The sequence below is a fragment of the Streptomyces abyssomicinicus genome, from assembly GCF_008974245.1.
Lineage (GTDB): Bacteria > Actinomycetota > Actinomycetes > Streptomycetales > Streptomycetaceae > Streptomyces > Streptomyces abyssomicinicus.
The window spans coordinates 1270057-1325877 of record NZ_BBZI01000006.1; the positions used below are offsets into that span (position 1 = coordinate 1270057).

The 55821-nt window shown below is 73.0% G+C and carries 53 protein-coding genes and 1 pseudogene (2 of these 54 cut by a window edge); 18 read left to right on the forward strand and 36 right to left on the reverse strand.

Going from position 1 to position 55821, the window contains the following annotated elements; genetic code table 11:
• A protein-coding gene (locus tag GBN72_RS13055; protein WP_151771840.1) for a demethylmenaquinone methyltransferase crosses the window boundary here: on the reverse strand, positions 1-485 show its 5' portion. 211 nt of this gene lie to the left of the window's left edge; the window shows 485 of its 696 coding nt (coding positions 1-485); the start codon lies at positions 483-485; the stop codon falls past the left edge of the window.
• A 237-nt stretch (positions 486-722) separates the two neighbouring features.
• On the opposite strand from GBN72_RS13055, the gene GBN72_RS13060 reads away from it, so the two are divergent.
• The 3 genes from GBN72_RS13060 (at position 723) to GBN72_RS13070 (ending at position 2927) form a co-directional block, all read left to right on the forward strand.
• The gene (locus GBN72_RS13060; protein WP_151771841.1) at positions 723-1235 is read left to right on the forward strand and encodes a SigE family RNA polymerase sigma factor; all 513 of its coding nucleotides are present in this window, start codon (positions 723-725) and stop codon (positions 1233-1235) included.
• Between the two features lie 35 nt (positions 1236-1270).
• Positions 1271-2029 (forward strand): hypothetical protein, encoded by a 759-nt coding sequence (locus GBN72_RS13065; protein ID WP_151771842.1) that lies wholly within the window; start codon positions 1271-1273, stop codon positions 2027-2029.
• Between the two features lie 88 nt (positions 2030-2117).
• Positions 2118-2927 (forward strand): DUF3152 domain-containing protein, encoded by an 810-nt coding sequence (locus GBN72_RS13070; RefSeq protein ID WP_246212441.1) that lies wholly within the window; start codon positions 2118-2120, stop codon positions 2925-2927.
• 63 nt (positions 2928-2990) lie between these two features.
• On the opposite strand, the gene GBN72_RS13075 is transcribed toward GBN72_RS13070, so the two are convergent.
• The 5 genes from GBN72_RS13075 to GBN72_RS13105 form a co-directional block, all read right to left on the reverse strand.
• Entirely contained in the window at positions 2991-3548 is a 558-nt protein-coding gene (locus GBN72_RS13075) for an imidazolonepropionase-like domain-containing protein (RefSeq protein ID WP_151771844.1), read from the reverse strand.
• Between the two features lie 11 nt (positions 3549-3559).
• On the reverse strand, positions 3560-4762 hold the full coding sequence (mqnC, locus tag GBN72_RS13080) for a cyclic dehypoxanthinyl futalosine synthase (RefSeq protein WP_151771845.1): 1203 nt from the start codon (positions 4760-4762) through the stop codon (positions 3560-3562).
• A gap of 683 nt (positions 4763-5445) precedes the next feature.
• A complete protein-coding gene (locus GBN72_RS13095) occupies positions 5446-6174 on the reverse strand; it encodes a prepilin peptidase (protein WP_151772030.1) in 729 nt (242 codons plus the stop codon).
• A gap of 49 nt (positions 6175-6223) precedes the next feature.
• Positions 6224-6649, reverse strand: a complete 426-nt coding sequence (locus GBN72_RS13100; protein ID WP_151771848.1) for a DUF4259 domain-containing protein — start codon at positions 6647-6649, stop codon at positions 6224-6226.
• 154 nt (positions 6650-6803) lie between these two features.
• On the reverse strand, positions 6804-7652 hold the full coding sequence (locus GBN72_RS13105) for a menaquinone biosynthetic enzyme MqnA/MqnD family protein (protein ID WP_151771849.1): 849 nt from the start codon (positions 7650-7652) through the stop codon (positions 6804-6806).
• A gap of 353 nt (positions 7653-8005) precedes the next feature.
• Here GBN72_RS13105 and GBN72_RS13115 point away from each other — a divergent pair, with 353 nt between their 5' ends.
• Positions 8006-8209 (forward strand): cold-shock protein, encoded by a 204-nt coding sequence (locus GBN72_RS13115; protein ID WP_108954893.1) that lies wholly within the window; start codon positions 8006-8008, stop codon positions 8207-8209.
• 169 nt (positions 8210-8378) lie between these two features.
• Here GBN72_RS13115 and GBN72_RS13120 read toward each other — a convergent pair whose 3' ends face one another.
• On the reverse strand, positions 8379-9668 hold the full coding sequence (locus tag GBN72_RS13120) for an acetyl-CoA C-acetyltransferase (protein WP_151771851.1): 1290 nt from the start codon (positions 9666-9668) through the stop codon (positions 8379-8381).
• 145 nt (positions 9669-9813) lie between these two features.
• On the opposite strand from GBN72_RS13120, the gene GBN72_RS13125 reads away from it, so the two are divergent.
• Positions 9814-11127 carry a 3-oxoacyl-ACP reductase gene (locus GBN72_RS13125; RefSeq protein ID WP_151771852.1) on the forward strand — a complete coding sequence of 438 codons (1314 nt, stop codon included), beginning with the start codon at positions 9814-9816 and terminating at the stop codon, positions 11125-11127.
• 4 nt (positions 11128-11131) lie between these two features.
• A complete protein-coding gene (locus GBN72_RS13130; RefSeq protein WP_246212442.1) occupies positions 11132-12169 on the forward strand; it encodes a MaoC/PaaZ C-terminal domain-containing protein in 1038 nt (345 codons plus the stop codon).
• A 40-nt stretch (positions 12170-12209) separates the two neighbouring features.
• Here GBN72_RS13130 and GBN72_RS13135 read toward each other — a convergent pair whose 3' ends face one another.
• From GBN72_RS13135 to GBN72_RS13175, 9 genes are all read right to left on the reverse strand, one after another.
• The gene (locus tag GBN72_RS13135) at positions 12210-12863 is read right to left on the reverse strand and encodes a TetR/AcrR family transcriptional regulator (RefSeq protein WP_151771853.1); all 654 of its coding nucleotides are present in this window, start codon (positions 12861-12863) and stop codon (positions 12210-12212) included.
• 141 nt (positions 12864-13004) lie between these two features.
• Positions 13005-15179 carry an MMPL family transporter gene (locus tag GBN72_RS13140; RefSeq protein ID WP_151771854.1) on the reverse strand — a complete coding sequence of 725 codons (2175 nt, stop codon included), beginning with the start codon at positions 15177-15179 and terminating at the stop codon, positions 13005-13007.
• Between the two features lie 18 nt (positions 15180-15197).
• Entirely contained in the window at positions 15198-15785 is a 588-nt protein-coding gene (locus tag GBN72_RS13145) for a TetR/AcrR family transcriptional regulator (RefSeq protein WP_151771855.1), read from the reverse strand.
• A gap of 227 nt (positions 15786-16012) precedes the next feature.
• Complete coding sequence (locus tag GBN72_RS13150; RefSeq protein ID WP_164540576.1) at positions 16013-17353, reverse strand: dicarboxylate/amino acid:cation symporter; 1341 nt, start codon at positions 17351-17353, stop codon at positions 16013-16015.
• Between the two features lie 392 nt (positions 17354-17745).
• Positions 17746-18006 (reverse strand): DUF4229 domain-containing protein, encoded by a 261-nt coding sequence (locus GBN72_RS13155; RefSeq protein WP_151771856.1) that lies wholly within the window; start codon positions 18004-18006, stop codon positions 17746-17748.
• Positions 18007-18141: 135 nt separating this feature from the next.
• The gene (locus GBN72_RS13160) at positions 18142-18666 is read right to left on the reverse strand and encodes a GNAT family N-acetyltransferase (RefSeq protein ID WP_151771857.1); all 525 of its coding nucleotides are present in this window, start codon (positions 18664-18666) and stop codon (positions 18142-18144) included.
• 158 nt (positions 18667-18824) lie between these two features.
• Entirely contained in the window at positions 18825-19280 is a 456-nt protein-coding gene (locus GBN72_RS13165; RefSeq protein WP_151771858.1) for an Lrp/AsnC family transcriptional regulator, read from the reverse strand.
• A gap of 163 nt (positions 19281-19443) precedes the next feature.
• Positions 19444-20121, reverse strand: coding sequence for a UbiX family flavin prenyltransferase (locus GBN72_RS13170; protein WP_151771859.1), 678 nt, complete (start codon positions 20119-20121; stop codon positions 19444-19446).
• Positions 20122-20197: 76 nt separating this feature from the next.
• On the reverse strand, positions 20198-23662 hold the full coding sequence (locus tag GBN72_RS13175) for a hypothetical protein (protein ID WP_151771860.1): 3465 nt from the start codon (positions 23660-23662) through the stop codon (positions 20198-20200).
• A gap of 136 nt (positions 23663-23798) precedes the next feature.
• Between GBN72_RS13175 and GBN72_RS13180 the strand changes: the two genes are divergently transcribed.
• Positions 23799-24416: a rhomboid family intramembrane serine protease gene (locus GBN72_RS13180; RefSeq protein ID WP_151771861.1), complete on the forward strand. Its 618-nt coding sequence runs from the start codon at positions 23799-23801 to the stop codon at positions 24414-24416.
• 67 nt (positions 24417-24483) lie between these two features.
• Here the strand turns inward: GBN72_RS13180 and GBN72_RS13185 are convergent, their stop codons facing one another.
• Positions 24484-25038 carry a TetR/AcrR family transcriptional regulator gene (locus tag GBN72_RS13185; protein ID WP_151771862.1) on the reverse strand — a complete coding sequence of 185 codons (555 nt, stop codon included), beginning with the start codon at positions 25036-25038 and terminating at the stop codon, positions 24484-24486.
• 103 nt (positions 25039-25141) lie between these two features.
• Here GBN72_RS13185 and GBN72_RS13190 point away from each other — a divergent pair, with 103 nt between their 5' ends.
• Entirely contained in the window at positions 25142-26065 is a 924-nt protein-coding gene (locus tag GBN72_RS13190) for an NmrA family NAD(P)-binding protein (protein ID WP_151771863.1), read from the forward strand.
• A 298-nt stretch (positions 26066-26363) separates the two neighbouring features.
• Here the strand turns inward: GBN72_RS13190 and mqnP are convergent, their stop codons facing one another.
• Together mqnP and GBN72_RS13200 are read right to left on the reverse strand one after the other, a co-directional pair.
• The gene (mqnP, locus tag GBN72_RS13195) at positions 26364-27287 is read right to left on the reverse strand and encodes a menaquinone biosynthesis prenyltransferase MqnP (protein ID WP_151771864.1); all 924 of its coding nucleotides are present in this window, start codon (positions 27285-27287) and stop codon (positions 26364-26366) included.
• Entirely contained in the window at positions 27271-28734 is a 1464-nt protein-coding gene (locus GBN72_RS13200; protein ID WP_151771865.1) for a menaquinone biosynthesis decarboxylase, read from the reverse strand. Before GBN72_RS13200 ends, mqnP begins: the two co-directional genes overlap by 17 nt.
• 136 nt (positions 28735-28870) lie before the next feature.
• Between GBN72_RS13200 and GBN72_RS13205 the strand changes: the two genes are divergently transcribed.
• The 3 genes and pseudogenes from GBN72_RS13205 to GBN72_RS13215 form a co-directional block, all read left to right on the forward strand.
• Positions 28871-29284 (forward strand): PLD nuclease N-terminal domain-containing protein, encoded by a 414-nt coding sequence (locus GBN72_RS13205; protein ID WP_151771866.1) that lies wholly within the window; start codon positions 28871-28873, stop codon positions 29282-29284.
• A gap of 178 nt (positions 29285-29462) precedes the next feature.
• Positions 29463-29876: a PLD nuclease N-terminal domain-containing protein gene (locus GBN72_RS13210; protein ID WP_151771867.1), complete on the forward strand. Its 414-nt coding sequence runs from the start codon at positions 29463-29465 to the stop codon at positions 29874-29876.
• A gap of 4 nt (positions 29877-29880) precedes the next feature.
• Positions 29881-30705: pseudogene (locus GBN72_RS13215) on the forward strand (LysR family transcriptional regulator); the annotation flags it as partial.
• Here the strand turns inward: GBN72_RS13215 and GBN72_RS13220 are convergent.
• Entirely contained in the window at positions 30680-31672 is a 993-nt protein-coding gene (locus tag GBN72_RS13220) for a DMT family transporter (protein ID WP_151771868.1), read from the reverse strand. The pseudogene GBN72_RS13215 and the gene GBN72_RS13220 sit on opposite strands and share 26 nt — an antisense overlap.
• 371 nt (positions 31673-32043) lie before the next feature.
• Here GBN72_RS13220 and GBN72_RS13225 point away from each other — a divergent pair, with 371 nt between their 5' ends.
• Complete coding sequence (locus tag GBN72_RS13225) at positions 32044-32613, forward strand: hypothetical protein (protein ID WP_151771869.1); 570 nt, start codon at positions 32044-32046, stop codon at positions 32611-32613.
• A 37-nt stretch (positions 32614-32650) separates the two neighbouring features.
• On the opposite strand, the gene GBN72_RS13230 is transcribed toward GBN72_RS13225, so the two are convergent.
• The 7 genes from GBN72_RS13230 to hemL all read right to left on the reverse strand — a co-directional run bounded on the left by GBN72_RS13230 (position 32651) and on the right by hemL (position 40006).
• Entirely contained in the window at positions 32651-33430 is a 780-nt protein-coding gene (locus GBN72_RS13230; RefSeq protein WP_151772033.1) for a CDP-alcohol phosphatidyltransferase family protein, read from the reverse strand.
• A 94-nt stretch (positions 33431-33524) separates the two neighbouring features.
• Positions 33525-34628, reverse strand: a complete 1104-nt coding sequence (gene ccsB / locus GBN72_RS13235) for a c-type cytochrome biogenesis protein CcsB (RefSeq protein WP_164540578.1) — start codon at positions 34626-34628, stop codon at positions 33525-33527.
• A complete protein-coding gene (gene resB, locus GBN72_RS13240; RefSeq protein ID WP_151771870.1) occupies positions 34625-36514 on the reverse strand; it encodes a cytochrome c biogenesis protein ResB in 1890 nt (629 codons plus the stop codon). Before resB ends, ccsB begins: the two co-directional genes overlap by 4 nt.
• A gap of 3 nt (positions 36515-36517) precedes the next feature.
• Positions 36518-37240: a cytochrome c biogenesis CcdA family protein gene (locus tag GBN72_RS13245; protein ID WP_151772035.1), complete on the reverse strand. Its 723-nt coding sequence runs from the start codon at positions 37238-37240 to the stop codon at positions 36518-36520.
• 37 nt (positions 37241-37277) lie between these two features.
• A complete protein-coding gene (locus tag GBN72_RS13250; protein ID WP_151771871.1) occupies positions 37278-37901 on the reverse strand; it encodes a TlpA family protein disulfide reductase in 624 nt (207 codons plus the stop codon).
• A gap of 96 nt (positions 37902-37997) precedes the next feature.
• On the reverse strand, positions 37998-38687 hold the full coding sequence (locus GBN72_RS13255) for a histidine phosphatase family protein (RefSeq protein WP_151771872.1): 690 nt from the start codon (positions 38685-38687) through the stop codon (positions 37998-38000).
• Positions 38684-40006, reverse strand: coding sequence for a glutamate-1-semialdehyde 2,1-aminomutase (hemL, locus tag GBN72_RS13260; RefSeq protein WP_151771873.1), 1323 nt, complete (start codon positions 40004-40006; stop codon positions 38684-38686). The genes GBN72_RS13255 and hemL overlap by 4 nt, the downstream gene beginning before the upstream one ends.
• Before the next feature lie 324 nt (positions 40007-40330).
• Here hemL and GBN72_RS13270 point away from each other — a divergent pair, with 324 nt between their 5' ends.
• The gene (locus tag GBN72_RS13270; RefSeq protein WP_174887124.1) at positions 40331-40954 is read left to right on the forward strand and encodes a hypothetical protein; all 624 of its coding nucleotides are present in this window, start codon (positions 40331-40333) and stop codon (positions 40952-40954) included.
• Between the two features lie 322 nt (positions 40955-41276).
• Here GBN72_RS13270 and GBN72_RS13275 read toward each other — a convergent pair whose 3' ends face one another.
• From GBN72_RS13275 to GBN72_RS13310, 8 genes are all read right to left on the reverse strand, one after another.
• Positions 41277-42650 (reverse strand): FG-GAP repeat protein, encoded by a 1374-nt coding sequence (locus GBN72_RS13275; RefSeq protein ID WP_246212444.1) that lies wholly within the window; start codon positions 42648-42650, stop codon positions 41277-41279.
• 246 nt (positions 42651-42896) lie between these two features.
• On the reverse strand, positions 42897-43889 hold the full coding sequence (locus GBN72_RS13280) for an LPXTG cell wall anchor domain-containing protein (RefSeq protein ID WP_151771875.1): 993 nt from the start codon (positions 43887-43889) through the stop codon (positions 42897-42899).
• 104 nt (positions 43890-43993) lie between these two features.
• Positions 43994-44323, reverse strand: coding sequence for a hypothetical protein (locus GBN72_RS13285; RefSeq protein ID WP_151771876.1), 330 nt, complete (start codon positions 44321-44323; stop codon positions 43994-43996).
• 1 nt (position 44324) lies between these two features.
• Positions 44325-46016: an aa3-type cytochrome oxidase subunit I gene (ctaD, locus tag GBN72_RS13290; RefSeq protein ID WP_246212445.1), complete on the reverse strand. Its 1692-nt coding sequence runs from the start codon at positions 46014-46016 to the stop codon at positions 44325-44327.
• Between the two features lie 266 nt (positions 46017-46282).
• Positions 46283-48286: a radical copper oxidase GlxA gene (gene glxA, locus GBN72_RS13295; RefSeq protein WP_151771877.1), complete on the reverse strand. Its 2004-nt coding sequence runs from the start codon at positions 48284-48286 to the stop codon at positions 46283-46285.
• A 301-nt stretch (positions 48287-48587) separates the two neighbouring features.
• A complete protein-coding gene (locus tag GBN72_RS13300) occupies positions 48588-48794 on the reverse strand; it encodes a hypothetical protein (protein WP_151771878.1) in 207 nt (68 codons plus the stop codon).
• Positions 48791-49576 (reverse strand): SDR family NAD(P)-dependent oxidoreductase, encoded by a 786-nt coding sequence (locus GBN72_RS13305; protein ID WP_151771879.1) that lies wholly within the window; start codon positions 49574-49576, stop codon positions 48791-48793. The genes GBN72_RS13300 and GBN72_RS13305 overlap by 4 nt, the downstream gene beginning before the upstream one ends.
• A gap of 187 nt (positions 49577-49763) precedes the next feature.
• A complete protein-coding gene (locus GBN72_RS13310; RefSeq protein ID WP_151771880.1) occupies positions 49764-50096 on the reverse strand; it encodes a YnfA family protein in 333 nt (110 codons plus the stop codon).
• 134 nt (positions 50097-50230) lie between these two features.
• On the opposite strand from GBN72_RS13310, the gene GBN72_RS13315 reads away from it, so the two are divergent.
• From GBN72_RS13315 to GBN72_RS13330, 4 genes are all read left to right on the forward strand, one after another.
• Complete coding sequence (locus tag GBN72_RS13315) at positions 50231-51406, forward strand: LLM class flavin-dependent oxidoreductase (RefSeq protein WP_246212471.1); 1176 nt, start codon at positions 50231-50233, stop codon at positions 51404-51406.
• Positions 51403-52032, forward strand: coding sequence for an FMN reductase (locus GBN72_RS13320; protein WP_151771881.1), 630 nt, complete (start codon positions 51403-51405; stop codon positions 52030-52032). Before GBN72_RS13315 ends, GBN72_RS13320 begins: the two co-directional genes overlap by 4 nt.
• A gap of 65 nt (positions 52033-52097) precedes the next feature.
• Positions 52098-52814, forward strand: coding sequence for a response regulator transcription factor (locus tag GBN72_RS13325; RefSeq protein ID WP_151771882.1), 717 nt, complete (start codon positions 52098-52100; stop codon positions 52812-52814).
• Positions 52815-52818: 4 nt separating this feature from the next.
• Positions 52819-54213 (forward strand): sensor histidine kinase, encoded by a 1395-nt coding sequence (locus GBN72_RS13330; RefSeq protein WP_151771883.1) that lies wholly within the window; start codon positions 52819-52821, stop codon positions 54211-54213.
• 55 nt (positions 54214-54268) lie between these two features.
• Here GBN72_RS13330 and GBN72_RS13335 read toward each other — a convergent pair whose 3' ends face one another.
• Entirely contained in the window at positions 54269-55462 is a 1194-nt protein-coding gene (locus GBN72_RS13335; protein ID WP_151771884.1) for an RtcB family protein, read from the reverse strand.
• Positions 55463-55656: 194 nt separating this feature from the next.
• Between GBN72_RS13335 and GBN72_RS13340 the strand changes: the two genes are divergently transcribed.
• Positions 55657-55821: the start of a DUF3558 domain-containing protein gene (locus GBN72_RS13340; RefSeq protein WP_151771885.1), read on the forward strand. 708 nt of this gene lie beyond the right edge of the window; 165 of the gene's 873 nt are visible here — the first part of the coding sequence; its start codon is at positions 55657-55659; its stop codon lies beyond the right edge, outside the window.

Below are 55821 nucleotides of genomic sequence, written 5' to 3' on the forward strand. Positions count from 1 at the left end.
TAGACCGTGCGGAACGGCGCCCACACCGGCCGGCTGAACTCGCTGATCACCACGCGCCCGCCGGGCTTGGTGACCCGGTACATCTCGGCGAGCGCGGTGTCGGTGTCCTGCACGTTGCGCAGGCCGAAGGAGATGGTGACGGCGTCGAACGTGCCGTCCGCGAACGGGAGCCGGGTCGCGTCGCCCGCCGTGAACGGCATCCACGGGTGGCGTTCCTTGCCGACCCGGAGCATGCCGAGGGAGAAGTCGCACGGCACCACGTACGCCCCGGCCTCCGCGAACGGCTGCGAGGAGGTCGCCGTACCGGCCGCCAGGTCCAGCACCTTCTGCCCCGGACGCGCGTCCACCGCCTTGGCGACCGCCTTGCGCCACAACCGGGCCTGGCCCAGGGACAGCACGTCGTTGGTCAGGTCGTAGCGTTTCGCCACCCCGTCGAACATCGAGGCGACTTCGTGCGGCTGCTTGTCCAAGGATGCGCGGGTCACGCCGCCCATTGTTGCAGCCGCCTTCCGGCCGGACACCGATGCCCCGGCGGTCGTCGGCCCGCGCCGTTCCCACGGCCCGGAACCCACCCGCAACCCCCGGCCCGGAACCCGCTGCTCGGGACCGGGCCTCGAAAACTCCGGTTCCCTCTCAACCTTTTCGCGGCCGGCGCGATCGAACCAGGGTGAGTGATGTGACGGCGGCCCGCCCGCCGCCACCGAGACACGGGGAGGGTGTGTATGCCGGACTCCGACCGGCGACGGGACTTCGAGGAGTACGCGCGCGCCGCACAGGGCCGTCTGTACCGGACGGCCTACCTGCTGTGCGGGAACGCGGAGAACGCCCGTGACCTGGTGCAGACGACGCTGGCGAGGCTGTTCCAGTACTGGCGGCGCGCGCAGGCCGCCGACTGCCTGGACGGTTACGCCCGGACGGTCCTCACCCGGGTCTACCTCGCGGAACGGCGACGCGGTCTGCGCGACCTGCTCCACCACAGCCGCCAGGATCCGGTGGTCGCCGGACCACAGCCCGACCTCCGGGTGACCCTGCTCGCCGCGCTGGCCGAACTGCCGCCGCGCGCACGGGCGATGGTCGTACTGCGCTACTGGGAGGACCAGAGCGTGTCGGCCGTAGCCCATCAGCTGCGGTGCAGCGAGTCGACGGTCAAGAGCCAGTGCTCCCGCTCCCTCGCCCGGCTCCGGGAACAACTCGGCGACGCGCACGCCTACGCCGCCGAGGTCCCCTCGCGATGACGCCCCGCCCATGACAACGGAAGAGAGGCACTCCCATGTCCCACGACGACGAGACCCTGCTGGTCCGGGACCTCATGCGGCGCACCGCCGACGAGCTCCCCGCCCTGCCCGATCTGACCCCCGAGGCGGTGCGGCTGGGGCGACGCCGCCGGACCCGGCTGCGGACGGCGGCGTTCGCCGGGGTCGCCGGCGCGGCGGCCGCCTGCGTGGCGGCCCTTCCCCTGCCCGGCCCGTGGGCCGGAGAGCCTGGCGGGGCCGCACCGGCCGCCCCGGCACACGCCGTGCCGTCGCGCGGCCCCGGCACGACGCAGAGCGGACAACTCCAGGAGTTCCAGCAGCGGACGGCCGCCACCCTCGGCGCCACCCTGGGCGGGCGGCTGGGGACGATCCAGCCGGAGGCGGACCGGGCGGACCGGTACCGGGCGGCGGGCGGCGTCGGGGCGGACACCTTCCTGGTGGTGATCACCGTGCGTCCCGCGTACAGCGACCCGCCGAGGTGCGTGGACATTCCCGAGAAGCACTCCCGCTGCGCGTCCGTGACCCTCCCTGACGGCACCGTGGGCGCCTTCCGCACCGAGCCGATGGACGGCGGTCCGCTGACCGGTGTCTCGTTCACCCATGCCCACGAGGGCTCCGAGGTCGAACTCGCCGTCCACCCCGACCATGCCGTCGGACTCGTGCCGCCGATCACCGTGGAGCAGCTCGCGGAGGCCGCCGAGGACGCCCGGCTGCTGACCGCCCTCCGGCGGGCGGCAGGCAGCCCTCTCTTCGAGGAGGGCCGGTCCGATGGGTGAGCGTGGTCGGCGCCGGGCCGTCCCGGCGGGCCGGGCCGGGTTACGCCGGGCCCGCCACAGACGCCGTCGTGCCCTGTTCGGAATCTGCGTGGCGCTGTGTCTGGGCACGACGGCGACGGTGGCGGCGATCGGCCGGCCGGTGGTGCCGGGGCTGCCCGGCCTGTCCGCGGACGCGCGGTCCACGCCGTCCCCCGGCCGCCCGGCGGCCGCCTCCCGCACACCGCCGGCCACGTCGTCGGCCACACCGGCGGCCACACCGGGGGCCACACCGGGGGCCTCGGCTTCGGGTCCGCGGCCGTCCGCCGGGTCGGAGCGGGACGAGGAGCCGGAACCTCCGGCCGTCCCCGAGTCGGGTCCGGGGACGTTCACCGTCGCCCGGGCCGGCGCCGTGACCGGCGGCGGGTACCCGTACCGGGTGGAGGTGGAGGACGACAGCGGCGTCGACCCGGACGGGGCGGCCGCCCGGATCGCCGAGATCCTCGCCGACGAGCGGGGCTGGGCCCGTGACGGCCGCACGTCCTTCCGCCAGGTCGACGACGACAGCGCCACGCTCGTCATCCGGATAGCCACCCCGGACACCACCGACCGGCTGTGCGCCCGCTACGGCCTGGACACCGGCGGCGAGGTCAACTGCCGCGCCGGCCGGACCGTCGCCGTCAACCTGCGGCGCTGGCAACTCGGTTCGCCCCGGTTCGCCGGCTCGCCCGACGAGTACCGGGCGCTGATCATCAACCACGAGGTGGGCCACTGGCTCGGCCACGGCCACAGGGGCTGCCCCGGTCCGGGCCGCAGGGCCCCGGTGATGATGCAGCAGATCAAGGGCCTGGACGGCTGTGTGTCCAACGCCTGGCCCTACGCGGAGAACGGGACGTACCTCTCCGGGCCGTCCGTCCCCTGACCGTCCGGTGCTCCGGTGTACGCCCGACGTGGCGTCGGCCCGGCAAGGCGTCGACGCGACCGGTCAGCGGCGGCGGAAGACGAGGCGGCCCGCCAGGACGGTGGTCAGGCAGCTGCCGTCGGGGGCGTGGACGGTGAAGTCTGCCGTCCCGGAGGTGCGCAGGGGCGGGGGCGGGGACGGCGCCACGTGGAGACCGGAGCGGGCGACGGCGGCGGCGACGGCGGGCCTGGTGAACGGACCGGCGAGAACGGTGGTGCCGCGGGCCAGCAGGCGTTGCACACCGCGGCGGGCGCTGTGCCCCCACCGGGTGTCCGTCATGGACAGGGCGGCGGCGGCCAGCGCCTCCCCGGTCAGCGGCTCCGTGCCCAGTTCACCGGCCTCGCGGGGGTCGGGCCAGTAGGCGGACTCCAGGAGGGCGACGGCGTCCGGCTCGTACCGGCCGGGGGTGAGGACGCCCTCCCAGTCCCGTACGCGGGCCCGCGCGCCGTACTCGGCGAGCAGGTCGGCGGCCGGACCGATCGCGTCGATCCGGTCGCCCCGCACGACGACCGCGTACCCGGGCTCGCGAGGGCCGCCCTCGGCGACGGCCACTCCCCCCGCGGGGCGGTGGATCGTCAGCAACGGCCCGGCCCTCAGCCCGCGTCGACGATCTGCAGCTCCGGGTGGGCGATGCCGCGCTCGATCGCCGTGGAGGAGATGTGCGAGGTGACGCGGTCGCCGTCGCCCGGGTCGTTCGCCGGGTCGTCGTGCACCACGAGGTGCTCGTAGGTGGTCGCGCGCTGCGCGGGGACGCGGTCCGCGGCGCGGATCAGGTCGATGATCTCCTGCCGGTTCGAGCGGTGCCGGGCACCGGCCGAGGAGACCACGTTCTCCTCCAGCATGATCGAGCCGAGGTCGTCCGCGCCGTAGTGCAGGGAGAGCTGTCCGGCCTCCTTGCCCGTGGTCAGCCACGAGCCCTGGATGTGGGTGACGTTGTCCAGGAAGAGGCGCGCGACGGCGATCATCCGCAGGTACTCGAAGAGCGTGGCCTGGGTGCGGCCCTTCAGGTGGTTGTTCTCCGGCTGGTACGTGTACGGGATGAAGGCGCGGAACCCGCCCGTGCGGTCCTGCACCTCGCGGATCATCCGCAGGTGCTCGATCCGCTCCGCGTTGGTCTCGCCGGTGCCCATCAGCATGGTCGTCGTGGACTCGACGCCCAGCCCGTGGGCGGTCTCCATGATCTCCAGCCAGCGCTCGCCGCTCTCCTTCAGCGGGGCGATCGCCTTGCGCGGACGCGCGGGCAGCAGCTCGGCGCCCGCGCCGGCGAAGGAGTCCAGGCCGGCCCGGTGGATCCGGGTGATGGCCTCCTCGACGGAGACGCCGGAGATCCGGGCCATGTGCTCCACCTCGGAGGCGCCCAGGCTGTGGATGACCAGCTGCGGGAAGGCGTCCTTGATGGCCTTGAAGTGGGACTCGTAGTACTCGACGCCGTAGTCCGGGTGGTGCCCGCCCTGGAACATGATCTGGGTACCGCCCAGCTCGACCGTCTCCGCGCAGCGGCGCAGGATGTCGTCGAGGTCGCGGGTCCAGCCCTTCTTGGTGTCCTTGGGGGCCGCGTAGAAGGCGCAGAACTTGCACGCGGTGACGCACACGTTGGTGTAGTTGATGTTGCGCTCGATGATGTACGTCGCGATGTGCTCGGTACCGGCGAACTTGCGGCGGCGGACGGCGTCGGCGGCCTGGCCGAGGGCGTGCAGCGGGGCGTCGCGGAGGAGGGCGACCGCCTCCTCCGGAGTGATCCGCCCACCATCGGCGGCACGGTCGAGCACAGACTGAAGTTCGGCCTTCTCGGTCACCGATGCGTCCCTTTCGTCAAGGGTTTGGACGGACCGCCTCAGCCTACGCCAGCCCTCCGGGCGGACCACCGCAGCCTCGGGCCTGCGGAGGGCCACCCACCCGCGGGGTGAGTGTTTCCGCTGGTCACCGCCTGTGGCGGGTGTCAACCCCCGGCCTGCGGCCCGTGGTCCCGCCGGCCGATGCGCAATGCCGAGGAGGACGAGAGGGCGGCACACCGCCCGCCGCCCGGACACCGGGGGTCGCCCGCGCCTTCGCCGCCACCGGGGGTGCCCGGCCTCGCGGGGCCGGACGCACACGGAATGCCGTATCGATCCGATGCGGAGCAACAGCCCGCGGAAGCTTCCGCGTTACGGGAGGACATGCGCCCGCCTGCACGTCAACGGCACTCGGCTCGCGAGCCGGTGCCACCACATCACCCGGTGAGGCGCGCCATGCACGAGCAGCGGTCCGAGCACCGAACGGATCCCGGAGGACCGGAGGCGGAAGGCCGCCGCCGGGCTTCCGTCGCCGCGTTCGTGGCCGGCGTCGTCGCGGGGCTCGGCTTCCTCCTGTTCTTCCCTGGACTGCCCCATGTCATCGACCGGGGGGCGCTTCCGGTGGCGCCGGCCCTCGGTGTCGTGGCACGGGCCGGGTGCCTGGCCTGGCCGGACCGGAGAGGGGCGGACCGTTCGCGGCGGTGAGGTCACGCGGCGTGGGCGGCGGCGAGGAGAGCGCAATAGGTGCCGAGCAGCAGGCAGGGGCCGAAGGGCATCTCCGTCCGGCGGCCGCCGCGACGCAGCGCGATCAGGGCCAGGCCGTGGAGACCGCCCAGCAGGAAGCCGAGGAACGCTCCCAGGAACACGGCGCCCCAGCCGTACCAGCCGAGGACCGCACCGGCCGCCAGGGCGAGCTTGACGTCGCCGAAGCCCATGCCGGCCGGGCTGATGAGGTGCAGGGCGAGGAAGCCGCCGGCGAGCGCGACGGCGCCGAGCAGCGCGCCGGTCCACCGCCCCGCGTGCTCGGGGAGGAGCGCGGCCACGCCCAGCAGGACCGCCGCGGTGGCGGCCAGCGGCAGTGTCAGCACGTCGGGCAGCCGGTGGACCCGGAGGTCGACGGCGGCGAGGAGTACGCCCACGGGGGTCAGGAGCAGCCAGACGGCCAGCTCCGGGCGCGGCCCGGTGGCCGCCGCGAGGGCCGCGCACAGGACGGCGGCGACGACGGGCAGGGCGACGTGCCCGCTGCCGTACGGGCCGGGGCACCCGCGGCAGCGCGCGGGGCCGAGCCAGCCGGGCAGCGGGTGGCCGTCGGGGCACTCGGCGCGCCACGGCTGTTCGGGCGCCACCGCCAGCCGGTGGGCGGGCCGGCCCAGCAGCAGCCCGGCCGCCGCCCCCCACACCGCGGCCACCAGCGCCGTCAGCCAGACCTCGGTCATCACGTCCCCAGCCTAGGCCGGGCCGCGGTCGGGCAACCGCCGACGCCGGTCACCCGAAGGCGAGTTGCTCGCCCACCGGCTCCGGCAGCAAGGCGTCCCGGAGTCGGCGCACGACGGACAGCCACGCCGGGTCGCCCTCCCAGAGCTCCAGGAGGTCGGACGGCCCCGTGACCACCCGCTCCAGCGACTCGGCGGCCGGCGCCCGCAGGCCCGTCAGGTCGGGGAGCGGCTCGTCCGGCGCGTAGGGCGTGTCCACGGGTTCGCCGCGCGGGCACTGCCCGGCGACCAGGGCGGCCGCCGCGACCGCCTCCTCGCCCAAGGGGGCGTCGAGGTGGACGGTGAGGTCCGTCCCGGCCGCCCGGAGGAGCACGGCACGGACCATCTCCAGCCGTTCGCCCTCCGCCGCCTCGTCGAGGGCACCGCAGAAGTCCGCCGCGGTGTCGTTGTCGAACGGGCCTGTGTCCCAGGTGCCCATGGGGGACCGCCTTCCGCCGGGTCGGGGGGATGCGGACTCCCGCACCGCCCGCATCCTGGCATCGGGCACCGACACCGCGAGGGCGGCCGGCACGGCGGCGCACCGCTGCGGCGGGGGCTCGCGGCGGCGCCGCGGGCGCTCCGCTGCCGGTGGTCTACGCCTCCAGCAGGTTCACCGTCACGTCCGCCGGGAAGCCCGTGGTGGGGCCGACGCGGCGGGCGAACTCGGCGACCGCGCCGAGCTGCTCCGGGCCGAAGCGGAAGTCCAGGGTGGTGAAGTACCGCTCGAGGAGTTCGGCGTCGAACGCCTCCCAGCGGGCGGCCTGTTCGGCGACCTTGGTGACCTCCTCCAGGGAGAGGTCGCGGGAGGCGAGGAACGCCTCGTGGACCCGGCGGGTGAGCTCCGGCTCGCGCTCCAGGTAGTCGCGCCGGGCGGCCCAGACGGCGAAGACGAAGGGGAGCCCGGTCCACTCCTTCCACAGCGCGCCGAGGTCGTGGACGGCGAGGCCGAGCCGGGGCGCGTCGTGCAGGCTGGCCCGCAGCGCGGCGTCGCCGATCAGCACGGCGGCGTCCGCCTCCAGCATCATCGCGCCGAGGTCCGGCGGGCAGGTGAAGTACTCGGGCGTGACGCCGAAACGCTCCTGCAGCAGCAGCTGGGCGAGCCGCACGGAGGTGCGGGAGGTGGAGCCGAGGGCGACCCGGGCGCCGTCGAGCCGGTCCAGCGGCAGCTGCGAGACGATCACGCAGGACATCACCGGCCCGTCGCAGCCGACCGCGATGTCCGGGAAGGCGACCAGGTCGTCGGCGTTCTTCAGAAACTCGACCAGGGTGACGGGGCCGATGTCGAGGTCGCCCGCGATCAGCCTCTCGCTGAGCTTCTCCGGCGTGTCCTTGGTCAGTTCCAGGTTGAGGAGCGTCCCAGTTCTCGCGAGCCCCCAGTAGAGGGGCAGGCAGTTCAGGAACTGGATGTGGCCGACGCGCGGCCGGATGCGAGAATTGTCCACATCGCGAGACTAGACCCCGTCCGGCGCAACCCGGCGCTCAGGGTGCTCCTCCGCGCGCCCGCGCGCTCCGACCCGCCCACCCGCCGGTCAGGACCCCCGGTCGCCCACACGGCCCAACCCCACCGTCAACCCCGAACTGCGATTTTTATGCACACGGGTGACGTGATCTTGGCCTCTCTTGCATTCAGGTTCCTGCGTGCTAGGCTCGCCGCAAGTTGCAGTTTGGTTTCCCTTGCAGTACAGAGCCTGCGGAGCATGTGACCGCGGGCTCTCGTCGTTTTCAGACTTGTGCAGTTGTTTCGGACACTTGCAGGTTCTGGAGCAGGGCAACCCTTTGGGCCCAAGGAGGGCTTATGGCTACCGGAACCGTGAAGTGGTTCAACGCCGAAAAGGGCTTTGGCTTCATCGCCCAGGAAGGCGGCGGCCCCGACGTCTTCGTCCACTACTCCGCGATCAACGCGAGCGGTTTCCGCTCCCTCGAGGAGAACCAGGCGGTGACGTTCGACGTGACCCAGGGTCCGAAGGGCCCGCAGGCGGAGAACGTCACCCCGCAGTAAGCCTCCGGCTCGAAGAGAGCCCGATGCTCTGCTCCGGTTGAGTTGATTCCGGAACGAGTGCAGTACCCAAGGAGCCCCCTGCCGGCTGTCGCCGGCGCCCGGGGGCTCCTGCCTTTTTCCGCCCCTTCCGTCGCTTCCGCCTCTTCGCTTCCGCGCGCCGTGGTGCGGCTCAGGCCCGTTCGAGGATCGCCGTGACGCCCTGGCCGCCGGCCGCGCAGACGGAGATCAGGCCCCGCCCCGGAGCGTCCCGCTCGGCGAGCAGCTTGGCCAGCGTGGCGACCACCCGGGCTCCGGTGGCGGCGAACGGGTGGCCGGTCGCCAGCGAGGAGCCGGCCACGTTCAGCCGGTCCCGGTCCACCGGGGCCAGCCCCTGCTTCTCCCAGGCGGCCAGGGTGGCCAGCACCTGGGAGGCGAACGCCTCGTGGATCTCGACCAGGTCGAAGTCCTCGATGCCCAGCCCGGCCCGCTCCAGCATCCGCGGCACCGCGTGGGCGGGGGCCATCAGCAGGCCGTCCTCCCCGTCCGCGACGTCGCCGTGCACGAAGTCCACGGCCTCCGTCCGGTACGCGGTCAGGTAGGCCAGCGGCTCCAGGCCGCGGGCCGCGGCCCACTCCTCGCTCGCCAGCAGGACGGTGGCCGCGCCGTCGGTGAGCGGCGTGGAGTTGCCGGCCGTCATCGTCGGCCCGGGGCCCTTCACGCCGAAGACCGGCTCGAGGGTCGCCAGCTTCTCCACCGTGGAGCCGGGCCGCAGGTTCTGGTCCCTCGCCAGGCCCCTGAACGGCACCACCAGGTCCTGGAAGAAGCCGCGTTCGTAGGCGGCGGCCAGCTTCCGGTGGCTGGCCGCGGCCAGTTCGTCCTGCGCCTCGCGGGTGACACCCCAGGCCCGCGCGGTGATCGCCGCGTGCTCGCCCATGGACAGGTGGGTGCGCGGCTCGGCGTTGCGCGGGATGTCGGGAACGAGGTGGGACGGGCGCACCTGGGCCAGCGCCTTCAGCCGGGCGCCCGCCGACCTGGCCCGGCGTGCCTCCAGCAGGATCCTGCGCAGCCGGTCGTTGAGGCCCAGCGGCGCGTCGCTGGCGGTGTCGGCCCCGCCGGCGATCCCCGATTCCAGCTGACCCAGCATGATCTTGTTGGCGACCGCGATCACCGCCTGGAGGCCGGTGCCGCAGGCCTGCTGGATGTCGTAGGCGGGCGTCCTGGGGTCGAGCCGGGAACCCAGCACCGTCTCCCGGGCCAGGTTGAAGTCGCGGCTGTGCTTGAGCACCGCGCCGGCCACGAACTCGCCCACCGCTCCGGGCTCCCGGAGGTCGTGACGCTCGACCAGGCCGTCCAGGGCGGCGGTCAGCATCTCCTGGTTGGACGCCGTGGCGTAGGGGCCGTCGGAGCGCGCGAACGGAATGCGCGTGCCTCCGACGACGGCTACCCGGCGGGTCGCCGGGGGCTGCAGGGGATCGCTCATCTCGGGCCTGCTCCTTACGTCGAGCCACGTACCGCCCTAGCATCGGCGGCCGGTGAACGAGCCTACGAGCCGAGGCTTACCATCGGTAACCTTACTCCAGAGTAAGCCACCCCCCGTCCGCACAGCACACGCCTGGAGCCCCCACATGGCCGACCGCTATCAGAGCTTCACCCGGACCGCGCCCGGCCGCTTCCTCACCAGGCGCCTGGGCCTGCCGCAGCCCGCCCCCCTGCACCGCTGGTCGGCCGAGCGGCCCCGCCTGGACGGCCCGGTGCTCCACCTGTCCGCGGGCAGACCCGCCCTCGACCTGGCGCCGGTCCTCGCCCGCACCGGGCTGGACGTGCGTACCGGCGGCGCCGAACGGCCCGCCGCGGTACTGCTCGACGCCACCGGGGTGCGGACCGTGGAGGCGCTGGCCGAGGTGCACGGGGCGCTGCACCCGGTGGTCCGCTCGATCGCCGGCTCCGGCCGGGTGGTCGTCCTCGGCGCGCCGCTGGATGCCGCCGACCACCACCAGTCGGCGGTCCAGCAGGGCCTGGAGGGCTTCGTCCGCTCGCTGGGCAAGGAGATCGGCCGGGGCAGGACCGTCAACCTGGTCCGCCTCACCGACGCGGCCTCGGCCGAGTCCACGCTGCGGTTCCTGCTGTCGCCGAGGTCGGCGTTCGTCGACGGCCAGGTGATCGGGGTCGACGAGGTGGAGGTGACCGCCCCGGAGGACTGGGACCGCCCGCTGGCCGGGCGCACCGCGCTGGTCACCGGCGCCGCACGGGGCATCGGCGCGGCCGTCGCCGAGACCCTGGCGCGCGACGGCGCCCACGTGGTCGTGCTGGACGTGCCGCAGGCCGAGGACGAGGCCCGCGCCCTCGCCGGGCGGCTGGGCGGAACCGCCCTGGGGCTGGACATCACCGCGGCGGACGCCGCCGACCGGATCGCCGCCGTGCTGCCGGACGGCCGGCTGGACGTGCTGGTCCACAACGCGGGCATCACCCGTGACCGGCGCCTGGTCAACATGCCCGCCGAGCGCTGGAGTTCGGTGCTCGACGTCAACCTGGCGAGCGTGCTGCACACCACCGACACCCTGCTGGCGCAGGGGCTGATCCCGCGCGGCGGCCGCGTCACCGCCACCGCCTCCATCGCGGGCATCGCCGGCAACTCCGGCCAGACCAACTACGCGGCCAGCAAGGCGGGCGTCGTCGGGCTGGTCCGCGCGCTGGCGCCGCGGGCGCTCGCCGAGCACGGGGTCACCGTCAACGCGGTGGCGCCGGGCTTCATCGAGACCAAGATGACGGCGGCGGTCCCGCTGGTGATCCGGGAGGCCGGGCGGCGGATGAACTCCCTGGTCCAGGGCGGTCTGCCGGTGGACGTCGCGGAGACCCACGCCTGGTTCGCGAGCCCCGCCTCCGGCGGCGTCAACGGCCAGGTGGTCCGGGTCTGCGGCCAGAGTCTGCTGGGGGCGTGAGGGCATGACCGAGGCGATGTCCGGGCCCGGCCCGGAGGGGATATGCCCCGAGGAGCCGCGTTCCGGGGAGGCGCGCTCCGGGGAGGCGCACCCCGGGGAGACGCGCTCCGAGGACCCGCACCCCGAGGAGACGCACCCCGAGGAGACGCGCAGCGTGGTGCTGACGCGGGTTCCCGCGCTGGCGCCGCTGCTGGCCCGCGGTGCGCTGCTCTCCCCCACCAAGCGGCCCCGTCCGGACGCGCCGTTCCCGCGCACCCGGCTGGTGCTGCCCGCGGTGCGGGCGGACACGGAGCGGCTCGCCGCGTACGAGCGGATCTGCGGGTTCGGCGGCGACGGGACGCTGCCGGTCACCTATCCGCACGTGCTCGGGTTCGCGCCGACGATGCGGCTGATGAGCGAGCGGGCGTTCCCGCTGCCGGTGCTGGGGCTGGTGCACACGTCCATCGCGGTCACCCGGCGGGCCGCGATGCCGGCGCGGGAGCGGTACGAGATCGCGGTGCGGGTCGCCGGGCTGGCGGCACACCGGCGGGGCACGGAGGCGAGGGTCGTCACGGAGGCCTCCGCCGACGGGGAGGTGGTGTGGGAGTCGCGCAGTACGTACCTGGCGCGGCACCGGGTTCCCGTTCCCTCTCCCGACGCCGACGCCGACGCCGGCACCGACGCCCCGGACGAGGGCGGGGCCGGGGCCGGGGCCCGCGGCGGGTCCCCCGTGGAGCGTGAGCCGTTGCCGGAGGTGGCGCAGTGGCGGCTCCCCGGTGACCTGGGGCGGCGGTACGGGGCCGCGTCCGGGGACCGGAACCCGATCCACCTCACGGCGGCGACGGCGCGGCTCTTCGGGTTCCCCCGGGCGATAGCGCACGGCATGTGGACGGCGGCGCGGTCCGTGGCGGCGTTCGGGGTGCCGGACGAGGTGGACGTGGCGGTGCGGTTCAAGGCGCCGGTGCTGCTGCCGGGCCGGGTGACCTACGCCGCGTCCGGCCCCCGCTTCGAGCTCCGCGGCCCCGACCACCTCCACCTGGAGGGCGAGGCCACCCCGCGCTAGCGACCCCCCGGAATCCCGGGGCGGCCGCCCCGGCGGGCGGTCAGGTGGGGGGCGGGAGCCAGGGGCGGCCGGTGGTGAGGTTGGCGAGGCCGGCCCAGGAGAAGTTCATCAGGGTCGCGGCCGCCTGCCGCGCCGAGACCCCCTCCGTGGCGTTGGCCCACGCGGCCAGCGACTCCGCCGCCCCCACCAGCGCCTCGGCCAGCCCCGCGACCTCCCGTTCCGGCAGGTCGGGGTCCTGGTGGGCCGCCCTCGCCCCCACCGCGATCAACCGCGTGACCAGCGCGACCAGTTCCTTGCGCATCGCCGCCACCTCCGCGGCGAACGGCTCGCCGTGCGTGCGGGCCTGGACGTGCAACACCGCCCATCCGTCGGGATGTTCGGCGGTGTGACGGAAGAACGCGTGCAGTCCTTCCCAGAGTTGGCGGTCGGCGGCCTGCCCGGAGTCGGCGACGCCCGCCCGGACCGCCTCCGTCAGCGCCTTCGCCTCCCGGCGTATGCAGGCCGTGAACAGGTCTTCCTTGGAATGCAGGTAGAGGTACACCAACGGCTTGGACACGCCCGCCAGTTCGGCCACCTCGTCCATCGACGCGCCCCGGTACCCCCGGCGGCCGAAGACCTGGACGGCGGCGTCCATCATCTGTCGTTCGCGCTCTGCCCGTGGCAGGCGACGGGTCCGCACCGCTCCTCCAACCATGCGGCCACCCTATGCCGCCGTCCGCCGGCCGGAACCCCTCCTTCAAGCCGAGGCCCGGCGCGCCCGGCACCCCCGCGCCCCCACCCGCGACGACGAGGCCCCGGCGGAAATCCGCCGGGGCCTCGCGCACACGACGCGGCGTCAGCCGACCGCGACCTTCTCCCGGTCGGGAGCCGTCCCGTCCAGCGCGTGACGGAGCTTCTCCCCCTCGATGTCGAGGTCCGGCAGGGCACGGTCCAGCCACTTCGGCAGCCACCACGCACCGCGGCCCAGCAGCGACATGACCGCCGGCACCAGCGTCATGCGGACGACGAACGCGTCGACCACCACGCCGACCGCGAGGGCGAAGCCGACGGACTTGATGATCGGGTCGTGCGCGAAGACGAAGCCCGCGAAGACGGCCGTCATGATCAGCGCCGCGGCCGTCACGACCCGCGCGTTGTGGCCGAGCCCGTTGACGGTGGCCTGGCGGGGGGTGTCGCCGTGGACGAAGTCCTCGCGCATCCGGGAGACGAGGAACACCTCGTAGTCCATGGCGAGGCCGAAGAGGATGCCGATGAGGATGATCGGCAGGAAGCTGACCAGCGGCCCCGGCGTGTCCACACCGATCAGGTCGGCGAGGTGGCCGTCCTGGAACACCGCCGTGGTCAGGCCGAAGGTGGCGCCGACGGTGAGCAGGAAGCCGAGGGCGGCCTTCACCGGCACCAGGACCGAGCGGAACACCAGCATCAGCAGCAGGACGGAGAGGCCCACCACCAGCAGCAGGTAGACCGGCAGCGCGTCCGCCAGCTTCTCGGAGATGTCGATGCCGATGGCGGTGATGCCGGTCAGGGCGACGTCGGCGCCCTGGACGTCGGCGACCTTGCCGCGGATGGCGTGGACGGTGTCCTCGGTGGCCGGGTCGGTCGGGCCGGTGGTCGGGACCACCGCGACCAGCGCGGTCGTGCCGTCCTGGTTGAACTGCGGCGGCGCGACGGCCGCGACGCCCTTGACGTCCTGGACCAGCGCGGCGACGTCCTCGACGGCGGCCTTGGTGGCGGCCGCGCCGTCACCGGAGACGACGGCCATCAGGCGGCCGTTGAAGCCGGGGCCGAAGCCCTCGGCGGTCAGGTCGAACGCCTGCCGTTCGGTGGTCTCGACGGCGGCCGTGCCGGCGTCCGGGAGGGCCAGGTGCATGTCGCGGGCGGGCAGCGTCAGCGCGCCCAGGCCGACGACGCCGACCAGCAGGATCGGGATCCGCAGCTTGAGCACCAGACGGCCCCAGCTGTATCCGAAGCCCTGCTCGACCTCGGCCCCGCCCTTCTCGGCCACCGTGCTGCGCAGCTTGCGCGGCAGGATCTTGTCGCCGGCGAAGGCGAGGACCGCCGGGAGCAGGGTGAGCGCGACCAGCACGGCGACCGCGACGGTGGCCGCGGCGGCCAGGCCCATCGCGGACAGGAACGGCACCCCGACGACGGACAGACCGGCCAGGGCGATGACCACCGTGGCGCCGGCGAAGACCACCGCGGAGCCCGCGGTGCCGATGGCCCGTCCGGCCGCCTCGCGCCGCTCCACGCCCTCGACCAGGAACTGCCGGTAGCGGGAGGTGATGAAGAGGGAGTAGTCGATGCCGACGGCCAGGCCCAGCATCAGCGCCAGCACCGGGCTGGTGCTGTTGAGCTCGACGAAGCCGGTCAGCGCGTACAGCCCGGCCATGCCGACGCCCACGCCCACCAGGGCGTTGAGCAGGGTCATTCCGGCGGCGACCAGCGAGCCGAAGGTGATCACCAGGACCACGGCGGCGATCGCCACACCGATCGCCTCGGTGGAGCCGATCTCCGGCGGGGTCTGGGCGAGTTCGCCGCCGACCTCGACGCGGACGGTGCCGCCCTCGCCGTCGTAGGTCTCGGGCAGCTCGGCGTAGGCGTCGCGCTGCTTGTCGGTGATGTCCGCGATCTCGTCCTTGAACTGGACCTGGACCAGCGCGTACCGCCCGTCGGGCGAGACCGACTGCATCTGGAACGGGTCCATCGCGGCCACCACGCCGGGTATCGCGGCGGCGTCCTTCACCACCGGCGCGACGTCCTGCGGCGTGAGCTTGTCGTCGGAGGTGATCACCACGGAACCGGTGGTGCCCGCGGCCTGCGGGAACTGCTTCCTCAGGGAGTCCATCGCGTGCTGGGACTCGGTCCCCGGCATCCGGAACGCGTTGGTGGTCTCCCCCATGAAGGCCGCCGCGGCACCTCCCATCAGGCCGAGCAGCAGCAGCCATACGGCCACCACCAGGCCGCGGCGGCCGAAGCACGCGCGGCCCAACCGGTAGAGCAAGGTCGCCATGGGAAAGGGGCCCTTCTTCTAGTTCTTCCCGGGCTCTGCATCCCGGACGGTGCGGCCGGGATCGAGGTTGAGTGTGCGGAGCGCGCCGGTGAGCAGCGCCTCGCGCAGGGTCAGGTCGTCGTACGGCAGGTCGGCGGCGCCGGTGGCGAAGATCCCGCCGAGCGCCATCAGGGCGGCGACGCGGTCCCGCGGGGCGGCGGAACGGCCGGCCACCGCGTCGACCAGCCGGTCGCGGATGCCGTCCATCGTCTCCACGCCCAGGTCGGGCAGGCAGGACACGTCGGCGAGGTTGTCGAAGAGCAGCTTGATCTCGCGGCGGAACCGCAGGGTGATGCCGACGAAGGAGTGGACCGCGGTGAGCGCGGCCTCCTCGCCGTCCAGCTCCGACAACCGCTCGTCGAGGGCGAAGACCTCGTTGCCCACCGGCATCAGCAGCTCGGTGAGGATCGCCTCCTTGTTGCTGAAGTGGTAGAGCAGGGACGCCTTGGAGCAGCCCACGTCGGCGGCGATGTCCGCGAGGGACGTGCCGCGGAAGCCGCGGGAGACGAACAGGCGCAGGGCGGAGGCGAGCAGCCGCTCGTGCAGACCGCTGGACGTGCGTGCCATGCACCCACGGTAACTGTCCGAACGGTCAGGTCTGACCGTTCGGACAGTCGACACGATGTGTGTTGGCTCACGCCGGCCCCACGCCGGCCTCACGCCGGCCCCACGCCGACCTCCTGTCGGCACGGCGGGGGCGCCGCCGCACGCGAAGGACCCCCTCCGCCCGGAAGGGGCGGAGGGGGTCCGAAGCGTCGCCGCGGGAGGCGGCGGCGGGGTCAGGCGGTGGCGGGTCAGGCCGTGGCGGCCACCGGCTCGGGAGCGCGGTCGCGGACCTCCGGCTCGTCCTCCTCGAGCGGCGAGGAGGAGGCGCCGCGGTAGGCGTCGCGGTCGAGGATGTTCTCCCGGGCCGCGACGATCACCGGGACCAGCGCCTGGCCGGCCACGTTGGTGGCAGTGCGCATCATGTCCAGGATCGGGTCGATGGCCAGCAGCAGGCCGACGCCCTCCAGGGGCAGCCCCAGCGTGGACAGGGTCAGGGTCAGCATCACCGTGGCGCCGGTCAGACCGGCGGTGGCGGCGGAGCCGACGACCGCGACGAACGCGATCAGCAGGTACTCCTGGAGGCCCAGCTGGATGTCGAAGATCTGCGCCACGAAGATCGCGGCCAGCGACGGGTAGATGGCGGCGCAGCCGTCCATCTTGGTGGTCGCGCCGAACGGCACCGCGAAGGAGGTGTACTCACGCGGCACGCCCAGGCGCTCGACGACCTTGACGGTCAGCGGCATGGTGCCGACCGAGGAGCGGGAGACGAAGGCGAGCTGGATGGCCGGCCAGGCGCCCTTGAAGAACTGGACGGGGCTGACCTTGGCGACGGTGGCGAGCAGCAGCGGGTAGACGCCGAACATGACCAGCGCGCAGCCGATGTAGACGTCGGCGGTGAAGGTCGCGTACTTGCCGATCAGGTCCCAGCCGTAGGTGGCGATGGCGCGGCCGATGAGGCCGACGGTGCCGATCGGGGCGAGCAGGATGACCCACCACAGCGCCTTCTGCAGCAGCTCCAGCACCGACTCGCTGAAGGTGAGGACGGGCTGCGCCTTCTCGCCGATGGCGAGGGCGGCGATACCGGCGACGGCGGCCATGAAGACGATCTGCAGGACGTTCAGCTCGGTGAACGGCGTGATGACGTCGGTCGGGATGATCCCGGTCAGGAAGTCGATCCAGCTGCCCTGGCTCTCCGGCTTGGCGCCGTCCTTCGGGGTGAGGCCGGTTCCGGCGCCCGGGTTGGTGATCAGGCCGATGGCGAGGCCGATCACCACGGCTATCAGCGAGGTGATCAGGAACCACAGCAGCGTGCGGGAGGCCAGCCGGGCGGCGTTGTTGACCTTCCGCAGGTTGGTGATGGACACCAGGATCGCGAAGAAGACGAGCGGGGCGACGGCCAGCTTCAGCAGCTGGACGAACGTTCCGCCGATCTTGTCGAGGGTGGTGACCAGCCAGGTCAGGTCCTGGCTGCGGGCCAGCCAGCCCAGCAGGACGCCGAGGACCAGACCGGCGACGATCTGGGCCCAGAAGGGCACCTTGAGCGAGCGCTTCGGCTTGCTCACGGCATTCGTGTTCTCGGACACGGACACACTCCGTCGTGGGGACGCGCGCGGTGGCGGGGGGAGGGGTGAAGAACGCTGAACGGCGGCGCCCCGGGATCGGTCAGCAGCGCCGCGTGGAGGTGGAGGCCGGGGCCCGGACTCGGGTCAGAGCCGACACGCCGCGACGACGCGACGGCAGAGGTCCACATGCAGGCGCGCCACGAGCGCGAGGCTCTGCGGCGTGAAGGGCGCGGCTGCTGACGTCATGCACATACGTTAACAGCAAAGCTTTGGGAGGCCCAAAGCCTTTCTTTGTGAGGTGAAACGCGTTCCGGCCCGATAAACGGCAAGTGCCCCAACTCCTGAGGGAGCCGGGGCACTTGGTTGCGGAAGGCGTTGACGCGGTGGCGTCGACGCGGGCGGCTTCGACGCGGACGGCGTCAGTCCTCCTGGGAGCGGTTGAGCTCCAGGTTGACCTTGGCGCGCTCCATCCGCTCGACGATCTGCACCGAGGCGCGGTCACGCTCGCCGCGCAGCACGACGAAGCTGATCGGAGCGGAGAGCACCAGCGCGAGCAGGATGATCCACACGCCGTTGGAGTCGCCGACGGCGCTCGGCAGCAGGCCCGCGTAGACACCACCCCAGACCACCGCGAGGCAGCCCACGAAGATGCCGAGGCGCATCAGTGTGTAGCGGAGCATCTCAAAACCCACTCTTCCGTCCAACGAAGGCACTGCCGTCCAGTGAAACACGACGGCGGACCGATCGTGCGGGCGGGGCGTTCCGGCCGGCTCCGGGAAGGGACCGGCGGCCTCGGCGGAGCGGCACCGGCGGCCTCAGTGGAGCGGCAGGTACATGGTGATGTCGTCGCGGTCGTCCCCCGGGGCCACCCGGATGGCGCCCGGCACGCGGCCGACCTCCTTGTAGCCGCAGGAGGCGTAGAAGTGCTCCAGCCCCAGGCCGCCGCGGCAGCCGAGTCTGACGGCCTCGATGCCCTCGAGGCTCCGGGCCGCGTCGGCGAGGGCGGCCATCAGGTCGCGGCCGTAGCCCTTGCCCTGGTGGGCGGGGTGGACCATCACGGTGTAGGCCATCACCCAGTGCTTCATCAGCCGGTGGGCGTTGTACGCGAGGAAGCCCGTGGCCAGCACCCGCCCCTCGCCGTCCTGGCCGACGAGCAGCCTCGCGGTGCCGTCGGCGACCTGGGTGAGCTGCTTGACCAGCGCGGGGCGGATGTCGTCACGCGTCACCGGCGGCACGAAGCCGACGGCGCCGCCGGCGTTGGTCACGTCGGCCCAGAGGTCGAGAACACCGTCGCGGAGGGCGGGGGTGACGGCCGGGTCGAACGTGAAGGTAAGGGTCATGGGCAGAGGCTAACCATTACGCATCTCGCGGTTCAAGCGGATTCCACGGGGTGGACGCCGAGGAACCGGGCCGTCGTGCGCGGGTCGTCCACCAGGCCGCGGCGGGAGCGCGGTCACCCGCCGCACCCGCCGCGGACCGGTGGTCGCGGGGAGGCGGGTCAGACCTCCTCGGGCAGCTCTCCCACCCGGTTCTCCCACTTGGTGGAGAGCACGATGGTGGTACGGGTCCGGGACACCCCGTCGGTGCCGGAGAGCCTGCGGATGATCCGCTCCAGCCCGTCCACGTCCTTCGCCCGCGCCTTCAGCATGTAGCTGTCGTCGCCCGCGATGAACCAGCAGTCCTCGATCTCCGGAAGCTCCTTGAGCCGCTTGGCCACGTCCTCGTGGTCGGCGGCGTCGGAGAGCGAGATGCCGATCAGCGCGGTGACGCCGAGGCCGAGCGAGGCCGCGTCGACGGTGGCCCGGTAACCGGTGATGACCCCGGCCGCCTCCAGCCGGTTGATGCGGTCGGTGACGCTGGGCCCCGACAGACCGACGAGGCGTCCGAGTTCCGCGTAGGAGGCCCGTCCGTTCTCCCTGAGAGCCTGGATGAGCTGCCTGTCCACGGCGTCCATGCGATCGATTGCCTTCCGGTGAGATGGATCTGCTGAGGTGGATCTGCGGAGGTGGATGCTGAGATGGATGCTGAGGTGGATCTGCGCGCAGGTGATCGATGCGTACGTCGGCAACGGCCCGTTCGACGACGGCCCGTTCGACGGGACCGACGGCGGCCGGTGGTCAGCTCTCGGCGGTCCTCGCCTCGCCGAGTCCGCCCTTCCACCGGCGGTAGAGCGCGTGCGGGACGCCCGCCGCGTCGAGCACCCGGCCGGCGACGAAGTCCACCAGGTCCTGGATGTGGGTGGCGCCCGCGTAGAAGGCCGGGGAGGCCGGGACGACGCTCGCACCCGCGTCGTCCAGCGTGACCAGATGCCGCAGCGTCTGCCCGTTGAGCGGGGTCTCCCGCACGGAGACCACCAGTGGGCGGCGTTCCTTGAGCGTCACACTGGCGGTGCGCTGCAGCAGGTCCTTGGAGAGGCCGACCGCCACCCCCGCCACGCAGGCGGTGGAGGCCGGCACGATCAGCATCCCCCGGGCCGGGTACGAGCCGGAGGAAGGGCCGGCGGCGAGATCTCCGGCCGGCCAGTACCGGACGTCGTCCACCCGGGCCTCGAAGCTGTCGGGCTTGCCGTCCGCCCCCATGGCCAGCCAGCTCCGCAGGTCGTCCCGCCAGTGGGCGTCCCGGAAGGAGATCCCGGTCTCGTCGAGCAGCGTCAGCCGGGACGCCCGGCTGACGATCAGGTCGACGCTCTCCCCCGCTTCGAGCAGCCCGCGCAACACCGCTGCCGCGTATGGCGTGCCCGACGCCCCGGAGACCCCCACGATCCAAGGAGTCCGCCGCTTTTCCCCTGCGTTCACACTCCGAGCCTACCGGCGGGGTCCGACGACTCCGGCACGGGCAGGAGGCCGCCGCGCCGTCGCGGCAGCCGCCGCGCTACTCGTGCCTGGTCACGGTCCGGTGGGCCAGGTACCGCACGTCCGGGTCCGCGTGCCGGCGCGCGACGCGGAGCAGCTCCCGCCACCCCTCGGGCCAGCGGAGCCTGGTGCCCACGGAGACGGTCAGGCCGGTCGCGAGCAGGCCCGTGACGGTTCCGCCGTCCCCGGCCAGTCGCCGGACCACCACGGTCAGCGCGTCGCAGGCCTCGGCGGGCAGTTCCCGGTCGCCGGGGAGCAGCCGGCCGGCGACGACCGCCGCGGCCTGCGCCCCGGCGCCCTCCAGCGCGGCGGCGACGTCGCGCAGCCGCGCGGTCGTCCCGTCCGGTCCCGCGGCCGGGTCGACCAGGGAGGCGAGCAGGTCGGCCCTCTCGAACGCCAGCAGCGGCTCCCGCGCGAGCTGGGCGACGAGGGGCCGCACGACCTCGGGAGTCCGGCCCGCCTCCGGGCCACGGGACACCAGGATGCGCAGCCGCTGCAGCACGGGCAGGTCCCGGTCGTCCGGCGCGTCGCGGTCGTCCTCCGCGGCGTGCAGTGCGGTGAGGAGCCCGGCCACCGCCCCGTGGAACACGCTGCCCCCGGCCGTGCCTCCCGCCGGGTGCGGCAGCCCGGACGCGGCCACGCCCTGCAGCCGGTACGCCGCCTCCCGCCAGCTCCGGTGGTTGCCGACGTCACACACGGTGCGGGCCAGCCGGTCGGCCGCGGCGGCGTCGTACCGGACCCAGGCGGCCAGGGTCCCGGGCGCGGACGAGGGGAGGTCGTCCGTCGCCGCGAAGGCGTCGTACACCGTCCCGGCCAGCCCGGCGAAGGCCCGCCGGCGCTCCGACGGCAGGTCCCCGGGACGGACCGCGAGCAGCGCCCGCCGCACCTGCGGGGCCTCGGCGCGGGCGGCCCGGGCCAGCAGGTCCCACGCCTGCGGCAGCCCGGAGAGCGGCGGCAGCACGGCGACGACCGCGGCCCGGACGTCCGGGTGACCGTCCTCGGCCAGGAACGCCTCCGCGAGCAGCGCGGTGGCCACGCGGGGCGCCAGGAAGCGCGGGGCGAGGCGTACCGCCTGCTTGCGCGAGGTGACCTTCGCGGGCCGCCGGCCGGTGAGCAGCTCGCCCAGCAGCGGGGCGAGGGCGGAGGGCCGGGTGAAGCGGGCGGCGCGCTCCGCGGCGTACACCGCGACCCGGGCCCGGTCGGTGGCGGCCTGGTCCAGCAGCACCGGCAGGACCTCGTGCGGGCGGTCGGTCCACGGCAGCGCGGCCAGGGCGGCCTCCGCGAGCACCACCTCCGGATCCTGGACGTGCCGCAGTGCCAGGCGGGCGCCGAGTTCCGGCAACGGCGCGGCGGCACGGATCGCGGCGGCCCGTTCGTCCAGCGGGAGGGAGGGGTCCGCGGCGGTCAGCTCCGCCGCCCGGGCCGCGGCCCGCTGCTGGCGGGGCAGCCAGCGCTCGCCGTCGGCGAGGTCCGGCAGCGGGCGGCGGGCGCCCGGCGTCAGGAACCGCCCGTACGGCGGCTCGTCCCCGAGCAGCACGTCCAGCAGATCGGTACGCCGCGTGCTCAGGGCCCGTCGCACCGGTGGCAGGACGGCGGCGGAGGGCTCCCTCTCCAGCAGGCGGCCGACCCGTTCGCCGCGGGTGGACGGATCGGCGAGCCAGAGCTCGGCGGCCGCGGCGAAGGCGTCGTCGTCACCGCGCTCCAGGGCGGTGACCAGCCGGTCCTGCAGGGCGGGCATCCGCCGGGCGCGCCTGCCGAGGGCCTCGGCGAGGCCCAGCAGCAGCCGGAAGTCGCCGTGCTCGGCGGCGGCGTCCAGCGTGGGGGTGAGCGCGTCGAACAGCTGGTGCTCCTGGCCCTTGCGCAGCGTCCGGGACAGCGGGCCGAAGGCCAGGATGCCCGCCCTGCCGGCAAGTCGGCCGAGGGTGGCCAGGGCCGCGTCGGCCAAGGGCGCGTCTGCCGGAGCCGCGTCGGCCAGGGCGCCGTCGGCCGGGGCCGCGTCGGACGGAGCCCCGTCGGCCGGGGCGGGGGCCGTGTCACGTCCGGCGTGCGCGACGAGCAGTCCCACGGCCAGGTCACGGACGGCGGTGCGGGTGGCCCCCGAGGCGTCCCGTGCCTCGAGCGCGTCGGTGGCGATCCGTTCGAGCACAGGCGCGTGGACGGGGCGGAACACCAGGGGCCGGGCCTGCGCCAGCGCGGCCAGGGCGGAGCGGCGGACGGGGTCCTGCTCGTTGCGCAGCCGGCCCATGGCCGTGAGCAGTTCGGTGACGGCCCCGGGGCCGCCGTCCTGGGTGGCGGCGCGCACCAGCAGCGGCCAGGCGGCGCCCCGGTCGGCGGCGTCGGGCGCGCGGACCGCGGCGAGCAGTTCCTCGCGGGCCTCCTCCCAGGCGCCGTGGGCGAGGGTGTCGAGGCGCTCCCACCCGTGGTCGTCCGCCCCGAATCCGGCGGCCTCCCGGCGCACCTCGGCATGGCGGCGTCCGCGCGGCAGCAGGTCGAGCACCTGGAGCAGCACCTCGTCGCGGTGCGCGGCGCCGCTCAGTGCCGCGTCGAGGAACGCCGGGCGCGCGGCCGGTGCCATGGCCTTGAGCAGCGCCCGCAGGTGCGCGGTGCGCCGCGCCCAGTGGCGGCCGAGCGCGGTCAGGGACGGGGGCCGCGCCCGCAGCAGTCGCCGCAGCACGCCCGGCGGCAGTACCGGCTCCCAGCGGCGGAAGGCGTGTTCCGGGGCGACCAGCCACCGCGTGAACCGCTCGGCGTCGGCGGTCACCAACGGGGGGAACAGGGCGTGCAGGGGCCAGGGGACGCTCAGGGGCCCGTGCTGCTCCAGCAGCGCCAGGACGCGGTCCGGGTGCGCGGCCGCGAGGGGAGCGACGGCGGGGGCGTTGTTCCGCCACCAGGTGTCGCGGGCCGCGCTGTCGCGTTGTGCCAGCTCGGCCTCGACCTGGTCCAGCACCGGTTCGTGGTGGCGGCGGGCCGGCGCCGTCCAGCCGTCGACGGCGTGCGCGACCGGGGCGAGGTGCCGGGCGACGAAGGGGGTGGAGCAGGCCGGCAGCAGACGGGCGGCCTCCCGGTCACCCCGCTCCTCCCGCAGCAGCGGGAACAGGCGTTCGGCGAGCGCGGTGCGGTCGCCGGAGGCGAGCAGCGCGGTGAGGCGGCGGCGGAGGGCTTCGGGGGCGTCCCGGTACGCCGCCTCGACCGCCTCGTCGGGCAGCGGGAGGGTACGGGCGGCGCGGAGGGCGTAGCCGGCGACCACGGGGTCCGGGTCGGTGAGGCGTGCGGCCAGGAAGGCGGTACGCCGGCCGGTGAGTGCGGCCAGTGCGGCGAGCCGCCGCTCGTACGGGCCCCGCGCGTCCAGCTCGGCCAGCAGCCGGTCGAGTGCGCCGTCCTCCTGTCGGGCGAGGTCGCGGGCGGTCGTCGCGGTGTGCGCGAGCCGGGCGGGGAAGGGCAGGGGGTCGAGCGCGGAGAGCAGCCGGTCGGCGGGGGTGGGCATGGGGTGATTCTTTCCGGGCAGTGACGGTGGGCCGCAAGGGATTTCGATTCCGATGGGTGAACCCGGGAACCGGACAAGGGGCGCAAAGCGTTCTGGGGGCAGGCGGTCCACGCGAGGGACGAGGGACGGGGGATCCATGGCAGCCATCGGTGGCGGTGCGGGCGCGAGCCCCGGTGCGGCGGTGTCGCGCGGGGACCGGGCACGGCTTGCCGGAAAGCTGATGGTGGGCTGGGTCGCCCTGTTGTGGCTGCTGGAGATCGCCGACGTCCTGCTGGGCAACGCCCTCGACCGCTTCGGCGTCGTGCCCCGCGTCCCCGCCGAGCTGGCGGACGTCGTGCCCGCCTCGTTCATCCACTTCGGCTTCGCCCACGTGGCGGCCAACACCGTGCCGCTGCTGGTGCTGGGCTTCCTCGCCGCGCTCGGGGGGATACGGCGGTTCCTCGCGGTGGTCGCGCTGATCGTGGTCGCCGACGGGCTGGGCGTGTGGCTGATATCCCCGGCGGGGGTGAACACGGCGGGCGTCTCCGGCGTGATCTTCGGCCTCTTCGGGTTCCTGCTGGTGGCCGGGTTCGTCGAGCGGCGGCCGCTGGGGGTGCTGGTCGCGGTGCTGATCACGGCGGTCTGGGGCAGCTCGATCCTGGCGGGCCTGGCCCCCACGCAGACGGGCGTCAGCTGGCAGGGACACCTGATCGGCCTGCTCTCCGGCGTGGCCGCGGCATTCCTCCTGGCCCGCCGCGGGCGCGCGGCCCGGTAGCGCTTCGTCGGGTTCCGCGCCGTGTGCGGCGGCTGCGCCGGGCAGCACCGTGCGCCGCCTGCCCTGCTCAGCTCCGCGGGCTCAGTCCCGCCACGGCCAGCCCGAACAGCCGGTTTGCCCGGGCGGCCGGGTCGGGGTAATGCTCCGTGGCCAGGACGATGCCGATGACCAGCGTGATCAGGTCGGCGACAGTGACTCCGGCGGCCACCGCGCCATCGCGCACGGCGCGACGCAGCAGAGGGTCGGCCGCCTCTTCCAGCGCCGCCGAGCAGCTGTTCTCGTGCACCGGGCCGTCGTAGGCCAGTGCGGCGGCCAGCCCCCGGGCGGACACGGAGTAGGTGACGACGTCACTCAGCCAGGCCAGGAGCGCGGTACGGCTGTCGTCCTCGCCGGCCAGGTCGTGCGCGCGGACGCACAAGGCCTCGATCCGTTGGCCGGAGACGGCCTCCAGCAGGGCACGGCGCGTGGGGAAGTGGCGGCGCACGGTCGCCGAGCCCACCCCCGCGGTGCGGGCGATCTGTTCCAGGGAGGCGTCGGCGCCATGGGCGGCGACCTCCTCCTCGGCCACGGCGAGGATGCGCGCGTAGTTGCGCCGGGCGTCCGCACGCTGGCGTTCGGGCATGGCGTCACCTCCGGGATTGCTAAGTGGCGGGGCCCGCCGTATCGTACCCGAGCATAAACGGCGGGCCCCGCCGTTTAATGGACGAGCGTCCTGAGGAGCAGCGATGTCCGAAGACTCCGCACCTGTCCTGGTCACCGGCGCCACCGGCAAGCAGGGTGGTGCCACCGCCCGCGCACTGCTCGCCGCGGGGGTGCCCGTCCGCGCCCTCGTGCGCGACCCCGCCACCGACCGGGCCAAGGCCGTCGAGGCACTCGGCGCGGAACTGGTCACCGGCGACCTTCACGACCTCGATTCCGTGGTCCGGGCCGCCAGGGGAGCCCGCGCCGTCTTCTCCGTGCAGATGCCCGCCGTCACACCGGAGGGCTTCGACTTCGACGGAGAGGTGACCCAGGGCGTCAACCTCATCGAGGGCGCGAAGGCCGCCGGAGTGCAGCAGTTCGTGTACACGTCCGCCACCGGCGTCGGCCGGCACACCGGGACGCCTGGCTGGGCCGAAGGCCGCTGGGCTTCGCTGGAGCCTCCACTGGGCGCCAAGAGCACGATCCAGGACCGGGTCCGGACGGCCGGCTTCCCGCACTGGACGCTTCTCAAGCCGGGCTTCTTCATGGAGAACTTCCTCCCCTCCATGGCGTTCCTGTTCCCGCGTGGCATCGAGGGCGGCCTGGTGAGCGTCCTGCGCCCCGAGACCCGGCTGTCCCTGGTCGCGGTGGACGACATCGGCGGGGCGGCCGCCGCGGCCATCGCCGCTCCGGAGCGGTTCGACGGGGTCGAGCTGGAGCTGGCGAGCGACCACCTGTCGATGAAGGAGATCGCCGAGGTCCTCTCCCGCGCCGTGGGCACGCGACTGTCCGCACCGGACATGACCGAGGAGGAAGCCTTCGCCGCCGGGATGCCGGCGATGGGAGCCGGCCACGAGTGGCTGAACGTGGCCCCCCAGCCGGGCCGCCCCCAGTACGCCAGGGACCTCGGCATCCCCCTCACCAGCTTCGAGGAATGGGCGCGGAGGCACATGCGGCCCACGGCCTGAGACGGCACCGCGTCCCGACCGGCCCGGTCCGGGAGGGCCGCCCCCTCCCGGACCGGGCCGGACGTCCCCGTCCCCGCACCAGCCCGAGGACGGGGCCATGGACAGGGCCGGGGACGCGGAGACGCGGAAAGGGACAGGGCCAGGGACAGGGGACAGGGAACGGGACCGGCAACCGCCCGGTGTCCACCTCGGGACCGCCCGGCGAGGTGCGCCCGGGACGGTCACGGGCGAGGTGCGCCCGGGACGGTCACCGCGGCCTGCCCGCGGCGTCCCCTCCCGGTGGCGGGCGCACCGCGGGTCACACGGTCAGGCCGCGGACCACCAGGTCGGTCAGGGCGAAGAGGAACAGGGCGATGCCGATGAAGCCGTTGACGCTGAAGAACGCCCGGTTGAGGCGGGACAGGTCGTGCGGCCGCACGATCGTGTGCTCGTAGACGAACGCGCCGGCCACGACCAGCAGGCCGAGCCAGAAGAACAGTCCCGCCCCGGTGAGCAGGCCGAACCAGGCGAAGAGCGCCGTCGTCACCACGTGACAGCCCCGCGCGCCCCAGATCGCCGCCGGGATCCCGAAGCGCGCCGGCACCGACTTCACGCCGACCGCGCGGTCCGTCTCCACGTCCTGGCAGGCGTAGATCAGGTCGAACCCGCCGATCCAGATGCCCACGGCGAGGCCGAGGACGACCGCCTCCCCGGACCACTCCCCCGTGACGGCCAGCCAGCCGCCCAGCGGCCCGATGGCCTGGGCGAGCCCCAGGATGGCCTGCGGGAAGTTCGTGAACCGCTTGCCGTACGGGTAGACCACCATCGGCACCGCGGCGACCGGCCCCAGCATCAGGCACAGCGGGTTGAGCAGCGCCGCCGTCACGAGGAAGACGGCGAGCGCGACCACCGCCCCGGTCCACGCCGTCCGCACCGACACCGCTCCGGTGACCAGCTCCCGCTGGGCGGTGCGCGGGTTGCGGGCGTCGATCTCCCGGTCGATGATCCGGTTCGCCGCCATCGCGAAGGTCCGCATGGCGACCATCGCCACCGTCACCAGCAGCAGGTCCACCCAGTGCACCGACCGGTCCACGGTGAACATCGCGGTGAGCGCGGCGATGTAGGCGAAGGGCAGCGCGAAGACCGAGTGCTCGATCATCACCAGGCGCAGGAAGGCCCGCACCCGCCCCGGCCGGGGCTCCGCCGGGACGGACCCGGCGGCTGCGTCAGCGGCGGCGGTCAATGCCGTACTCCTTCCATCGGCGGTCGACCTTCGCCGCCGTCTCCGGGTCGGACAGGACCATCTCGGGCCAGCCGCCGTCCCGGGTGTAGCCCTCCTCGGGCCACTTCGCGGTCGCGTCGATGCCTGCCTTGCCGCCCCAGAACTGCTGGTAGGAGGCGTGGTCCAGGTGGTCGACGGGGCCCTCGACGATCGTGAGGTCGCGCGAGTAGTCGGTGTTGCCGAGCGCGCGCCAGGCGACCTCGTGCAGGTCGTGGACGTCGCAGTCGGAGTCGACCACGACGATCAGCTTGGTCAGCGACATCATGTGCGCGCCCCAGATGGCGTGCATGACCTTCTGCGCGTGCTTCGGGTACTTCTTGTCGATCGAGATGATCGCGCAGTTGTGGAAGCCGCCCGCCTCGGGCAGGTGGTAGTCCACGATGTCCGGCACGATGATCTTGAGCAGCGGCAGGAAGAACCGCTCGGTGGCCCGGCCCAGCGGCCCGTCCTCGGTCGGCGGCCGGCCGACCACGATGGACTGGAGCAGCGGCTTCTTCCGCATGGTGACGCAGTCGATGGTCAGCGCGGGGAACGGTTCCTGCGGCGTGTAGAAGCCGGTGTGGTCGCCGAACGGCCCCTCGGGGAGCATCTCGCCCGGCTCGAGCCAGCCCTCCAGCACCACCTCGGCGTTGGCCGGCACCTGGAGCGGCACGGTCTTGCAGTCGACCATCTCGATCCGCCGGCCGGCCACGAACCCGGCGAACAGGTACTCGTCGATCCCGCCCGGCAGCGGCGCGGTCGCCGAGTAGGTGACGGCGGGCGGGCAGCCGAACGCGATGGCCACCGGCAGCCGTTCACCGCGTCGGGCGGCCACCTGGTAGTGGTTGCGGCTGTCCTTGTGGATCTGCCAGTGCATCCCGATGGTGCGCTTGTCGTGGCGCTGCAGCCGGTAGAGGCCGAGGTTGCGGATGCCGGTCTCGGGGTCCTTGGTGTGGGTCAGGCCGAGGTTGAAGAAGGCGCCGCCGTCCTGCGGCCAGGTGAAGAGCGCGGGCAGCTGCTCCAGGTCGACGTCGTCGCCGGTGAGCACGACCTCCTGCACGGGGCCGTCCTTCACCTTCTTCGGCGGCACGTGCGTCATGGTGCCCAGCTTGCCGAAGGCCTCCCGCACGCCCACGAACCCGTGCGGCAGTTCGGGCTTGAGCAGGCCGGCGATGGTCTCGCCGATCTCCTCGTACGACTTCAGGCCGAGCGCCTTCAGCAGGCGGCGGTCGGTGCCGAAGACGTTCATCGCCAGCGGCATCGCGGAGCCGCGGACGTTCTCGAAGAGGAGCGCCGGGCCTCCTGACTTCTGGACCCGGTCGACGATCTCCCCGACTTCCAGGTGGGGGTCGACCTCGGCCGTCACCCGCTTCAGGTCTCCGTCGCGCTCCAGGGCCCGCAGGAAGGAGCGAAGATCGTCGTAAGCCATGCCCCCCAGTATCGCCGAGGGCCCTTCGGGCACCGCGTCCGCCCCTCGGACGAAGCACCCGCCCAGCCGCTACCCTGGGTGAGGTCCGGGTCGGCTGCCGCCGTCCCGCCCGTCGTTCGCTGGGGGTACGCCCGTCATGCTGAGGATCCTGCCGCTGCTCCTGGTGCTGGCCCTGACCATCTACGCCTTCATCGACTGCCTGAACACCCCCGAGGAAGACGTCCGGGTACTGCCCAAGCCGGTCTGGGCGCTGGTGATCCTGCTGCTGGGCACGGCCCTGATCGGCCCGGTGGCCTGGCTGATCGCCGGCAAGGTCCGCCACGGTGCGGGCGGGGGCGCGGGCGCGGAGGACGGCTCGCCGCGGCCCCGCGGCGGACAGCGCCGGCAGCGGTTCGTGGCGCCCGACGACAACCCGGACTTCCTCAAGTCGCTGGGCGACGAGACGCGCAGGAAGCGCGAGGAGCCGCAGGAGAAGGACGACCTCGGCAAGCAGGAGCCGCGCGACGACAAGCGCGAGCGCGACGAGGACAAGGACAGCCCGGAGAGCTGACGGCCCGGAGAGCCGGCGACCCGGAGACCCGACGGCGCGGGGCCGCCGGCGCGGAGCCGCCACCCCGGAGAGCCGGGTGACGCGGCAGGAGCCGCCGGTGGGACCTGTCGTGCGCAGCCGCTAGTCTGCCGCTCCTCACCGTTCGAACAACGCGTCGCGTCCTGGGGGGACCTTCGACATGCTCCGGATCCTGCCGTTCCTGCTGGTGCTGGCCCTGTGGATATACGCCTTCATCGACTGCCTCAACACCCCCGAGGAGAAGGTGCGCGGCCTGCCCAAGGTGGTGTGGGTGCTGATCATCCTCTTCCTCGGCGAGGTCCTGGTCGGCCCCATCGCCTGGCTGGTGGCCGGCAAGGTCCGCCACGGCGCCGCCGCTTCCACCGGCTCCACGCCCTCGGAGTGGCACCGCAACCACCGGCCCGGCTCCGTCGCCCCTGACGACGACCCGGCCTTCCTCAGCCGGCTCGCCGAGGAGAACAAGCGGGACGAGGCCCTCCTGAAGGACTGGGAGGCCGACCTGCGCCGCCGCGAGGAGGAACTGCGCCGACAGGAGCGCGGCGGGCCCGACGGCCAGGACCGCGGGGACGGCTGACCCCGTGTCCGGAACGCTCGAACTGCGGCTGCTGGCGACCTTCGAGAAGGTCGCCACCCGGCTCAGCTTCACCCGCGCCGCTGCCGACCTGGCGTACGCGCAGTCCACGGTGACCGCGCAGGTACGGGCCCTCGAACAGGACCTGGGCGTCGAGCTGTTCGACCGGCTCGGCAACCGCATCCGGCTCACCGCGGCCGGGGAGCGGCTGCTCCCCTACGCCCGCCGCCTCCTGGACCTCGCCGACGAGGCCCGGGCCGCCGCCGTCGCGCCGGGCGAGCCCTCGGGGCACCTCACCGTGGGCACCATCGAGTCGCTCACGTCCTACCGGCTGCCCCCGCTGTTCGAGCTGTTCCACCACCGCTACCCGAAGGTCCGCCTCTCGCTGCGCACCACCATCGGCGACGAGACCATCGACGCGCTGCGGCGCGGCGGCTACGACCTCGGCTTCCTGATGGAAGCCGGTACCGAGCACGCCGGGCTGGAGACGGCGGTGCTGCTGCCGGAGCCGCTGGCCCTGGTCGCCGCCCCGGGGAACCCGCTGGCCGGACGGCCCCTGGCCACCGCCGAACTGTGCCGGGCCACGCTCCTCGCGGTCGAGTCGGGCTGCGCCTTCCGCGACCGGTTCGAGGCCGAGCTGACGGCCGCCGCCGGGGGCGAGCCGGTGTCCTTCCGCGAGTTCGGCACCGTGGAGGCCACCAAACGCGCCGCGGCGACCGGCCTGGGGATCACCCTGCTCCCCGAGGTCACGGTCGCCGACGCGCTGGCCGCCGGGACGCTTCAGCGCCTCGACTGGCGGCCGTCGTTCACTCTCCATTCGCAACTGGCGTGGCGGGCCGGGAAGCAGCTGACTCCCGCCGCGCGTCTGTTCGTGGAGCGGACCCGGCAACTGCTGCGGGAGCAGCGGGCTTCGCCGCCGCCGGCTTCCGCAACGTCACCTTGAGGCTGGCCCACACGATCAGCGGCAGGCCGAGCGCCTGCACCCACCCCATGAGGTGCCCGTACACCACCCAGTCGGCGAGCATCGCCACCGCCGGGTAGACGAAGGCCAGCACCGCGATCTTCGCGGTGGGCAGCTCGGCGTAGGCGGCGTACATCAGCACGTACATCACACCAGTGTGGAAGACGCCGAGCCCCACCAGCCAGCCCCAGGCGCCGGCTCCGGCACCGGACATCGCGCCGAGGTCGGCGAAGGGCAGCAGCAGCGGGATGCCGACGACGACCTGGACCAGTGCGATCAGGTGCGGACGCACGCCGCGCACCCGCTTGACCACCAGGGTGGCGAATCCGTAGAGCACGGCGGCGCCCAGCGCCTGGCCGATGCCGAGCAGGTAGTCGCCGTCGCCCGAGACCAGGTCCTCCGGCCGGACGCCCGACACCAGCACCAGGCCCACGAAGGCGAGACCCACCCAGCCGAGGGTGGCGGCGGTCAGCCGCTCCCGGAAGAGCAGGGCGCCGAACACCACCACGAAGAACGGCTGCATGTGGTAGACGACGGACGCCACCGAGATGGAGGTGTTGCCGTACGACTCGAAGAGCAGGATCCAGTTCCCGACGATGAACAGCCCCGCCAGGACGGTCAGCGCCAGGCTCCGCCGGGTGAACCCGTGTCCGCGGAACCAGCCGCGGGCGGCGACGTAGGCACCGAGGGCCAGCGCGCCGAACAGGACCCGGAAGAAGACCACGTTGAGCGAGGAGGCCCCCGACTCGACCACGAACACGCCGATCGTCCCGGACAGCACCATGGCCGCCGTGAGCTGGGCGATTCCCTTGCCTTCGTTCGTCCTCGCGTTTGTCATGCCACAGACGCTACGGTCCGCCCTCCGACGGGGGCCACGCCCGAGTGCGGCGTACTCCCGATGGGGTCATCGGCCCTGCCGATGACCCCAGGTCACAGGGGAGGCGAAGCGGCCTCCGGCGCTCCGGCCGCGAAGGTTCGCCGGGTTGGCCGGGTTGGCCGGGTTGGCCGGGTTGGCCGGGGCGGCGCGACCGCCGGAGGAAGTGACCCGCGCACACCCGCGAAGACCCCGACCGCGCTCGCGTCGATCCGTGCGACCCGCCCGGACGGCGCCCCTGTCCACGTCATGCTGGACAGCCCCGCCGCCCACGGGGGAGAGACGTTCCCGCGCCGGGCGAAGCCCGTCACGACATGCCCTGCGAGGAGCACCGCATGGACCACCAGGACGTTCAGGCCGCCGTGGCGCAGATGCTGGAGGTGCTGGGGCCTCGCACGGGCGAGGACTGGACGGTGCGGGCCGGCTCGCTCGAGTGGAGTTGCCGGCGGACGGCCGCGCACATCGGCCACGACCTGCTGGCCTACGCGGGTCAGCTCGCCGCCCGCCCGGCCGACGCCTACCTCCTCTTCGACCTGCGCGTGCGCCCCACCGCTTCGCCTGCCGAGACGCTGCAGGTGGCCGCCGCATGCGGCGGACTGCTCGGCAGCGCGCTGGCCACCGCCGACCCGTTCCTGCGGGCCTGGCACTGGGGCCCGTGCGACCCGACGGGGTTCGCGGCGATGGGCGTCGCCGAGATCCTGCTCCACACCCACGACATCGCCCGTGGGCTGGGCGTGGACTGGCTGCCGCCGGCCCCGCTGTGCGCGGCCGTGCTCGACCGGCTGTTCCCCGACGCCCCGCCCGGCGAGCCTGTCCCCGTGCTGCTGTGGTGCACCGGACGAGGGGCCCTGGACGGTCTGCCCCGCCGGACGTCATGGACGTGGAAGGCGGCGCGGCCGGGCTGAGCGCACTCGGCCCGGTGACCCGGCGGCGGTCAGGGCACTAGCGCAGGCGGGAGGAGGACAGGATCGAGAAGAGGTGCGCCGGGACCATCACCCAGGTCACGGCCGCCAGGACCACCAGGGCTGTCCGCGTGGCGTCCAGCGAACCGAGGGCGACGTCGACCACGGCGGTGGCCAGCAGGACCAGGGACGCCTCGATGCCGTTGGTGAGCCGGTGGATCTTGAACGCGGCGGCGACCCGGCGCAGCGTGGCCACGCCCTCGGAGCGCGGGCGGGTCGACTCGTCGTCCGCCACGGTCAGTCCGCGCCGGGCGCGGGCGACGTCCACCAGGTCGGTGGAGGCCTTCAGCAGGACCACGCCCATCGCGGTGAAAAGGCCCAGCGAGACCCATCCGTCGAAGCCGCCGCCCTCGCCCCAGCCGGCCGCCCGGAATCCGGCGCCGGCCAGCAGCGCGGCGTCGGCGAGGTAGGCGCCGAGGCGGTCGACGTAGATGCCGGCCGCGCTGTTCTGGCCCTTCCAGCGGGCCACCTCGCCGTCGACGCAGTCGAACAGCAGGAAGAGCTGGAAGAGCACGGCGGCCAGCACCGGGCCGGTGAGCCCGGGGATCAGCAGCGCCGCGCCCGCGGCGACACCGCAGACGACCATCGTCCAGGTCAGCGCGTCCGGGGTGACCGGCGTCCGCACCAGCTGACGCGTCACGCGCAGGGATATCCGCCGCATGTACAGCCGGCCGGCCCAGTGCTCGCCGTTGCGGCTGGCCAGCTTGGCCTGCGGCTGGCAGACCTCCCGCAGCTCCTCCAGGACCGGGGCAGCAGCCACCATGTTCACTTGTTCCTTCCACCGACGGGCTGAGTGACGGCCAGGGTAAGGGAGGCCCCGGACGGGCCCGGAGCCGCCCCCTCTGCCCGAGGCGTCACTCCACGCCGGCGTAGGAGTGCTTGCTGCCGGAGACGAAGATGTTGACGCCGTAGTAGTTGAACAGCCAGCAGCCGAAGGCGAGCAGCGCCAGGTAGGCGGCCTTGCGGCCCTTCCAGCCGGCGGTGGCGCGGGCGTGCAGGTAGCAGGCGTACGCGATCCAGGTGATGAACGACCAGGTCTCCTTGGGGTCCCAGCCCCAGTAGCGGCCCCAGGCGTCGCCCGCCCAGATGGCGCCCGCGATGATCGTGAACGTCCACAGCGGGAAGACCGCCGCGTTGACCCGGTAGGCGAACTTGTCCAGCGAGTTCGCGGCGGGCAGCCGCTCCATGACCGAGGTGGCGAACCGGCCCGGTGTGCCGCCGGTGGCCAGCTTGTTCTCATAGGAGTCGCGGAACAGGTAGAGGATCGTGGAGACCGCCGCCACGTAGAACACCGCGCCGCAGAGGATGGCGGTGGAGACGTGGATGTACAGCCAGTAGGAGTGGAGCGCGGGTACCAGCTGGTCGCTGTCGGTGTAGAGCCACGTCACGGCGACGCCGAGGTCCAGCAGGACCGCGGTGACCAGCGGCAGGCCCATCCAGCGGACGTTCCGGCGGAAGGCCAGCAGCGCCAGGTACACGCCGACGGCCACCGTGGTGAAGGTGATGTTGAACTCGTACATGTTGCCCCACGGCGCCCGCTGCACCGACAGCGCGCGGGTCAGCACGCCGCCGAAGGAGAGCAGGAAGCCGAGGACGGTGAGCGAGACCGCGATCCGCCCGTACAGGTCGCCCTGCTCGTCGCCGCCGTGGGCGCCGGGGCCGTCCGGGACGTCGGCGCGGGAGGTGCCCGAGGAGCGGACGACGACCTCGGGGCGCTCCAGCACCGTGGTGCCGCCGGCCTTCTTCACCGTCACCGCGGGTGCGGCGGCGGCCGGCTCCGCCGCGTCCTTGCCGGACGTCAGCGCGGCGGCCGTGCGGGCCACCTTGCTGCGGCTGCCGAAGGTCCACTCGGCGATGTAGGCGAAGAAGGCCAGGGTGTAGACGGCCATCGCGGAGTAGATCAGCACATTGCTGATCTGCGCGAGACTCTCGTTGGTCGTGGCGGCGAGCGTCGTCACTTGTCAGCCCCTTCAGGGGAAGGTACGGGGGAATCTGCGGGGTCGGAGTCGGGGTCCGGGCCGTCGGCGTCGCGACCTTCGGGGTCCGGGCCGTCGGCGTCGGGACCCTTGGAGTCGGGGCCGTCGGCATCGGGGTCCGGTGCGGCGTCGGGGTCCGGTGCGGCATCGGGGTCCGGTGCGGCGTCGGGCGCGGTCGGGGCCCGGTCGTGGACGAGCCCGACCAGCTCGCCCAGCTCCTGCGGGAGCCGCGCGGACTCGCTGCGGCCGAGGCCCGCCATCTCGACGACGGTCACCCCGTCCTCACCGGCCGTGGCGCGCACCCAGACACGGCGGCGCTGGATGAACAGGGAGCCGGACAGACCGGCGATGGCGGCGATCGCCCCGGTCAGCGCCCAGCCGCCGGCCGGCTGCCGCACCACCTGGAAGTTCGCCCACTCCTTGATCTCCTTCTCGAAGGTGATCGAGCCGGCGCCGCCGGGCAGCTCCATGCTCTCGCCGGGCAGCAGCATCTTCCGGAGGGTGTCGCCGTTCTCGTCCTTGAACTGCTTCATCTTCCGGTCGTCGAGCTGGTAGACGTTCTGCAGGATGCCGGAGTCCACGCCCAGGCTGCCGTGATAGCCGGCGACCGCCAGGACCGGGAACTCGAGCGCCGGGAACTGGGAGAACATCGTCCCGCTGCCCTTGCCGGCGAAGGTCGGCACGAAGACCGTGGAGAAGCCGAGCTGCTCCTCCTCGCCCTGGGGGTTGCGGTAGCCGTCGAGCACCTTGACGGCGCCCTGCGAGGTGATGTTCTGGTCGATCGGCAGCATCGGGACCGGCTGGGAGAAGACCACCTCGCCCTTGCCGTCCCGGACCGTGACCACCGGCGCGTAGCCGTGGCTGGTCAGGTACACCTTGGTGCCGCCGATCTCCAGCGGCTTGTTGACCTCGACGACCTTCTTCTTCTCCGTCCCGTCGACACCCTCCCGGTAGGTGAGCTCCGCCTCGTAGGTGCGCGGCGTGCCCCGGTTGGGGCCGGACTGGGCGTAGGTGGCGCGGAAGTCGTCCAGGTCGAAGCTGAACGGCTCCAGGTCGTCGTTGGAGAAGAGGCTGCCGGACCGCATGTCGTCGTACTGGACCGGTGTGTTGGCGAAGCCGTCGCCCTCGACGATCAGCTTGTTGCCCTCGGACTTGTACAGCTCGCCCCAGCCGAAGGCGATCAGCATCACGATCAGCGCGAGGTGGAAGGCGAGGTTGCCCAGTTCCCGCAGGTAACCCTTCTCCGCGGCCACCGCGTCGCCCACCGTGTGGGCCCGGAACCGCCGCTTGCGCAGCACGCCGAGGGCGGCCTCGCGGACCTCCTCGGGCTGCCCGGCGGTGCGCCAGGTCGTGTACGCGGGCATCCGGTCGAGCCGCTTGGGCGCGCCCGGCGGGCGTCCCCGGAGCTGGCCCACGAACTGCCAGGTGCGGGGCACGATGCAGCCGATGAGCGAGACGAACAGCAGGATGTAGATCGCGGAGAACCACACCGAGCTGTACACGTCGAACATGCCCAGCGCGTCGTAGAGCGGCGTCAGGGTGGTGCGTTCCTCGCGGAACTGCTCGACCTTCATCGGGTCGACGCCGTTCTGCGGGATCAGCGAGCCGGGGATGGCCGCCAGCGACAGCAGCAGGAGCAGCAGCAGCGCGGTGCGCATGGAGGTCAGCTGGCGCCAGAACCAGCGGGCCCAGCCGGTGATCTCCCGGGCGGTCCAGGTGATCCACCCCCACGGGCCGGGGGCGCGGCGGCCGCCGAAGGAGCCGGGCACGGCGGTCGAGCCGGACTCCTCCACCGGCGCGGTGGACAGCCGGGCGTGCGCCTCGGTGTCGCCCGCCTCGCTGGTCGGTTCGGTGGTGGTCTCGCTCATGGATCAGATCCCCGGTGTGAAGCCAGTGGTCCAGGTCTGCATCTGCTGCACGAGCAGGTCCCAGACGCCGGTGAGCAGCAGCACACCGGTCACGATCATCATGGTGCCGCCGATGCGGAGCACCCATACGTAGTGCCGCTTGACCCAGCCGAACGCCCCCAGCGCCTTGCGGAAGGCGACCGCGGCCAGCACGAACGGGATGCCCAGGCCGGCGCAGTAGGCGATTGTCAGGATCGCGCCGCGACCGGCGCTCGCCTGGTCGCTGGAGAGCGCCAGCACGGACGCCAGCGTCGGACCGATGCACGGCGTCCAGCCGATGCCGAAGAGCGCGCCGAGCAGCGGCGCGCCCGCCAGCCCGGCGGCCGGCCTGCGGTGGAAGCGGAACTCCCGCTGGGTCAGCCAGGGCATCAGCCCCATGAAGAAGACGCCCAGCGCGATCATCAGCACGCCGAGCACCTTCGACAGCACGCCGCTGTACTCCTGCAGCGTCTGCCCGAAGTAACCGAAGAGCGCGCCCGTGGAGACGAAGACGACGGTGAAGCCCAGCACGAACAGCGAGGCCCCGGCCGCCATCCGGCCGCGGCGCGCCTCCGCCAGGTCGGTGCCGGTGACGCCGGTGACGTAGGAGAGGTAGCCGGGCACCAGCGGCAGCACGCACGGCGAGAAGAACGACACGAGACCGCCGAGCACCGCGACGGGCAGGGCCAGCAGGAGGGCCCCGCTCATCACGGTGTTCGTGACGTCCACGGCGAGGAGCGTCACGTCACTTCTCCGCCAGCACCGGGTCGAGCATGCCGCGCAGCTTCTCCTCGCTCAGCGGCTGCATCGCGCGGGCGGCTATCCGGCCGTCCCGGTCGATGATCAGCGTGGTGGGGATGGCCTGCGGGTTGAGGGTGCCCTTCTCGAAGCGGAGCAGCAGACGGCCCGTCGGGTCGTACAGGCTCGGGTACTCGATGCCCTCCTCCTTCTCGAAGGCGAGGGCGGGCTGGGTGGAGGTGTCGCGGGTGTTGATGCCGACGAACTGGACGCCCTGGTCCTCGGTCTCCTCGGCGACCTTCACGAAGTTCTTCGCCTCGGCGCGGCACGGGGCGCACCAGGAGCCCCAGACGTTGAGGACGACCACCTTGCCCCGGTAGTCGGCGGTGTCCAGCTGTCCGCCGTCCAGCGTCTTCCCCTGGAGCCGGGGCGCGGCGTGCCGGTCGCCCGCGGCGACGGTGGCGATGCCGCTGTCGCTGGTGACGAAGTTGGCGCCGCTGCCGGAGGCGGGATTGCCGCTGTCACTGTCCGATCCGCACGCGGACAGCAGCAGCGCGGCGGCGGCAGCGGTGGCTGCGGCGGTCACGGCACGGCGGTGGCTGCGCGGTGAATGACGCTTGTGGCCAGTCATGTGAAAAGTTTCGCATGTCCGTTCCGGGGATCTCCGGGACCCCCCTCGGCCCCGCGAAACCCCACCTCAGCGGGGGTCGCGGGGCTCCGGTGAGGCCTAGGCGCCGAACGCCTTCTGTCCGCCCTTGACCGGCTTGGCGCCGGCCAGCAGGTGCGCGGGCACCAGGTCCCGGGCGGGTTCGGTGTAGCCGACGGCCACGATCCGGTCGCCCTCGTAGGTGAAGGAGGTCAGCGAGGCCAGGGTGCACTCCCGGCGCCGCGGGTCGTGCCACAGCCGCCGCCCCTCGATCGCGGACCGCACGATCCAGATCGGCAGCTGGTGGCTGACCAGTACGGCCTCGTGGCCCCGGGCCGCGGCCGCCGCGGCGTCCAGCGCCGCGCGCATCCGGGCGACCTGCTCCGTGTACGGCTCGCCCCACGACGGCTTGAACGGGTTGGTCAGGTGCTTCCAGTTGCCGGGCCGCTTCAGCGCCCCGTCGCCGACGCCGAAGGTCTTGCCCTGGAAGACGTTCTCCGCCTCGATCAGCCGCTCGTCGGTGTCGAGCCGCAGGTCGTGCGCCTTGGCGATCGGCGTCGCCGTCTCCTGCGCCCGCTCCAGCGGGGAGGCGCAGACGTAGGTGATGTCACGGGGCGCGAGGTGCTCGGCGACCCGGTCCGCCATCTTCCGGCCGAGCTCGGAGAGGTGGTAACCGGGCAGCCGCCCGTAGAGGAGACCGGTCGGGTTCTCCACCTCGCCGTGGCGCATCAGGTGGACGACGGTGACGTCGTCGCGCTTGGCCCCGCTCATGCCGCGGCCTTGGCGCCTGCGGCGGCACGGGCGGCGGCGGGCAGCGCGTCGGCGACCCGCTCCAGGGCCGCGTCGTCGTGCGCCGTCGACAGGAACCAGCTCTCGAACGCGGACGGCGGCAGGTAGACACCGCTCGCCAGCATGGAGTGGAAGAAGGCGGTGAAGCGGAACGACTCGGCGGCCTTGGCGTCCTCGTAGTCGCGCACCGGCGTCTCGCTGAAGAACACCGAGAACATGTTGGAGGCGCTCTGCACGGTGTGCGCGACGCCCTCCTTGGTGAGCGCCTCGCCGATCAGCCCCTGGAGCCGCGTCGAGGCGGCGTTCAGCTTCTCGTAGGCGGCGTCGTCGAGCAGCCGCAGCTGGGCCAGGCCCGCGGCGGTGGCGACCGGGTTCCCGGAGAGGGTGCCCGCCTGGTAGACCGGGCCGGCCGGGGCGAGGTGCGCCATCACGTCGGCGCGGCCGCCGAACGCCGCGGCCGGGAAGCCGCCGCCCATGACCTTGCCGAACGTCATCAGGTCCGGGACCACGCCGTCGACGCCGAACCAGCCGGCCTTCGAGGTGCGGAAACCGGTCATGACCTCGTCGGAGACGTACAGCGCGCCGTGCTGGGCGCACAGGTCCTTCAGCCCCTGGTTGAAGCCGGGCAGCGGCGGGACGACGCCCATGTTGCCGGGCGAGGCCTCGGTGATCACGCAGGCGATCTCCCCGGGGTGCGCCTCGAAGGCGGTGCGCACCGCGTCCAGGTCGTTGTAGGGGAGGACGATGGTGTCCCCGGCCTGGGCGCCGGTGACGCCCGGGGTGTCGGGCAGCGCGAAGGTCGCGACGCCGGAGCCGGCCGAGGCCAGCAGCGAGTCGACGTGGCCGTGGTAGCAGCCGGCGAACTTCACGACCTTGGCGCGGCGGGTGAACCCGCGGGCCAGGCGGATCGCGGACATGGTGGCCTCGGTGCCGCTGGAGACCAGGCGCACCTGCTCCAGGGGGGCGATCCGCGCCACCATCTCCTCGGCCAGCGCCACCTCGCCCTCGCCGGGCGTGCCGAAGGAGGTGCCGCGGGCCACGGCCTCCTGGACGGCGGCGATGACCTCGGGGTGGGCGTGGCCCAGGATCATCGGACCCCAGGAACAGACCAGGTCGACGTACTCGCGGCCGTCGGCGTCGGTGAGGAGGGGACCGCTGCCGGAGACCATGAAACGGGGCGTGCCGCCCACGGCGCGGAAGGCGCGCACCGGCGAGTTCACGCCACCGGGCGTCACGGCTGCCGCGCGGTCGAACAGCGCCTGCGAGGCAGGGGCTTCGTAGGGGTAGGACGGAACGGTCATGCCTGCGACTTCTCCGGATCTCCGACTGCGGTTACGGGGGACTCCCACAGGGTAGGCCAGCGGTCGTAACCGGAGCCCGTGGCACGGGGTGGACCGGCGGCCGGGGCAGGTGGGCCGTACCGGGCCGTCGTCTGGAAGATAACGGAGCGTGGCCTCCGCCCATCTGCGAGACTGTGACGCGAACCCCGTGCGCGTTCCTCCTTCCGGGTCTTTTCCTGTGTACGTTTCGTGGGACGGGCGCGGGGGAGGTCACTGACACGATGAACGGGTGATCGGGTTGCGCGGCGGGGGCGACGCGTCCTAGAACAGCAGTCGGGTGGAGATATGCATCGCGGTGGCGGACTGGGCGAGGGGACTGGCGACCTGGGTCCTCGACGTTCCCGTCGGGGCAGGCACCGGCGCGACGCGGAGGAGACGACGACGGAAGCGGCCGAGGCCGCGGCCCGCCGGGCGGGCGCGCAGAGTGACGGCGCCGAGAAGCCGGCGGGACCCGTGGCGAGGAGCAGCCGGTTGGGCGTGACGTACAAGTACTTCGGCGCGCCGAGCGGCGCGGCGGCCGCCCGCGTCCCGGAGACCATGCGCCCGGAGGAGCTCGGCGGCGACGAGCTCGGCATGGGCGGCCTGTTCACCCGGATCAAGCCCGAGACGGTGGCGGCGATGGTCCTCACCGGCATCGAGGGCGTCCCGCTGAACAAGGTGCCGCCGCTCGAGCTGGTGGTGCTGCGCCAGGACTACGCGGTGGTCAAGCTGCCCATGACCACGGTGGACCCGCTGCGCGGGATAGGCGAGGAGGCGGTGGGCGCGGCGGCGTTCATCTGGTCCACGGTCCCCGACCGCGGCGGCCCCCGCGACGCGTTCAACGTCTACCAGTTGCTCCACGAGTGGCAGGACTTCAGCCACCGGCTCCACGAGGCCGGCCACCAGCCGTACTGCCTGGTCTGGCCGTAGCGCCCGACGCGCACGTCCGCACCCGCACCCGCACCCGCACCGCACGCCTGCACCGGCGGGACGCGCCGGAGCACGATTCCCCTCCACCGACGGACCGCTTCCCTTCACCGACGGACCGCCCTTTCGCGATGCGGCCCGAGCCGTCGGCCGGGCGGAGGCGGGGCCGAGGCCGGGCCCGGACAGGCAAGAGAGAGGGACGGGACGGGGACGAGACCCGCTCGAGGACAGGGGCGCGGGCGGCTATGGTCGCCGTCCGCGCCCCTGTCCGCGGTCACCCGCTGCCGTCACCCGCTGCGGTCACCCGCTGCGGTTGCCCCGCCGCTCAGCGGAGGGTGCCGTGGAGGACCGTCTCCGAGACGGCCGTGGCCGAGGTGGTGGTCACGCCCGACGCGGAACCGAGCAGGCGGACGCCGGCGGACGCCGCCCCGGCGATGTGCAGGTCGGCGAGGCCGTCGCCGGTCACGTCGCGCAGCAGCACCCGGTGGCCGAACGCGTCGCCGTACTCGACGGCGCCGGGCACCCCGGCGGTGTCGCGGTCGAAGAACTGCGAGCCGGTCCCGGTCAGTCCGCCGGAGCCGCCGTACAGCACGTGCACCGCGCCCGCGTACTCCACGGTCCCGATGGCCTCGGCGCGCGCTCCGACGGCGAGGTCCTGGTGGCCGTCGCCGTTGACGTCCCCCGCGGACAGGGAGGCCCCGAAGCAGTCCCACGACTCGGGCGTACCGGCGATGCCGCTGGTCGACTGGGTGAACCGGGCGCTGGTGGAGGGGCCGGTGGAGGAACCGGACCAGACCGTGACGCGGCCCCGGTAGTCGTCGTACAGCTCTGTGCCGATGGCGATGTCGCCGTAGCCGTCCTTGTCGAAGTCGGCGATCAGGCCGTCGCCGCCCCGGTCGGCCTCGCCGGAGTTGCTGGAGATCGACTCCAGGCGGAGCGTCTTCCCGGCGGTGAAGGTGGAGCCGCCCTTGAAGTACCAGGCGTCCGACGCGATCAGCGTGTCGGTGACGACGTCGCCGATGACGACCAGATCGGTCCTGGCGTCGCCGTCGACCTTGCCCGCGATCAGGGCGCTCGCTTCGAACGAGGTCTTGTCGAGGGTGTCCACGGTGCCCGTGATGCCGCTCCTGGCGAAGGTGCCGCGGTGGACGAACGCCTGGTTCGCGTTGATGACGGCCAGTTCCTGCTCGCCGTCTCCGTCGAAGTCGCCGGTGGCGAGGTCCTGACCCATGCCGCCCCAGGAGCCGGGCGCCTTGTTGGGCACGGTGGTGCCGCCGGAGAGGCCGCTCGCGCTGCCCCACAGGACGGTCACCGCGCCCTGGCTCTCGTTGCCGTCGACATCCTCGTGCACGGCGGAGACGGCGAGGTCGCCGTAGCCGTCCGCGTCGAAGTCGGCCGCGGCGCGGTGCTCGCCGAAGCCGTCGTCGGCCTCGGCTGCGCCGGGCACTCCGGCGCTCGCCTGGGTGATCGTCTGGGTCTCGGTGCCCGGGCCCGAGGCGGTGCCGAAGGTGATCACCACCCCGCCGCCGGTGGGCTGGTAGGTGTACTCCGCGTAGTCGCGGTGGCCGTCGCCGTTGAAGTCGTCGCCGTACGCGGCGGCCGCGGCGGAGGCGGGCCCGGCCGTGACGGTGAGCAGGCCGCCGGTCAACGCGGCGGCCGCGCTCACCGCGACGACGAGCCGGAAGTGCGTGCGTCGCACGAGGAAGCCCCCTGTTGCGAGGGGAGCCCTGTGGGGCCCCGCAGTGACGTCGATGGCACCGATCCCCTTGCCGCGCAACGGAGTTGGGTCCGTGACGCGACAGGGTTCGGTACCGGGTAGGACGACGTACGGGGCCGGGCGGTTGTGGCGGAAGGGGAATTTCCCCACCCGCGCGCGGCGAAGGGGCCCCTCCGGCTGCGGGGCCCCTCCGGTACCGCCGCCGCCTCGGCGGCGGTCCGTCACGCGTCAGACCCGCGCGCCGGCCTCCCTGCGCCGGACCGCGAACACGGCGCCCGCGCCCAGGACGACGGCGGCCGCACCCGCGGCCCCCATCACCGGCAGCGCGGAGTCGCCGCCGGTCGCGGCCAGAGTGCCGGTGGGCTGCCCCGTCCCCCCGCTCGGGCCGGACGACGGGGACGCCGTGGGCGTCGGGGAGGACGACGGGGACGGCGTCCCGCTCGGCGAGGCGGACGGCGTGGGCGTCTGCGACGGCACGGTGCTGCCGGCCGGGAGGACGACGAAGTCGTAGGTGTGGCCGTTGTGCAGGCAGGTGGCGTCGTCGTCCTGGTAGAGGGCGCTGCCGACGACGAACGACTCGTCGGACCGGAAGCCCGCCGGCACCCGGACCCGGAGGTCGGCGGTGAGGATCTCACCCACGGCGACGTCGGCCGCGTGGCCGCCGAAGCTGGCGGTGTCGCCCTCCCACTGGAACTCGTCCGTCCACCCGGCCTCCCCCAGGTACTCGACCTCGGCCGCGCCCAGCTCGACCGACACGTCGTACCAGAGCCGGTCCAGCTCCCCGCCCGTCAGGTTGGTGACGGTGAGCCGGAACTCGTCCCAGCCGGAGCCGGCGACGTAGGCGGAGGGCAGGCCCGTGACCTTGGTGCTCAGGCCCTTGTCGATCCCGTACTCCTCGCAGAGCGGGCGGACCTCCCCGGACTCCCCCGGCTCCCCGTCCCCGCCCTTCCCTTCGCCCGGGTTCCCGGCCTTGCCGGGCAGCTCGTCCCGGTCCGGGGCGGCGGGCTCGCCGGGGGCTTCGGTGTCCGCCGGCGAGCTCCCGCCGCCCGTTTCGGACGTCCCGGTGCCGGCGGCGGGCTCCGTGGACCCGGCGCCGCCGGGCTGCGTCTGCGGGGCGGGCGGTACGGGGTCCCCGGCGAACGCCGCCGGCGCCGACAGCAGGGTCAGCGGGGCGATGACGGCCGTGGCCGCCGCTACGGCCATGGCACGGCGAAGCTTCATGAGCACCTCTTGCGGTTCGGTGGAGGACCAGGCGTCGCTCACCCGGCGTGGTCGGTGTTCCGCAGGGTGTGACCGGCCTCCGCGCCCCAGGGTTGTACGGTCCCTCACGCCTCTTTCACGCGGTGCAGTTCGGCCCACGCGCCGGCCGCCTCCCGGCTCTCCCGGCGGGCCTGGAGGGCGGCCCGGATGCGCAGCACGACGGCGGCCGCGCCGCCCGCCGCGCCGAGCGGCAGCCAGCTCCTCCCGCCGGCCGGGAGGACCACGGCGGTCAGGGCCACCGTGGCCCACGCCACCAGGCAGGCCGCCGCCGCGCTGCGGCAGGACCGGGGGCGGTCCGCGGACCCGGCCCGCAGTTCCAGCAGGGCCGGCACGTACCAGACGTACCCGGCGAGCGCGACGGCCGCCACGCCCAGGGCGAGCACCGAGGGGTCCACCTCACTTCACCGCCTCGAGCTCGCGGTCGCCGACGCCCGGGTGGTGCAGGTCGAAGGCGGGCGACTCGGAGCGGATCCGCGGCAGCCGGGTGAAGTTGTGCCGCGGCGGCGGGCAGGAGGTCGCCCACTCCAGGGAGCGGCCCCAGCCCCACGGGTCGTCCACGCCGACCGGCCTGCCGTACCGGGCGGTCTTCCACACGTTGTAGAGGAACGGCAGCACCGACAGGCCGAGCAGGAAGGAACCGATGGTGGACAGGGTGTTGAGGAAGGTGAAGCCGTCGGCCGCCAGGTAGTCGGCGTACCGGCGCGGCATCCCCTCGGCGCCCAGCCAGTGCTGGACCAGGAAGGTCAGGTTGAACCCGGCGGTCAGGGTCCAGAAGGTGATCTTGCCGAGCCTTTCGTCCAGCATCTTGCCGGTGAACTTCGGCCACCAGAAGTGGAAGCCGGCGAACATCGCGTACACCACCGTGCCGAAGAGCGTGTAGTGGAAGTGCGCGACCACGAAGTACGAGTCGGAGACGTGGAAGTCCAGCACCGGCGAGGCCAGGATGACGCCGGTGAGGCCGCCGAAGAGGAAGGTCACCAGGAAGCCGACCGCCCACAGCATCGGCGTCTCGAAGGAGAGCGAGCCCCTCCACATGGTGCCGATCCAGTTGAAGAACTTCACCCCGGTCGGCACGGCGATCAGCATCGTCATGAAGGCGAAGAAGGGCAGCAGCACCCCGCCCGTCACGTACATGTGGTGGGCCCACACGGTGACCGAGAGGCCCGCGATGGCGACGGTGGCCCCCACCAGGCCCATGTAGCCGAACATCGGCTTGCGGGAGAAGACCGGGATGACCTCCGAGACGATCCCGAAGAACGGCAGCGCCAGGACGTACACCTCCGGATGGCCGAAGAACCAGAACAGGTGCTGCCACAGCAGCGCCCCGCCGTTGGCGGCGTCGAAGATGTGCGAGCCGAACTGCCGGTCCATCTCGAGGGCGAACAGGGCGGCGGCCAGGACCGGGAAGACCAGCAGGATCAGCACGCCGGTCAGCAGCACGTTCCAGGTGAAGATCGGCATCCGGAACATGGTCATGCCGGGCGCGCGCATGCAGATGATCGTGGTGATGAAGTTGACCGCGCCGAGGATCGAGCCGAAGCCGGAGAAGGCCACGCCCATGATCCACAGGTCGGAGCCGAGGCCGGGCGAGTACAGCTCCGAGGAGAGAGGCGCGTAGAGGAACCAGCCGAAGCTGGCCGCGCCCTGGGGGGTGAGGAAGCCGAACGCCGCGATCAGTGAGCCGAACAGGAACAGCCAGTAGGACAGCATGTTCAGCCGGGGGAACGCCACGTCCGGCGCGCCTATCTGGAGCGGCATGATCCAGTTGGCGAACCCGGTGAACAGCGGCATGGCGAACATCAGCAGCATGATCGAGCCATGCATGGTGAACGCCTGGTTGAACTGCTCGTTGGAGAGGATCTGGGTACCGGGCCGGGCCAGTTCGGCGCGCATCACCAGCGCCAGGATGCCGCCGACGCCGAAGAAGGCGAAGGCGCTGACCAGGTACATCGTGCCGATCTTCTTGTGGTCGGTGGTGGTCAGCCACTCGACCCAGTTGATCCGCCGGGCGGGAGCGGGAACGGGAGGCGGTGGCGGACCGGTGACGGCCTTCTGCTCGTCTCGCTGTACTGGCTGTGCGGTGTCCACCGGGTCGTCCTCCCGAAGCGCTGATACGTGCAGCAGACCGGGAAGCCGGTCCTACGGGGGACAGGACCGTGCCGGCCTTCCCGGCCCGCCGCCGCTCATGCTCGTCCTCGAGGACACCGCCGCCCCAGGGCCCTTGGGACCGTCGCGTCACAGCGAAAGTCCCTGGGCGGCCGGGTCGCAGGTCCCGGCCGCCCAGGGACCTGGGTCCCTGCGCGGGGTGTCGGAGGGCGGGCGCGGGAGGCGTCGGAGGGCGGGCGCGGGAGGTGTCAGAGCGCGGGTGCGGGCGGCTCCTCGGTCGTCTTCGGGGACTCGGCGTCGTCGGAGACCGGCACCCTCACCCACACCGCCTCCGACGGCACACCCCGCTTGTCGACCGCGGTGAGCATGTACCAGCCGGGCGGCACCAGGGACGGATCGTCCGGCAGCGTCACCTTCACCCTGCCCCCCTGCGCGGTGAACTTCAGGGCGATGGAGCGCTGTTCGACGTTGGTGACGTGGGTGAAGGAGCCCGGCCTGATCAGCCGCATCCTCTCGATCCGCGCCGCGTCCGGGCTGGCGTAGGTGGTGGACTCGCCCAGCTCGACCCGGCGTCGGTGCTCGCCCCGCTCGTCGAGCCGGGGCCGCTGCCCGCCCTGGTGCAGGTAGGGCGGGGTGTAGAGCTCCAGACGCTGGTCGAAGACGCCCGGCTTGGAGTCGGCCTGGTCGGAGAAGAGCGAGTCCGAGCCGAAGGTCATCACCCGGCCGTCCGGCAGCAGCAGGCCGCCGGAGTGGTAGTTGCGGCCGACCAGCGGCTCCGCGGCCGCGGTGAACCGGTTCGCCGCCGGGTCGTAGACCGCCGCCTTCAGCACGTTGCTGTCGCCCTTGCCCCGGTAGTCGCCGGAGCCGTTGGTGACCAGCACCGTGTCGTTGGGGAGGATCACCGCGGACGGGTAGCGGGCCTTGGCGTACAGGTCGGGTCCGGCCACGAACCGGGGGTCGTCGGCCTTGAGGTCCACCAGTCCGGTGCGCTCGGTGGACCTCGGGCTCTCGCCCACTCCCCCGCCGCCGATCACCATGTACCGCTGCTTCTGGGCGGGCGGCAGCAGCACCGACATCGAGGTCTCCAGCAGCTGCGGGTCCGGGAGCCCCGGCACCTCCTTGAAGGCGCCGCTGTCCAGGTCCCACAGGCCGGGCACACGGCCCTTGTCGGCCGGCCCGTACCCGGCGTTCGACCCGGTGTAGAAGATTTTGCCGCCCTGGGCCAGGAAGAGCGCCGGGTAGGTCGGGAAGAACCGGGACTTGCGGACGAACTCCCAGTCCTTCTTCTTCGGGTTGTAGATCTCGTTCTTGCCCGGGACCACCTGCCCGATCTCGTCCAGGCCGGAGACCGAGAGGACCTTGCCGTCCTCCAGCGTGGTGAGCGTGGGGTACCAGCGGGCCTCGTGCATCGGGTCGACCCTGATGTACTTCTCGGCGACCGGGTCGAACTCGTAGGCGTCCTTGATCCCCTGGAAGTCCTTCTTGTCGAAGGAGAGCTTCTGGGCGATCCCGTAGACGTTGCGCTTCTCGGCGCCCTTGAGCCCCTTGATCCGGTACTGGTCCTGCGCGCCGGTCTGGTACCGGGCGCCCTCCTGGGTCGCCTCCACGTACACCCGCGCCGAGGACGCGGTGACGGTGGCCTTGCCGGTGTCCGGGTCGATCTCCTTCTTCGCGCGCGGCACCAGGACGCCGGACTGCGAGGTGAAGGTCTTCCCGCTCTCCCTGCCGGTGAACAGGGTGCCCTCGGGGAGCGTCTTGGGCCTGTCGGGGTTCTCGTTGTAGACGATCATCAGGCCGCCGGCCCGCTTCACGTCGCCCTTCAGCGTCTCGTACCGCTCGGTGCCCCCCGCGACCAGCAGGTTTCCGCCGGGGAGCTGGGCGTGACCCGCGCAGAACAGGTCGCTCGGCGTCTCCACGTTCTTGAAGGTGTTCCGCACCGGGTCCCACACGACGGTGCGGAAGGTCTTGGAGTCGAACATCTTGGCGTCGTTGCCGGACCCCGCGATCAACAGCACCTTGCCGGTGTGCAGCAGCGCGGCGTGGATGGTGTTGATGCGGAACCGCGGTGGGACCTCGACCATCCGCCAGTGACCGTGGTCCGCCTTGTAGGACGGCTGCTCGATCGTGTAGGCGTGGTAGGTCCGGGAGGTGAAGTCGTAGACGGCGGGGGCGTTGAGGCCGGCCAGGACCAGCACTCCCGCAGCGCCGAGGACGCTCCGGCGGATCCGCGGACGACGGTTGGTTTCTGCCATGTGAGTGACTTCCGGAAAGGGTGCGCTGACGTTCGCTGGATCCCCGCCCCGAGCACACCATCTGATGGCTCATCAGATGTTGAGCTGCTGGGAAGATCGTAGGAACATCGGTCTCTCATATCCGGCAACGAAACGCCACGGAGCGTCACGGCGCCCGGTTCGGCGGTGCGCGGACCGGCCCGGGGGCGCCCGGCCGCGCCCCGGCCCCGACGCCCGCCGATACGGCTCCCTGCAGGGCCCGAACGCCACGGCGCCCGTCCACAGGGTGTGGACGGGCGCCGTGGGCGGGTGCGGCGATGCGTTACTTCGCGTGACTGATCGCGAAGATCATCACGGCCGCGACGATGTGGATCCCGAACAGGAAGTACGCCAGGTTCCACCACATGATGCGTTCGTTCCTGGTCTCCCGCGCGATGCGCCGCTTCTCCGCGGCGCGCTGCCGCTCGGTGAGGCGGTCGGCCGGGGGCCGAGGGTCGTCGGAGGAGGAAGGGGAGGAAGGGGAGGTCACAGTTCCCGGTGCACCTTGGCGTTGGAGGCCTGGGCGCGCGGGCGCAGGACCAGGAGGTCGACGTTGACGTGGCTGGGGCGGGTGACCGTCCAGGCGATGGTGTCGGCGACGTCGTCGGCGGTGAGCGGTTCGGCGACGCCCTGGTAGACCTTGGCGGCCTTCTCGCTGTCCCCGTGGAAGCGGGTGAGGGCGAACTCCTCGGTCTTCACCATGCCGGGCGCGACCTCGATCACCCGCACCGGGGTGCCGACGATCTCCAGCCGGAGGGTCTCGGCGAGCACGTGCTCGGCGTGCTTGGCGGCCACGTAGCCGGCGCCGCCCTCGTAGGTGGCGTGACCGGCGGTGGAGGAGACCACCACGACGGTGCCGTCTCCGCTCGCCGTCAGCGCGGGCAGCAGCGCCTGGGTGACGTTGAGCGTGCCGATCACGTTGGTCTCGTACATGGTGCGCCACTCCTGCGGGTCGCCGGTGGCCACCGGGTCGGAGCCGAGGGCGCCGCCGGCGTTGTTGACCAGCACGCCGATGGTCTTGAAGGCGGTGGCGAACTCGTCGACGGCGGCGCGGTCGGTGATGTCCAGGGCGTAGGCGGCGGCGGAGTGGCCGGCGGCGTTGATCTCCTCCGCGAGGGCCTCGATGCGGTCCTTGCGGCGGGCGGTCAGCACCACGCGGTAGCCGGCCGCCGCGAGCTGCCGCGCGGTGGCGGCGCCGATACCGCTGCTCGCGCCGGTGACGACGGCGATGCGGGAGGCGGGGGCGGCGGTGGCGGTGTAGGCGGCGGTCATGGTGCGCGATGCTCCCGTTCGAGGTGGGTGTCCGGAACGCCGCCAGAATAGGCGCGGCCCGGCGCCCACCGGCAGCCCGTCCCACCGGACCCCGCCCCGCGAGGCCCCGTCACACCCCCCACGCCGCTCCACGGCCGGGGTGGCCCGCCCGCCCGGGGCGTGCGGGCCAAGGAGGCAGGGCCCCCGTTCACCGCCGCGGCGCGTACATGATCAGGGCCATGCCCATGAGGCAGACGAGGGCGCCCGCGACGTCCCACCGGTCGGGCCGGTAGCCGTCGGCGACCGCGCCCCAGGCGATGGAGCCCGCGACGAACACCCCGCCGTACGCGGCGAGCACCCGCCCGAACTCCCCGTCCGGCTGGAACGTGGCGACGAACCCGTAGGCCCCCAGGGCCAGCACCCCGGCCCCGATCCACACCCACCCGCGGCTCTCCCGGAACCCCTGCCAGACGAGCCACGCGCCGCCGATCTCCAGCACCGCGGCCAGCACGAACAGCCCCGCGGACCTCGCAATCCCCATCGGGCCACCATGCCATGCCCCACCCGCCCGGAGCCGACCGGAGCCGACCGGAGCCGACCGGAATACCTGCCGCACCCGCCTCGTTGTCGGATATAGTTCAATGGTCAACAACATTGGAGTGAGCGACCATGACCATGCAGTTCGGGATCTTCTCGGTCGGCGACGTGACGACCGACCCCACCACCGGCCGCACGCCGAGCGAGCGGGAACGCATCAAGGCCATGGTCGCCATCGCGCTCAAGGCCGAGGAGGTCGGGCTCGACGTCTTCGCCACCGGCGAGCACCACAACCCGCCCTTCGTGCCCTCCTCGCCCACCACGATGCTCGGCTACATCGCGGCGCGGACGAAGACCCTCACCCTCTCCACCTCGACGACGCTGATCACCACCAACGACCCGGTGAAGATCGCCGAGGACTACGCGATGCTCCAGCACCTCGCGGACGGCCGGGTGGACCTGATGATGGGCCGCGGCAACACCGGGCCGGTCTACCCGTGGTTCGGCCAGGACATCCGTGAGGGCATCAACCTCGCCATCGAGAACTACGCCCTGCTCCGCCGCCTCTGGCGGGAGGACGTGGTGAACTGGGAGGGCAAGTTCCGCACGCCGCTGCAGGGCTTCACCTCCACGCCCCGCCCCATGGACGACGTCCCGCCGTTCGTCTGGCACGGCTCGATCCGGTCCCCCGAGATCGCCGAGCAGGCCGCGTACTACGGCGACGGCTTCTTCCACAACAACATCTTCTGGCCCTCCGACCACACCCGCCGGATGGTCGAGTTCTACCGGACCCGCTTCGCCCACTACGGGCACGGCCGCCCCGAGCAGGCGATCGTCGGCCTCGGCGGCCAGGTGTTCATGCGGAAGAACAGTCAGGACGCCGTCCGCGAGTTCCGTCCCTACTTCGACAACGCGCCGGTCTACGGCCACGGCCCCTCCCTGGAGGAGTTCACCCGCGAGACCCCGCTGACCGTCGGCTCCCCGCAGGAGGTCATCGAGCGGACCCTGTCGTTCCGCGAGGTGGCCGGCGACTACCAGCGCCAGCTGTTCCTCATGGACCACGCGGGCCTGCCGCTGAAGACCGTGCTGGAGCAGCTCGACATCCTCGGCGAGGAGGTCGTCCCGGTGCTCCGCGAGGAGTTCGCAAAGGGCCGCCCGGCCGACGTGCCGGACGCGCCCACCCACGCCTCGCTCGTCGCCGCCGACGAGGCGGCCAAGGCCGCGGCCGCGGCCGGGACCGACGCCGGGGCCGGGGCCGGGACCACGGCCGGGGCCTCCACGACGGACGACAAGGAGAAGGAGACCGCACGATGAGCAAGCTGGTCGTCGTCTCGGCGGGTCTGAGCGTCCCGTCGTCCACCCGGCTGCTGGCCGACCGCCTGGCCCAGGCCACCGCCGGCCGCACCGGCGCCGGGATCCAGGTGATCGAGGTGCGCGACCTCGCCGTGGAGATCGCGCACAACTTCACCAACGGCTTCGCCGGACGCGATCTCGCCGCAGCCCAGCAGGCGGTCGCGGAGGCCGACGGGCTGATCGTCGTCACCCCGGTCTTCTCCGCCTCCTACAGCGGACTGTTCAAGGCGTTCTTCGACGTCCTGGACCAGGGCGCCCTGGACGGCAAGCCGGTGCTGATCGCCGCGACCGGCGGTTCGGCCCGCCACTCCCTGGTGCTGGACCACGCGCTGCGGCCGCTCTTCAGCTACCTGAAGGCCGTGGTCGTGCCGACCGGCGTGTACGCGGCCTCGGAGGACTGGGGCGCCGAGGGGCTGCCGGAGCGCGTCGAGCGCGCGGCCGGCCAGCTCGCCGCCCTGATGGCCGGGCCCGCCCGGCTGCCCGCCGCCCGCACCGCGCAGGAGGACGACCCCGCCGTCGTCCGGGTCGGCGAACTGGAGACCGTCCCCTTCGAGCAGGCACTCCAGGCGCTGCGCCGCCCGTCCTGACCTCCGGGGCCCCGTCCCGCCGCACGGCCTGTGGGGCACCTGCACGGAAATGACACACTGTGCGCGTGCCCCACACCGTGCTGCTCGCCGAGGACGACCGCGCCATCCGCAACGCGCTGGCCCGCGCCCTCACCCTGGAGGGCTACGAGGTCACCGCCGTCTCCGACGGCGCCGCCGCGCTCGAGCAGGCCACCGCCACCGCGCCCGACGTACTGGTGCTGGACGTGATGATGCCCGGCGTCGACGGCCTCCAGGTCTGCCGCGAACTGCGCGCCCGCGGCGACCGCACCCCCATCCTGATGCTGACCGCGCTGGTCGAGACCGCCGACCGGATCGCCGGCCTGGACGCCGGGGCCGACGACTACGTACCCAAGCCCTTCGAGGTGGACGAGGTCTTCGCCCGCCTGCGCGCCCTGCTGCGCCGGGCCGGCAAGGAACCCCTGCCCGCGCCCGCCGCGCAGGACCCGAACCCCACCGGCCCGAGGGACCTGACCGCGGCCGGACTGCGGATGGACCCCTCCGCACGCCGCGTCTGGCGCGACGAGCGCGAGATAGAGCTCACCCGCACCGAGTTCGACCTGCTGGAACTGCTGCTGCGCCACGCGGGGGTGGTCCTCGACCACGCCACCATCTACGACCGCATCTGGGGCTACGACTTCGGCCCCGGCTCCAAGAACCTCGCCGTCTACGTCGGCTACCTGCGCCGCAAGCTGGACGAGCCGGGCGCCCCGCAGCTGATCCACACCGTGCGGGGCGTCGGGTACGTGCTGCGGGAGGGCTGAGCGGATGCCCGCACGCCACGGCCGGCTGGCCTCCCTGCGGACCGGCTTCGCCGTCTCCTTCGCGGCGGTCGCCGCCGCGGTCACCGTGGTGGTCGGCCTGCTCTCCTACAGCGCCGCCGCGCGGATGGTGCGGATCGACCAGCAGACGATATTCGCCGAGGTGGTCGGCGACCTGCGGGCCGAGGTCCGGGAGCGGCGGATGACCCCGGAGGACTTCTCCTCACACGTCCCCGGCCACGACATCGTCCGCCCCAGCCGCACGGTCGTGCAGGTCCTGGGACCGGACGGTGCGGTCGACGACCCCGGCCGCCCCGCCCTCCCGGTCACCGCCGAGGACCGCCGCACCGCCCTCCAGCAGGCCGCCGGACGCACCGTCGAGCACGCCGACATCGAGGCCGGCCACGACATGTACCGCATCGCCACCGTCTCCCTCGGCGGCGGGCGCGGCGCGGTCCAGGTCGCCCACGAGTTCAGCGACACCGAGGACCTGCTGCGCGAACTCCAGCGGCGCACCGCCTGGCAGATCGTCGCCGTCGTCTTCGCCGCCGGCCTCTTCGGCTGGTGGCTCGCCCACCGCATCACCCGCCGCCTGGTCGCCCTGACCGACGCCGCCGAGGCGGTGGCCCGCACCCGGCGGCTGTCCATCCAGGTCCCGGTCACCGGCGGCGACGAGGTGGGCCGCCTCGGCCGCTCCTTCGACCGCATGCTCGACCGGCTCGCCCAGTCCGAGGAGGACCAGCGCCGCCTGGTCCAGGACGCCGGCCACGAGCTGCGCACGCCGCTGACCTCGCTGCGCACCAACATCTCGACGCTCCGCCGGATCGACGAGCTCCCGCCGCGGGCCCGTGAGGAACTGGTGGACGACCTGGCCACCGAGTCACGCGAGCTGACCGACCTGGTCAACGAGCTGGTCGACCTCGCGGCGGGCCAGTCGGACGCCGAACCCGTCCGCCCGGTCGACCTGGCGGAACTCGCCGAGGACGTCGCCGTGCACGCCCGCCGCCGCACCGGCCGCGACATCCGGGTCGCCGTCACCGGCGACACCACGGTCGACGGCCGCGCCTCGGCCCTCCAGCGGGCCATCTCCAGCCTGGTGGAGAACGCCGCCAAGTTCGACCAGGACGGCACCGGCCCCATCGAGGTCCGGGTGATCCGCCCCGAGGGCTCCGGCCACGTCCGCGTGGAGGTCCTCGACCGCGGCCCCGGCATCGCCCCCGCCCACCTGGGCCGCGTCTTCGACCGCTTCTACCGCACCCCCGCCGCCCGCAGCCTCCCCGGCTCCGGCCTCGGCCTCTCGATCGTCCGCGAGGTCGCCGCCTCCCACAACGGCGCCCCGTTCGCCTTCCGCCGCGACGGCGGCGGCTCCGTCATCGGCTTCACGGTGCGCGAGGAGCCGTAGCGCGACGCGGCGGCCCGCTTGTGCCCGCCGGGGGGCGGACCGGGCGGGCGCCCGGTCAGCCCTTGACGCAGACGACCTGCTTGAGCTGCGCCACCACGGCCACCAGGTCCCGCTGCTGGTCGATGACCTGCTCGATCGGCTTGTAGGCCGCCGGGATCTCGTCCACCACTCCGGAGTCCTTGCGGCACTCGACGCCCTGCGTCTGCCGCTCCAGGTCCGCCGCCGTGAACCGCCGCTTGGCCGCGTTCCGGCTCATCCGCCGGCCCGCGCCGTGCGACGCGGAGTTGAACGACTTGTCGTTCCCCAGCCCCTTCACGATGTACGAGCCGGTGCCCATGGAGCCTGGGATGATCCCGTACTCGCCGGACCGCGCGCTGATCGCGCCCTTCCGGGTGACCAGCAGGTCCATCCCCTCGTACCGCTCACGGCTGACGTAGTTGTGGTGGCAGCTGATCTCGGGCTCGAAGGTCACCTTGGCCTTCTTGAACTCCTTGCGGACCACGTCCTTGAAGAGCGCCATCATGATCGACCGGTTGAACCTGGCGTACTCCTGCGCCCAGTACAGGTCGTTCTGGTAGGCGGCCATCTGCGGCGTGTCCGCGACGAACACCGCCAGGTCGCGGTCGACCAGCCCCTGGTTGTGCGGCAGCCGCTGGGCGACGCCGATGTGGTGCTCGGCGAGTTCCTTGCCGATGTTCCGCGACCCGGAGTGCAGCATCAGCCACACCGAGCCCTCGGTGTCGAGACAGAACTCAATGAAGTGGTTTCCACTTCCGAGCGTTCCCGCCTGCTTGGAGGCGCGATCCTGACGAAATTTGACCTCTTCGGCGATCCCGTCGAACCGTTCCCACAGGTCGTCCCAGGCCGCGGTGGCGAAGCCGTGCATCCGCCCCGGGTCCACCGCGGTGTCGTGCATCCCCCGGCCCACCGGAATGGCCTGCTCGATCTTCGAGCGCAGCCGCGAGAGGTCCCCCGGCAGGTCGTTCGCGGTCAGCGACGTCTTCACCGCGGACATCCCGCAGCCGATGTCGACACCGACCGCCGCCGGGCAGACCGCGCCCTGCATGGCGATCACCGAGCCGACCGTCGCGCCCTTGCCGTAGTGCACGTCCGGCATCACGGCCAGGCCCTTGATCCACGGGAGCGTCGCGACGTTGTGGAGCTGGCGCATGGCCACGTCCTCGACCGAGGCCGGATCCGTCCACATGCGGATCGGCACCTTGGCGCCCGGTACCTCGACGTACGACATGACCGACCATCTCCCCCAAAAACGACAACGGAAATCACACAGAAGCCGACAAGCTCATACAGAACTGAGAATCATGACCAACGTCACGAAAGGGATCGCGAACCGGCGTTCCCGGCGGCGTGTGCGATACACATTGTCTGCCGGGCCCCCGTCCCCCCGGCAACCGATTAACCCCCCGTGAGAGGAGCCCGACCGTGCCGCGGAAGGCGTACACCATCGGCACCGCCGCACTGCTCGCGGCCGTGCTGGCCGGCTGCAGCGGCGGTCCCTCGGAGGGCGGGCAGGCCAACGACTCCAAGCCGGGCGCCGCCGACGCCACGACGGCCGAGGCCGAGCCCGGCCGCTACCGCACGCTGCCC

What these genes read in the sequence shown, in the direction of transcription:
- GBN72_RS13060 (WP_151771841.1), top strand. Translation starts at nt 723, where the DNA reads ATGCCGGACTCCGACCGGCGACGGGACTTCGAGGAGTACGCGCGCGCC.
- GBN72_RS13065 (WP_151771842.1), top strand. Translation starts at nt 1,271, where the DNA reads ATGTCCCACGACGACGAGACCCTGCTGGTCCGGGACCTCATGCGGCGC.
- GBN72_RS13095 (WP_151772030.1), bottom strand. Translation starts at nt 6,174, where the DNA reads ATGACCGAGGTCTGGCTGACGGCGCTGGTGGCCGCGGTGTGGGGGGCG.
- GBN72_RS13100 (WP_151771848.1), bottom strand. Translation starts at nt 6,649, where the DNA reads ATGGGCACCTGGGACACAGGCCCGTTCGACAACGACACCGCGGCGGAC.
- GBN72_RS13115 (WP_108954893.1), top strand. Translation starts at nt 8,006, where the DNA reads ATGGCTACCGGAACCGTGAAGTGGTTCAACGCCGAAAAGGGCTTTGGC.
- GBN72_RS13120 (WP_151771851.1), bottom strand. Translation starts at nt 9,668, where the DNA reads ATGAGCGATCCCCTGCAGCCCCCGGCGACCCGCCGGGTAGCCGTCGTC.
- GBN72_RS13125 (WP_151771852.1), top strand. Translation starts at nt 9,814, where the DNA reads ATGGCCGACCGCTATCAGAGCTTCACCCGGACCGCGCCCGGCCGCTTC.
- GBN72_RS13130 (WP_246212442.1), top strand. Translation starts at nt 11,132, where the DNA reads ATGACCGAGGCGATGTCCGGGCCCGGCCCGGAGGGGATATGCCCCGAG.
- GBN72_RS13135 (WP_151771853.1), bottom strand. Translation starts at nt 12,863, where the DNA reads ATGGTTGGAGGAGCGGTGCGGACCCGTCGCCTGCCACGGGCAGAGCGC.
- GBN72_RS13140 (WP_151771854.1), bottom strand. Translation starts at nt 15,179, where the DNA reads ATGGCGACCTTGCTCTACCGGTTGGGCCGCGCGTGCTTCGGCCGCCGC.
- GBN72_RS13145 (WP_151771855.1), bottom strand. Translation starts at nt 15,785, where the DNA reads ATGGCACGCACGTCCAGCGGTCTGCACGAGCGGCTGCTCGCCTCCGCC.
- GBN72_RS13155 (WP_151771856.1), bottom strand. Translation starts at nt 18,006, where the DNA reads ATGCTCCGCTACACACTGATGCGCCTCGGCATCTTCGTGGGCTGCCTC.
- GBN72_RS13160 (WP_151771857.1), bottom strand. Translation starts at nt 18,666, where the DNA reads ATGACCCTTACCTTCACGTTCGACCCGGCCGTCACCCCCGCCCTCCGC.
- GBN72_RS13165 (WP_151771858.1), bottom strand. Translation starts at nt 19,280, where the DNA reads ATGGACGCCGTGGACAGGCAGCTCATCCAGGCTCTCAGGGAGAACGGA.
- GBN72_RS13175 (WP_151771860.1), bottom strand. Translation starts at nt 23,662, where the DNA reads ATGCCCACCCCCGCCGACCGGCTGCTCTCCGCGCTCGACCCCCTGCCC.
- GBN72_RS13180 (WP_151771861.1), top strand. Translation starts at nt 23,799, where the DNA reads ATGGCAGCCATCGGTGGCGGTGCGGGCGCGAGCCCCGGTGCGGCGGTG.
- GBN72_RS13185 (WP_151771862.1), bottom strand. Translation starts at nt 25,038, where the DNA reads ATGCCCGAACGCCAGCGTGCGGACGCCCGGCGCAACTACGCGCGCATC.
- GBN72_RS13190 (WP_151771863.1), top strand. Translation starts at nt 25,142, where the DNA reads ATGTCCGAAGACTCCGCACCTGTCCTGGTCACCGGCGCCACCGGCAAG.
- GBN72_RS13200 (WP_151771865.1), bottom strand. Translation starts at nt 28,734, where the DNA reads ATGGCTTACGACGATCTTCGCTCCTTCCTGCGGGCCCTGGAGCGCGAC.
- GBN72_RS13205 (WP_151771866.1), top strand. Translation starts at nt 28,871, where the DNA reads ATGCTGAGGATCCTGCCGCTGCTCCTGGTGCTGGCCCTGACCATCTAC.
- GBN72_RS13210 (WP_151771867.1), top strand. Translation starts at nt 29,463, where the DNA reads ATGCTCCGGATCCTGCCGTTCCTGCTGGTGCTGGCCCTGTGGATATAC.
- GBN72_RS13220 (WP_151771868.1), bottom strand. Translation starts at nt 31,672, where the DNA reads ATGACAAACGCGAGGACGAACGAAGGCAAGGGAATCGCCCAGCTCACG.
- GBN72_RS13225 (WP_151771869.1), top strand. Translation starts at nt 32,044, where the DNA reads ATGGACCACCAGGACGTTCAGGCCGCCGTGGCGCAGATGCTGGAGGTG.
- resB (WP_151771870.1), bottom strand. Translation starts at nt 36,514, where the DNA reads ATGAGCGAGACCACCACCGAACCGACCAGCGAGGCGGGCGACACCGAG.
- GBN72_RS13245 (WP_151772035.1), bottom strand. Translation starts at nt 37,240, where the DNA reads ATGAGCGGGGCCCTCCTGCTGGCCCTGCCCGTCGCGGTGCTCGGCGGT.
- GBN72_RS13250 (WP_151771871.1), bottom strand. Translation starts at nt 37,901, where the DNA reads ATGACTGGCCACAAGCGTCATTCACCGCGCAGCCACCGCCGTGCCGTG.
- GBN72_RS13255 (WP_151771872.1), bottom strand. Translation starts at nt 38,687, where the DNA reads ATGAGCGGGGCCAAGCGCGACGACGTCACCGTCGTCCACCTGATGCGC.
- hemL (WP_151771873.1), bottom strand. Translation starts at nt 40,006, where the DNA reads ATGACCGTTCCGTCCTACCCCTACGAAGCCCCTGCCTCGCAGGCGCTG.
- GBN72_RS13270 (WP_174887124.1), top strand. Translation starts at nt 40,331, where the DNA reads ATGCATCGCGGTGGCGGACTGGGCGAGGGGACTGGCGACCTGGGTCCT.
- GBN72_RS13280 (WP_151771875.1), bottom strand. Translation starts at nt 43,889, where the DNA reads ATGAAGCTTCGCCGTGCCATGGCCGTAGCGGCGGCCACGGCCGTCATC.
- glxA (WP_151771877.1), bottom strand. Translation starts at nt 48,286, where the DNA reads ATGGCAGAAACCAACCGTCGTCCGCGGATCCGCCGGAGCGTCCTCGGC.
- GBN72_RS13305 (WP_151771879.1), bottom strand. Translation starts at nt 49,576, where the DNA reads ATGACCGCCGCCTACACCGCCACCGCCGCCCCCGCCTCCCGCATCGCC.
- GBN72_RS13310 (WP_151771880.1), bottom strand. Translation starts at nt 50,096, where the DNA reads ATGGGGATTGCGAGGTCCGCGGGGCTGTTCGTGCTGGCCGCGGTGCTG.
- GBN72_RS13315 (WP_246212471.1), top strand. Translation starts at nt 50,231, where the DNA reads ATGCAGTTCGGGATCTTCTCGGTCGGCGACGTGACGACCGACCCCACC.
- GBN72_RS13320 (WP_151771881.1), top strand. Translation starts at nt 51,403, where the DNA reads ATGAGCAAGCTGGTCGTCGTCTCGGCGGGTCTGAGCGTCCCGTCGTCC.
- GBN72_RS13330 (WP_151771883.1), top strand. Translation starts at nt 52,819, where the DNA reads ATGCCCGCACGCCACGGCCGGCTGGCCTCCCTGCGGACCGGCTTCGCC.
- GBN72_RS13335 (WP_151771884.1), bottom strand. Translation starts at nt 55,462, where the DNA reads ATGTCGTACGTCGAGGTACCGGGCGCCAAGGTGCCGATCCGCATGTGG.